Source organism: Pseudomonas sp. D5(2026) (assembly GCF_057766845.1).
The window spans coordinates 2,947,986-3,004,636 of record NZ_CM173421.1; the positions used below are offsets into that span (position 1 = coordinate 2,947,986).

General features: G+C 62.4%; 51 protein-coding genes, 2 pseudogenes and 1 riboswitch (2 of these 54 cut by a window edge). Of the genes and pseudogenes, 19 read left to right on the forward strand and 34 right to left on the reverse strand.

Annotated elements, in window-relative coordinates; translation table 11 throughout:
- The 9 genes and pseudogenes from AC3B5Q_RS13630 to AC3B5Q_RS13670 form a co-directional block, all read right to left on the reverse strand.
- On the reverse strand, positions 1–376 hold the 5' portion of the coding sequence (locus AC3B5Q_RS13630; RefSeq protein WP_021784726.1) for a phosphorylase family protein. It extends 212 nt beyond the left edge of the window; 376 of the gene's 588 nt are visible here — the first part of the coding sequence; the start codon lies at positions 374–376; its stop codon lies beyond the left edge, outside the window.
- 56 nt (positions 377–432) lie between these two features.
- Positions 433–550: pseudogene (locus tag AC3B5Q_RS13635) on the reverse strand (carboxylate-amine ligase); the annotation flags it as partial.
- Positions 551–564: 14 nt separating this feature from the next.
- Positions 565–1,518 (reverse strand): methyltransferase, encoded by a 954-nt coding sequence (locus AC3B5Q_RS13640; RefSeq protein WP_021784727.1) that lies wholly within the window; start codon positions 1,516–1,518, stop codon positions 565–567.
- On the reverse strand, positions 1,518–2,849 hold the full coding sequence (locus AC3B5Q_RS13645) for an iron-containing redox enzyme family protein (protein WP_021784728.1): 1,332 nt from the start codon (positions 2,847–2,849) through the stop codon (positions 1,518–1,520). The genes AC3B5Q_RS13640 and AC3B5Q_RS13645 overlap by 1 nt, the downstream gene beginning before the upstream one ends.
- 18 nt (positions 2,850–2,867) lie before the next feature.
- On the reverse strand, positions 2,868–3,065 hold the full coding sequence (locus AC3B5Q_RS13650; protein ID WP_021784729.1) for a hypothetical protein: 198 nt from the start codon (positions 3,063–3,065) through the stop codon (positions 2,868–2,870).
- Positions 3,066–3,134: 69 nt separating this feature from the next.
- Positions 3,135–3,260: pseudogene (locus AC3B5Q_RS13655) on the reverse strand (con-10 family general stress protein); the annotation flags it as partial.
- A 204-nt stretch (positions 3,261–3,464) separates the two neighbouring features.
- The gene (locus AC3B5Q_RS13660) at positions 3,465–4,745 is read right to left on the reverse strand and encodes an NTP/NDP exchange transporter (protein ID WP_021784730.1); all 1,281 of its coding nucleotides are present in this window, start codon (positions 4,743–4,745) and stop codon (positions 3,465–3,467) included.
- A gap of 4 nt (positions 4,746–4,749) precedes the next feature.
- Positions 4,750–5,661, reverse strand: coding sequence for an aldo/keto reductase (locus tag AC3B5Q_RS13665; protein ID WP_031322623.1), 912 nt, complete (start codon positions 5,659–5,661; stop codon positions 4,750–4,752).
- An 89-nt stretch (positions 5,662–5,750) separates the two neighbouring features.
- Complete coding sequence (locus AC3B5Q_RS13670; RefSeq protein WP_021784732.1) at positions 5,751–6,614, reverse strand: Dyp-type peroxidase; 864 nt, start codon at positions 6,612–6,614, stop codon at positions 5,751–5,753.
- A gap of 184 nt (positions 6,615–6,798) precedes the next feature.
- Between AC3B5Q_RS13670 and AC3B5Q_RS13675 the strand changes: the two genes are divergently transcribed.
- Complete coding sequence (locus AC3B5Q_RS13675; protein ID WP_021784733.1) at positions 6,799–7,692, forward strand: bile acid:sodium symporter family protein; 894 nt, start codon at positions 6,799–6,801, stop codon at positions 7,690–7,692.
- A 42-nt stretch (positions 7,693–7,734) separates the two neighbouring features.
- On the opposite strand, the gene AC3B5Q_RS13680 is transcribed toward AC3B5Q_RS13675, so the two are convergent.
- The gene (locus tag AC3B5Q_RS13680; RefSeq protein WP_021784734.1) at positions 7,735–8,202 is read right to left on the reverse strand and encodes a sterol desaturase family protein; all 468 of its coding nucleotides are present in this window, start codon (positions 8,200–8,202) and stop codon (positions 7,735–7,737) included.
- Positions 8,203–8,597: 395 nt separating this feature from the next.
- Here AC3B5Q_RS13680 and AC3B5Q_RS13685 point away from each other — a divergent pair, with 395 nt between their 5' ends.
- The 4 genes from AC3B5Q_RS13685 to AC3B5Q_RS13700 all read left to right on the forward strand — a co-directional run bounded on the left by AC3B5Q_RS13685 (position 8,598) and on the right by AC3B5Q_RS13700 (position 10,721).
- On the forward strand, positions 8,598–9,311 hold the full coding sequence (locus AC3B5Q_RS13685; RefSeq protein WP_021784735.1) for an MgtC/SapB family protein: 714 nt from the start codon (positions 8,598–8,600) through the stop codon (positions 9,309–9,311).
- Positions 9,312–9,328: 17 nt separating this feature from the next.
- Positions 9,329–9,850, forward strand: a complete 522-nt coding sequence (locus tag AC3B5Q_RS13690; RefSeq protein WP_021784736.1) for a GNAT family N-acetyltransferase — start codon at positions 9,329–9,331, stop codon at positions 9,848–9,850.
- A 110-nt stretch (positions 9,851–9,960) separates the two neighbouring features.
- Positions 9,961–10,461: a DUF4142 domain-containing protein gene (locus AC3B5Q_RS13695; protein ID WP_021784737.1), complete on the forward strand. Its 501-nt coding sequence runs from the start codon at positions 9,961–9,963 to the stop codon at positions 10,459–10,461.
- A gap of 8 nt (positions 10,462–10,469) precedes the next feature.
- Positions 10,470–10,721 (forward strand): hypothetical protein, encoded by a 252-nt coding sequence (locus AC3B5Q_RS13700; RefSeq protein WP_004374436.1) that lies wholly within the window; start codon positions 10,470–10,472, stop codon positions 10,719–10,721.
- Positions 10,722–10,813: 92 nt separating this feature from the next.
- Here the strand turns inward: AC3B5Q_RS13700 and AC3B5Q_RS13705 are convergent, their stop codons facing one another.
- Together AC3B5Q_RS13705 and AC3B5Q_RS13710 are read right to left on the reverse strand one after the other, a co-directional pair.
- A complete protein-coding gene (locus AC3B5Q_RS13705) occupies positions 10,814–10,978 on the reverse strand; it encodes a DUF6021 family protein (protein ID WP_172402784.1) in 165 nt (54 codons plus the stop codon).
- A 55-nt stretch (positions 10,979–11,033) separates the two neighbouring features.
- Entirely contained in the window at positions 11,034–12,020 is a 987-nt protein-coding gene (locus AC3B5Q_RS13710) for a DNA-binding protein (protein WP_103462510.1), read from the reverse strand.
- Between the two features lie 235 nt (positions 12,021–12,255).
- On the opposite strand from AC3B5Q_RS13710, the gene AC3B5Q_RS13715 reads away from it, so the two are divergent.
- From AC3B5Q_RS13715 to AC3B5Q_RS13730, 4 genes are all read left to right on the forward strand, one after another.
- The gene (locus tag AC3B5Q_RS13715; protein ID WP_103470326.1) at positions 12,256–13,728 is read left to right on the forward strand and encodes a hypothetical protein; all 1,473 of its coding nucleotides are present in this window, start codon (positions 12,256–12,258) and stop codon (positions 13,726–13,728) included.
- A 159-nt stretch (positions 13,729–13,887) separates the two neighbouring features.
- Positions 13,888–14,493 (forward strand): helix-turn-helix transcriptional regulator, encoded by a 606-nt coding sequence (locus AC3B5Q_RS13720; protein ID WP_103462512.1) that lies wholly within the window; start codon positions 13,888–13,890, stop codon positions 14,491–14,493.
- 119 nt (positions 14,494–14,612) lie between these two features.
- A complete protein-coding gene (locus AC3B5Q_RS13725) occupies positions 14,613–15,614 on the forward strand; it encodes a threonine/serine dehydratase (protein WP_488392631.1) in 1,002 nt (333 codons plus the stop codon).
- Complete coding sequence (locus AC3B5Q_RS13730) at positions 15,611–16,558, forward strand: ornithine cyclodeaminase family protein (protein ID WP_103462514.1); 948 nt, start codon at positions 15,611–15,613, stop codon at positions 16,556–16,558. The genes AC3B5Q_RS13725 and AC3B5Q_RS13730 overlap by 4 nt, the downstream gene beginning before the upstream one ends.
- 13 nt (positions 16,559–16,571) lie before the next feature.
- Here the strand turns inward: AC3B5Q_RS13730 and codA are convergent, their stop codons facing one another.
- The 5 genes from codA to AC3B5Q_RS13755 form a co-directional block, all read right to left on the reverse strand.
- Positions 16,572–17,813 (reverse strand): cytosine deaminase, encoded by a 1,242-nt coding sequence (codA, locus tag AC3B5Q_RS13735; protein ID WP_014590988.1) that lies wholly within the window; start codon positions 17,811–17,813, stop codon positions 16,572–16,574.
- 4 nt (positions 17,814–17,817) lie between these two features.
- Entirely contained in the window at positions 17,818–19,035 is a 1,218-nt protein-coding gene (locus AC3B5Q_RS13740) for a PucR family transcriptional regulator (RefSeq protein WP_103462516.1), read from the reverse strand.
- Positions 19,032–20,297 carry a cytosine permease gene (codB, locus tag AC3B5Q_RS13745; RefSeq protein ID WP_103462517.1) on the reverse strand — a complete coding sequence of 422 codons (1,266 nt, stop codon included), beginning with the start codon at positions 20,295–20,297 and terminating at the stop codon, positions 19,032–19,034. Before codB ends, AC3B5Q_RS13740 begins: the two co-directional genes overlap by 4 nt.
- A gap of 229 nt (positions 20,298–20,526) precedes the next feature.
- Positions 20,527–21,192: a thiaminase II gene (gene tenA, locus AC3B5Q_RS13750; protein WP_021785116.1), complete on the reverse strand. Its 666-nt coding sequence runs from the start codon at positions 21,190–21,192 to the stop codon at positions 20,527–20,529.
- Positions 21,189–21,836 (reverse strand): TenA family protein, encoded by a 648-nt coding sequence (locus tag AC3B5Q_RS13755; RefSeq protein WP_021785115.1) that lies wholly within the window; start codon positions 21,834–21,836, stop codon positions 21,189–21,191. Before AC3B5Q_RS13755 ends, tenA begins: the two co-directional genes overlap by 4 nt.
- A gap of 78 nt (positions 21,837–21,914) precedes the next feature.
- A riboswitch (TPP riboswitch) is annotated at positions 21,915–22,029 on the reverse strand.
- Between the two features lie 250 nt (positions 22,030–22,279).
- Here AC3B5Q_RS13755 and AC3B5Q_RS13760 point away from each other — a divergent pair.
- The 3 genes from AC3B5Q_RS13760 to AC3B5Q_RS13770 all read left to right on the forward strand — a co-directional run bounded on the left by AC3B5Q_RS13760 (position 22,280) and on the right by AC3B5Q_RS13770 (position 29,112).
- Entirely contained in the window at positions 22,280–25,675 is a 3,396-nt protein-coding gene (locus tag AC3B5Q_RS13760) for an Ig-like domain-containing protein (protein ID WP_103470332.1), read from the forward strand.
- Between the two features lie 56 nt (positions 25,676–25,731).
- Entirely contained in the window at positions 25,732–26,715 is a 984-nt protein-coding gene (locus tag AC3B5Q_RS13765) for an SCO family protein (RefSeq protein WP_021785113.1), read from the forward strand.
- A gap of 81 nt (positions 26,716–26,796) precedes the next feature.
- Positions 26,797–29,112, forward strand: a complete 2,316-nt coding sequence (locus AC3B5Q_RS13770; protein WP_021785112.1) for a putative bifunctional diguanylate cyclase/phosphodiesterase — start codon at positions 26,797–26,799, stop codon at positions 29,110–29,112.
- A gap of 124 nt (positions 29,113–29,236) precedes the next feature.
- Here AC3B5Q_RS13770 and AC3B5Q_RS13775 read toward each other — a convergent pair whose 3' ends face one another.
- Positions 29,237–30,283 carry an SMP-30/gluconolactonase/LRE family protein gene (locus AC3B5Q_RS13775; protein WP_330509427.1) on the reverse strand — a complete coding sequence of 349 codons (1,047 nt, stop codon included), beginning with the start codon at positions 30,281–30,283 and terminating at the stop codon, positions 29,237–29,239.
- Between the two features lie 127 nt (positions 30,284–30,410).
- Between AC3B5Q_RS13775 and AC3B5Q_RS13780 the strand changes: the two genes are divergently transcribed.
- Positions 30,411–31,310, forward strand: a complete 900-nt coding sequence (locus AC3B5Q_RS13780) for a LysR substrate-binding domain-containing protein (RefSeq protein ID WP_392470528.1) — start codon at positions 30,411–30,413, stop codon at positions 31,308–31,310.
- 19 nt (positions 31,311–31,329) lie between these two features.
- Here AC3B5Q_RS13780 and AC3B5Q_RS13785 read toward each other — a convergent pair whose 3' ends face one another.
- Positions 31,330–32,469: a glycerate kinase gene (locus AC3B5Q_RS13785; protein WP_021785110.1), complete on the reverse strand. Its 1,140-nt coding sequence runs from the start codon at positions 32,467–32,469 to the stop codon at positions 31,330–31,332.
- Positions 32,470–32,610: 141 nt separating this feature from the next.
- Complete coding sequence (locus AC3B5Q_RS13790; RefSeq protein WP_021785109.1) at positions 32,611–33,708, reverse strand: sugar diacid recognition domain-containing protein; 1,098 nt, start codon at positions 33,706–33,708, stop codon at positions 32,611–32,613.
- A gap of 163 nt (positions 33,709–33,871) precedes the next feature.
- Between AC3B5Q_RS13790 and AC3B5Q_RS13795 the strand changes: the two genes are divergently transcribed.
- The 4 genes from AC3B5Q_RS13795 (at position 33,872) to AC3B5Q_RS13810 (ending at position 39,172) form a co-directional block, all read left to right on the forward strand.
- Positions 33,872–35,200, forward strand: a complete 1,329-nt coding sequence (locus AC3B5Q_RS13795) for an MFS transporter (protein ID WP_004374354.1) — start codon at positions 33,872–33,874, stop codon at positions 35,198–35,200.
- A gap of 175 nt (positions 35,201–35,375) precedes the next feature.
- The gene (locus AC3B5Q_RS13800) at positions 35,376–36,896 is read left to right on the forward strand and encodes an FAD-dependent oxidoreductase (protein ID WP_488392632.1); all 1,521 of its coding nucleotides are present in this window, start codon (positions 35,376–35,378) and stop codon (positions 36,894–36,896) included.
- 72 nt (positions 36,897–36,968) lie between these two features.
- Positions 36,969–37,979, forward strand: coding sequence for an aldo/keto reductase (locus tag AC3B5Q_RS13805; RefSeq protein WP_021785107.1), 1,011 nt, complete (start codon positions 36,969–36,971; stop codon positions 37,977–37,979).
- Between the two features lie 95 nt (positions 37,980–38,074).
- The gene (locus tag AC3B5Q_RS13810) at positions 38,075–39,172 is read left to right on the forward strand and encodes an alkene reductase (RefSeq protein ID WP_004374351.1); all 1,098 of its coding nucleotides are present in this window, start codon (positions 38,075–38,077) and stop codon (positions 39,170–39,172) included.
- Between the two features lie 42 nt (positions 39,173–39,214).
- Here the strand turns inward: AC3B5Q_RS13810 and AC3B5Q_RS13815 are convergent, their stop codons facing one another.
- The 14 genes from AC3B5Q_RS13815 to hisN form a co-directional block, all read right to left on the reverse strand.
- Positions 39,215–40,195, reverse strand: coding sequence for an LLM class flavin-dependent oxidoreductase (locus AC3B5Q_RS13815; protein WP_004374344.1), 981 nt, complete (start codon positions 40,193–40,195; stop codon positions 39,215–39,217).
- 100 nt (positions 40,196–40,295) lie between these two features.
- Positions 40,296–41,207: a LysR family transcriptional regulator gene (locus AC3B5Q_RS13820; protein WP_004374343.1), complete on the reverse strand. Its 912-nt coding sequence runs from the start codon at positions 41,205–41,207 to the stop codon at positions 40,296–40,298.
- A 68-nt stretch (positions 41,208–41,275) separates the two neighbouring features.
- Entirely contained in the window at positions 41,276–42,355 is a 1,080-nt protein-coding gene (locus AC3B5Q_RS13825) for a metal-dependent hydrolase (RefSeq protein WP_021785105.1), read from the reverse strand.
- A 74-nt stretch (positions 42,356–42,429) separates the two neighbouring features.
- Positions 42,430–43,680 (reverse strand): OprD family porin, encoded by a 1,251-nt coding sequence (locus AC3B5Q_RS13830; RefSeq protein ID WP_338443379.1) that lies wholly within the window; start codon positions 43,678–43,680, stop codon positions 42,430–42,432.
- A 54-nt stretch (positions 43,681–43,734) separates the two neighbouring features.
- Entirely contained in the window at positions 43,735–44,934 is a 1,200-nt protein-coding gene (locus tag AC3B5Q_RS13835; RefSeq protein WP_021785103.1) for a benzoate/H(+) symporter BenE family transporter, read from the reverse strand.
- A gap of 146 nt (positions 44,935–45,080) precedes the next feature.
- The gene (gene catA, locus AC3B5Q_RS13840) at positions 45,081–45,995 is read right to left on the reverse strand and encodes a catechol 1,2-dioxygenase (RefSeq protein ID WP_392470516.1); all 915 of its coding nucleotides are present in this window, start codon (positions 45,993–45,995) and stop codon (positions 45,081–45,083) included.
- 29 nt (positions 45,996–46,024) lie between these two features.
- Entirely contained in the window at positions 46,025–47,353 is a 1,329-nt protein-coding gene (locus tag AC3B5Q_RS13845; RefSeq protein WP_275966903.1) for an MFS transporter, read from the reverse strand.
- A 57-nt stretch (positions 47,354–47,410) separates the two neighbouring features.
- On the reverse strand, positions 47,411–48,172 hold the full coding sequence (locus AC3B5Q_RS13850) for a 1,6-dihydroxycyclohexa-2,4-diene-1-carboxylate dehydrogenase (RefSeq protein WP_021785100.1): 762 nt from the start codon (positions 48,170–48,172) through the stop codon (positions 47,411–47,413).
- A gap of 194 nt (positions 48,173–48,366) precedes the next feature.
- The gene (gene benC, locus AC3B5Q_RS13855; protein ID WP_021785099.1) at positions 48,367–49,377 is read right to left on the reverse strand and encodes a benzoate 1,2-dioxygenase electron transfer component BenC; all 1,011 of its coding nucleotides are present in this window, start codon (positions 49,375–49,377) and stop codon (positions 48,367–48,369) included.
- 72 nt (positions 49,378–49,449) lie between these two features.
- On the reverse strand, positions 49,450–49,935 hold the full coding sequence (gene benB, locus AC3B5Q_RS13860) for a benzoate 1,2-dioxygenase small subunit (RefSeq protein ID WP_004374327.1): 486 nt from the start codon (positions 49,933–49,935) through the stop codon (positions 49,450–49,452).
- Positions 49,932–51,290 carry a benzoate 1,2-dioxygenase large subunit gene (benA, locus tag AC3B5Q_RS13865; protein ID WP_488392633.1) on the reverse strand — a complete coding sequence of 453 codons (1,359 nt, stop codon included), beginning with the start codon at positions 51,288–51,290 and terminating at the stop codon, positions 49,932–49,934. Before benA ends, benB begins: the two co-directional genes overlap by 4 nt.
- A gap of 159 nt (positions 51,291–51,449) precedes the next feature.
- On the reverse strand, positions 51,450–52,406 hold the full coding sequence (locus tag AC3B5Q_RS13870; RefSeq protein WP_103444376.1) for a helix-turn-helix transcriptional regulator: 957 nt from the start codon (positions 52,404–52,406) through the stop codon (positions 51,450–51,452).
- A gap of 299 nt (positions 52,407–52,705) precedes the next feature.
- Complete coding sequence (locus AC3B5Q_RS13875; RefSeq protein WP_021785096.1) at positions 52,706–53,437, reverse strand: hypothetical protein; 732 nt, start codon at positions 53,435–53,437, stop codon at positions 52,706–52,708.
- Positions 53,438–53,625: 188 nt separating this feature from the next.
- Positions 53,626–54,417 (reverse strand): histidinol-phosphatase, encoded by a 792-nt coding sequence (gene hisN, locus AC3B5Q_RS13880; RefSeq protein ID WP_021785095.1) that lies wholly within the window; start codon positions 54,415–54,417, stop codon positions 53,626–53,628.
- Between the two features lie 125 nt (positions 54,418–54,542).
- Between hisN and AC3B5Q_RS13885 the strand changes: the two genes are divergently transcribed.
- Positions 54,543–55,433: a universal stress protein gene (locus AC3B5Q_RS13885; RefSeq protein ID WP_488392634.1), complete on the forward strand. Its 891-nt coding sequence runs from the start codon at positions 54,543–54,545 to the stop codon at positions 55,431–55,433.
- A 256-nt stretch (positions 55,434–55,689) separates the two neighbouring features.
- A protein-coding gene (locus AC3B5Q_RS13890) for a TonB-dependent siderophore receptor (RefSeq protein ID WP_021785093.1) crosses the window boundary here: on the forward strand, positions 55,690–56,651 show its 5' end (the start). It continues 1,165 nt past the right edge of the window; 962 of the gene's 2,127 nt are visible here — the first part of the coding sequence; its start codon is at positions 55,690–55,692; its stop codon lies off the right edge, out of view.

Consider the following 56,651-nt stretch of genomic DNA (forward strand, 5'->3'; position numbering starts at 1 on the left):
CACCGCTTCCACAGGTTTCCACCGCCAGGCCGGGAATTATCGCCCCGTGCTCGAGTACCACCGGGGTATCGGACAAGGGCGTTTCATAGCGGGCAAAGCCCAGCGCGGTCACATCCATGTCGCGTTGTACGAAGCGGTTACAGCACACGACTTCGCCCTTGCCATGACGCTGGCTGCCAGCCGAGCCCAGGTTGACGATAAGTCTGGGCCTGCGCGTTGCAATCGCCTTGGTCAGGGCGATAGCGGCATTGACCTTGCCAATGCCGGTGAACACGGTGTTCACCTCGGTAAAGACATCGCCAGCCTCGGCCTCGAGGGCAAAGACGAACAGCGTGTCATCCAGGGAAATGTCGGGGAATCGCTTGATCAGCATCATGGAGCAGGTGTTTCCGAGTGGCTGCAAAGGGCGCGGCCATTGTCGGTCAACCCGGGCTAAATGCAAGTCCCGGCAGCCACCACGGCGCTTAACGCCTGCCCTTTGCCAAGCCCGTCTGCCCTGGCCTGTGCCAGGCAGAGCGGCATGGGTACCATGACGCAGCACGTGCAGGGCCGTATCATGCTGCCTCAGCGGCTGCGGGTAACGGTGAGCGCCACGGCGGCGATGCGCTCGACCTGTTCGTAGCCTGGCTCAGCCAGTTGCTCGCCAAATACGTCGGGGTCGATTTCCCGATACACCCAAGCCCAGTCCGGACCGGCCAGGCGCAGGCGGATGGCTTCGAGCAGGGCGTCGCGGCCTTCGACAATGGCCACGCCGGTGTACAGCAGCAATGTACCGTGGCGGCTCAGCCGTTCGCGAGCCTGCTCCACGATACGCAGTGACAGGTCGACGCCTAGCGCGCCGCCACCGTGACGGTAGATGCGGGCGTTGGGGTCAAGCATGTAGGGCGGGTTGGCAACGATCAGGTCGAACGTACCGCTGATACCGTCCAGCAAGTCGCTGGGCTCGACCGAAAGGTTACTCACACCCGCCAAGGCTGCATTGATTGCCGTATAGCGCAGCGCCAGAGGGTTGATGTCAACGGCGCTGACCCGCGCGTGCTGGGCGGCGCGGGCAATCAGCAAGGCGCCCACCCCGCTACCACAACCGATATCCACTGCATGCTCGACCCGCTCGGTGCAGTGCTGGAGGTGATCGCGAATGACCTGGGCAAAGCGGTAACTGTCCGGGCCGAAGAACACGGCATCGCTGGCGTCGGTTGGATACGCCGAATGCAGCAACAGTAATTCATCCAGGCTGGACCAGCGTACCGTGCTGATCAGCCGTTCACCCTGTGCAACCAACGCCTGCGCACGTTCGAGCAACAGTAACTGATCTGCCGACAGCAAACCTGGCTCGAAAGGTCGGCTCCAGCCGAATATATCGCGCAGGGTGCTGGCCTGCACGCAGCCCTCGCGGGCATTGACGCGCGCGTGAGTGGCGGGTGTCACGCAGGTAAAGCGGTATCCATCGGCGCGCAGGCGCTGTCCCAGTTGTAGCAACGCCTGGTCTGCCTCGATTTGCCTGTGAGCGAGCATCATCAACGTGGTTCCTCCTGGCGCAGCCCGGTTACGCGCATGTAGGCGCGCGTGGCACACAAGCCGTCCGGCGTGGCGTGGTGGTTGCCGGCCATCCTCTGGATCAAGGCCTTGGGGGGCACATTCAAAGCGTCCTTGGGTATATCTTCAGGCACCTCGGGCAGCCCCCAACTGCCAGGGGACACGCGGCGGATGGACGGCTGCCAATCGTCGGCGATCCAGTCATGCCATAGCTGTTTTTCATAGGCGTTGAACACCCCGAACATCGCCGCGGTCGGCCCGTCGATCAGCGTCCACCAGCGACTGTTTACTGGCGGCTGCCCTCTGCGGATCCAACCCTGAGCCTGCAATGCGGCAACGAATGCGGGCATGGCGCCGGGTTCGGCCAGCCATTGATTGATCGTGCGCTGCTGCAGGCGGCAATGGTCGGCATGCATCAACTGGCCATAGACCCGCTTGCGCTCAAGGGCTGCAAACAATTCGCCTTGCAGGTCGAACTGGCGGATGAGGTCTGGCGTGGCGATACCCCGGTCATTCAGGCGGTAGCCTATGCGCGCCCTGGCGTAGAACGCCTGCGTATCATGCGCGGGGCTTAGCTGGTTCAGCGCCTGAATTGCCAGGCGGGCGTGGCCGCTGGCGGCATTGTCGATGGTCACATGCAGCTGAAAATACTGCGCGTCGATGCCCAGTTCGGCCAGTTCGTACGTAGTGATCAGCAAATGCAGCGGTGGCTGCTCATAACCGAGGTTGTAGCCAACCAACTCTGGCAGGTAAGTGTCGCAGTGCCGCCCCAAGGCAAGTTGCAGGACCCCTTGCAGATAACGTGTGTCATCCAGGGGCATGGCCTCTACGCAACCCAGGCGACCAAGCAGGCGCTGATAGATCAGCACATGGTTGCAGCGTGGATCACCGTTGCCGAGCTCTTCCAGATAGGTGCGAATCAGCCCGTGATAACGTGGATCGCGCCAGTGATACAGGGTGCCCTGCAGCCAGGCGCCGTCCACGGCCTTGGTCGGCGCAACCTGTTGCAGGAACCACAATGCGTGGGCGCGGTTGGAAAAGTAGCGCCGTGGCATGCCTTGACGGCGTTGTGCCCGGTAATGGGTGTAGGCCTTGGCAACCTTGGCAGTGTGCATCCTGCTCCAGGCCGGCAACTCGGACGGTGTGTCGGGCAAGTCGTCCGGCATGCTCGCTGCACCCGCCAGTTGCTCCTCCAGCCATGAGGCGCTGCCAGCATCCTGGCCTGCGAGCATTGCTTGGTAGCGTTGTCGCAGGCTGGTCGATTCGATGGCCACTTGCGCAGCGCCTGCGGTGTTGCGGTTCATCACCGTCATGCCGTGCTCCTTGTCTACTTATTGGCTCGGCTTTTGGCCCGGCATCGGCTCGGGGTCGGGCGCAGGCTGCGGTGCAGGCTTGGAATCAGGTTGCTGCATCTGCAGCGAAGGTTTGCTGGGGTCGGAATCTTTGCCGGGGTGGTCATTGTCGCGGTCGAAACAGCCGCCGACCAAGCTCAGCGAGCCCATCAGGATGATCAGTGGAGTCAGTCGCATGGGTACGCCCTTCGATGATTGCAGTGCCAGGTCGCCCCGGCACTGCGCCTCGGTCAGTTACAAACACAGTTACGAACGGCCGCCCTTGTGCCCCGACTCGCGGTCGTGGGGCATGTTGCCGCCCGAGGACTGGCCGCCCTTGCGACCGGCTTCGGAAGCTTTTTCACGGTCATTGGCGAAATTGCCCGGGTTCTTGTTGCCGCCTTGGCTCCCTTGCTGATTGCCGGTGCGGCTGTTGTCTTTAGTGGCCATGGTGTTCAAACCTCATATGACTTCGGAATGCACGGCAAGCTGCCGTACACAGATTCGGAGTTCGGCGATATCGGCAGATTCGCTTTATTACGAGAGGTTCGGACCGGTGGCATTAAATAAGCGACATTGCCATATTTGGCGCGCGTGTCAGTGGTGCGGCGGGCTATCCATGCGCGCCTGGCGGCGACCCAGCCAGCCACCTGTCGCGGCCCAGCCCACGGCAAGCAGCGCACCGATCAGCATCGCCAATTGCGGATGCTCGCCCAACACGTCCAGCGCACGCTTGACCCAGCCGCTCAGGGCATCGCCGCCACGGTAGACCACCGTGTCGATGAAGTTCTTGGCTTTGTACTTGTCCTCGGCGGGCAGCACGGTGAACAGCATCTCCCGCCCCGGCCGTACCAATGCGTATTCACCCGCCCGACGCACCACCATTACCACCACGAACAGGGCGAAAACCGGGGCCAGTGCCAGCCACAAGAAACCGGCAGCCATCACCAGCGGCACTGCAACCAGCAACACACCGACCCCCAGCCGACGGGCCAGGCGCCCGGTAACAAAGACCTGGGTAAGGATGGCCAGGGCCTGCACAACTGTGTCGATCAGGCCGAACACCTGTGTCTGCCGGGTGCGGTCAGTGAAGGTTTCGCTGACAATACGCGCCTGCTCGAAGTACAAGAATGTGCTGACGCTGGCCAGCAACACCACGAACAAAGCGATGCCTAGCAGATAGGGCGAGCGCAGGACGGCGGTGGCGCCGGTAAACGGGTTGCCGCCCAGCGGCCGAGAGTCCTGGTGCCGGGTTTGCATCGGCACGGGCTGGCGTGCTCGCCAACGTTGCAGAAACAGTGTCGCGCCGACACTGCCCAGCAGCAATAGCGCCGCCAGCACCAGCAACCCGGCATGGCCGAGCGGCGCCACCAGCAAGGTGCCAAGCATGGGACCACTGAGCCCGCCCAGGCTGGCCCCGGCTGCCAGCAGGCCGAACAGCCGCTTGCCTTGGGCGGTGGAAAACAGATCGGCGAGCACGCTCCAGGCCAGCGAGATCGTCAGCAAATTGAACACCGACAGCCAGATGTAGAAAGCCCGGGCGGTCCAGAGATCGTCAGGGTTACCGGCCAACAGTGCCGCGAACAGCAACAGGTTGCTGACGAAAAAACCATAGGTCCAAGGCAGGATATGCCTGCGCTGCACCTTGGAGGCCAGCCAGCCAAACAGCGGCAGGCACGCCAACGTGGCAATGAAGGTGCCGGTGAACAACCACTGCAGGTTTTCCACGCCACCGGCAACGCCCATGGTTTCGCGGACCGGGCGCAGCATGAAGTAACCGGTGAACAGCAGGTAGAACACAAGCAAACCGGCGACTACCGCCGGCCCCTCCCCAGGCTGGATGTTCAGCGCTTGGTCCAGGCGCCGCCAGGCTTGCATGGTGTCAGGCAAACTGCTTGATCAGCGCCTGTTGCTGCGCCTGGGTGAGCATTGGCCCATGCCCCGCCTTGAGCTGATCGAGCTGGCGATCAGGCCGACTGGTAGCAGGTATGACCGTGGTCACTGCCGGGTGGCTGATGGCGAACTTGAGAAATAGCTGTGCCCAGCTGCCTATGCCTGCTTCGGCAGCCCAGCCCGGCAAGGCCTGGCCCTTGACCCGGGCGAATAGTCGGCCATCGTCGAAGGCCCGGTTGATCAGTACCGCAACACCCTTGTCCTGACACAGTGGCAGCAGTTCACGGGCGGCGGCGGGGGCGTTGACCGCGTAGTTGATCTGGATGAAGTCAAGCGGCTCGCTGCGCACGATACGGGCGACGTCATCGTGGCCGCTGTTCAGGTAATGGGTGATGCCGACATAACGTGTCCCGCCCTGCTGCTTCAGCTCGCGGGCATAAGGCAGCTGGGTCTGCCAGTCACGCAGGTTGTGAATCTGCAGCAAGTCCACCTTGTCGGTACGCAGGCTCTTGAGGCTGCCGACCCACTGCGCCTGGGCTTCAGCCCGGCTATTGGCGGCGATCTTGGTGGCAATGAAGCACTGGCGGTGCCAGCCGCCCTCTTCCAGCAACTGGCCGAGAATGCTGTCGGCCCCCCCGTAGTTGGGCGAGGTGTCGATCACCCGGCCGCCGCCTTCGAAGAACGCCTTCAGCACGGTTTTGAGCTGAAGATATTGGGGGGAGCCGCTTTCTACCTCGAAACTGCCGGAAGTACCGGCACCGATCACCGGCAACGCTTCGCCGGTGGACGGTACTTTACGGGCCAGCAAACCCGCTGGCACCGCAGCGTGCAGCCAACGGCTGGCGGCAGCCAGCAACCCCAAAGCTGCACCTGCGCGTAGGACATCACGACGTGCGTACACGGAAAATCTCCCGTCACGAACCGGAAACTTTCAAGGCTAGCCGCTCTGTCACTCGCCTGCGGGTGTTTCTGTATCTGGATGTTTAATGATCAGGCATGCAGCAATGGGCCCAGATCAACCCCCGTCTCGCCCATCGGCGGGCACCAGTAGTAGCCACCCGTCAGCGGGCGGCTAAAGCGGTACAATCCGTCGATGATGCCGTCTTCCAGGCCACTCATGCGCCGCAATTGCACTTCGAATGCATCGAAACTCTTGCCCAAGGCGACGAAGGCCAGGCCGGCGCCGCGCTGGTCGGCCCAGGCTACCGAGCGACGGACCATGAACGCTTCGGGTTCAAAGCTTTCCTGGGCAGTGCGCTTGACGTGCGCGGACTCGGGGGCATCGTCGAGCTCTTCGTTGTCGCTCAGGCGGCGGCCGATGATATTGTCCTGGTCAGCCTGGGGCAGCGACTTGAAGTATTCCAGGTCGTGCTTCCACAGCTGGAACGCGGCAAAGCTGGAACCATCGGCGGCAATGGCCGCCTGTACGGCATCTTCGTCCACCGGGTTTTCGGTGCCGTCTTCGTAACCGGTAAGGTCATGGCCACCGCGGTGCAGGAAGCCATCAACGCTGTCGGCCAACTGCAGGGCGGGTGCCAGCGCCTGCTCCAGGGCCTGGGCGCGCAGCAGCAGGTCGCCACGTTCGTCGCCACGCAGCCACAGCCACAGGGCGTGTTGGGTGCTGGGGTTCTCCACTGCGGCATCCAGCAGCGGGAAAGCGCGCAGGCCTGGTACTTCACGGCCCAGAGCCTTGACCAAGGGGGCGCCTATGCCGAGCAACAGTTGTTCGCCATCGACCTGCGGCAGCAAGGCATCCAGCGCGGCAGGCAACGCCTCGGGCGACTGCAGGGTGAAGAACAGGTGACGGGCGTGGGCCGGCACCGGGGTGGCAAGCAGACCTTGCTGGAACGGCATATCAGGCTAATCCTAGGGTAAAAGCGGAATGCTACTTCGCCTGCATGCCTGCTGCAATGCGGCATGCAGCCTCGGCAGCTGCTGTGCTTGGTAACAAACGGTTACCAAGAGCTGGCCCTTTGCAATTAGCTATCAATCAAGGGTGACCTACACTGCTGCAGATCCTTCGCCCGAGAGTCCACTCATGACCGCCTCGCCCCTGCTTACTGCGTTTCTCCCGCTAGCCTTGGGCATCATCATGCTTGGCCTTGGTTTGTCACTGACCCTGGCTGACTTCGCTCGTGTAGTGAAGTACCCAAAGCCCGTGGTGGTGGGCCTGGTGTGCCAGATCCTGCTGTTGCCGCTGGTGTGCTTCCTGATCGCCAACGGCTTTGGCCTGGAATCTGCCCTGGCAGTGGGGTTGATGCTGCTGGCTGCTTCGCCGGGCGGTACCACGGCCAACCTGTTCAGCCATCTGGCCCACGGTGACGTGGCGTTGAACATCACCCTGACGGCGGTCAACTCACTGATCGCGATCCTGACCATGCCGTTGCTGGTGAACCTGTCGCTGAGTTGGTTCATGGCCTCGGACCAGGCTATTCCACTGCAGTTCGCCAAGGTCATGCAGGTGTTCGCCATCGTCTTGCTGCCGGTGGCGCTGGGCATGCTGATTCGCCATTTTGCCCCGGCGTTCGCTGCGCGCATGGAAAAGCCGATGAAGCTGGTGGCTGCGCTGTTCCTGGCCTTCACCATCGTCCTGGCACTGGCCAAGGACTGGCAGACGGTGGTCGAGTACGCACCGGTGGTGGGCCTGGCGGCGCTGCTGTTCAACCTGCTGAGCCTGACGGTGGGCTATTGGGTGCCGCGGCTGTTGAACATTCCCAAGCGTCAGGCGATTGCCATTGGTATGGAGATTGGCATCCATAACGGGACCTTGGCGATTGCCCTGGCGTTGAGCCCTTCGCTGCTGAACAACGCGACCATGGCGGTGCCGGCTGCGTTGTACAGCTTGATCATGTTCTTTACCGCGGCCGGTTTTGGCTGGTGGGTGAGCCGCGGGCATGTGGCGGCAGACCCCAAGGGTGAACCAGTGAACTGACGTCACTCAATGCCCGGAGGTGCCGGGCCTGTCAGGGATGCGTCACGATTGGCTGCGCCTGCTGCGCAGTTGCTGCTTCAACACCTTCAGCGGCGGCGCATAGAAAAAACCGAACGACACACCCCCCGTGCGCCCCTTCACCGCATGATGCAAGCGGTGCGCACGGTGCAAGCGTTTCAGGTAGCGATTGACCGGCCGCGGCTTACGCGGCCAATGCCGGTGAAAGAAGCCGTCGTGGGCCAGCACATACAGCGCCCCATAGCCTGCCACACCACCGCCCACCCACTGCAAAGGCGCATACCCACTTTTACCCAGTGCCACCAGCGCCGTGGCGATCAGCCCCAGGGCCACCAGGTACAGGTCGTTGGTTTCGAGCATGCCCAGGTGTGGCTCATGGTGCGAGCGGTGCAGCCACCAGCCCCAGCCATGCATGATGTACTTGTGAGCTAGCGTACCAACGCCCTCCATGGCCACCAGGGTGCCGAACAATACGGCGAGATTGAACAGCATGGAACGGTCCGGGTGATGGCAAAGGGAGGCGCAAGGTTACCGGCTGCCCAGGTTTTTTTCCATGTGGGCGTGACCGGCTGCAGGCCGTTCCCGCATGAAGCCATTGTCATGTTTTTGCCCTTGACCTGCTCTGCCACGCGGCGTATGGTCCGCGACGCAATTTTGCCTTCCTCAACAGGAGACCTGCCTTGGACAGTAGCCCCAGTCGCTTGCGACAGGCCCGCGTGGCGCGCTAGCCCGGCAGTGTTCTGCACTGTCTGGCCGCTCCGGCAAGACGGTGGTTTCCTGTAACCCCGCTTCTCCTTCCCTCCTCGTGGTCCTGCGCAATTTCTGGTTTTTCAACCGCGCCAACTGATGGCGTTCATGCGGGCGTATGCCTGCGGAAGAGGTTTGCTATGGATTGGAAAGTATTTCTGCTGCGCGTCAGCATTGCCTTGGTGCTGGGGGCGCTGATCGGTGCCGAGCGGCAATTGCGCCAGCGCCTGACCGGCCTGCGCACCAATGCGCTGGTCAGTACCGGTGCCTGCCTGTTCGTATTGATGACCCAGGCGGTGCCAGGCATGGCGCCTGCCGATGCGTCGCGCGTCGCAGCCTATGTGGTGTCGGGCATCGGCTTTCTCGGCGGTGGTGTCATCATGCGCGATGGCTTCAATGTACGTGGCCTGAACACCGCGGCCACCTTGTGGTGCACGGCTGCGGTCGGCGTGCTGTGCAGCCTCGGGCTGATGATGGAGGCGGCACTGGGCAGCCTGGTGGTGCTCTGCGCCAACATCTTGTTGCGTGATATCGCCCAGCGCCTCGACCGTCAGGATGTGGTGCCGGCCAACGAGGTGGAACAGCATTTCGAAGTCCGTATCGTCTGTCGCGGCGAGGATGAGATCCAGGTGCGTAGCCTGATGTTGCATAGCCTGGGCGACCCACAACTGCGCCTGCAGTCGTTGCAGAGCCAGGACCTGGACAACCCTGCGCGCCTGGAAGTGCGCGCGGAGCTGTTGGGCACCGCGCAGGCGCCGGCGCAACTGGAGCGCCTGGTCAGCAGGGTCAGCCTGGAGAAAGGTGTAAGCTCGGTGCGCTGGCAATTAAAGCCGCAGGTGCTGGCGACGGATTAGAACGACAGGAGTGATTCATGCTTATCCGCCCTACCCTTGAACAGGACATAGAGTGGCTGCCGGACGTCGAGCGCTCGGCAGCCCAGGCATTTGTCAGTTGGCCGGCACTGGCCTGGCTGGCGCAAGGCGAAGTCATGGACTGTTCGGCGCACAGGGCTTTCGTCGAGGCAGGTGGTAGTTGGGTGGCGCAGGACGGGGCTGGGTGCATTGTGGGTTTTGCATGCGCCCGGCTGGCGGATCATGCATTGCACCTTCATGAAATATCGGTGCGCCAGGAGGCCCAAGGGCAAGGTGTCGGGCGCCAGTTGCTGCAGCAAGTGGTCGATGCAGGGCGCTGCGCCGGTGTACGTGAGCTGACACTGACCACCTTTGTGGATGTGCCTTGGAATGCGCCGTTCTATGCACGTTTCGGGTTTGAGATGCTTCAGGAAAGCCGGCTTTGCGAACGACTCCAGAGCATCCTCGCGAGCGAGCATGCTCACGGTCACAGTGGGCGTTGTGCAATGCGTCTGCGCGTTTCGCCGCCTCTCACCCTATAGTTCAGTGTCGCGCGGTCTAAACCGGCAGCGAAAAAGATTAAACCTTTGCCACGCCTTCACCCTCAACCGTACGCGACACTGAGGTCGCGCCACGGTTTAAGGAGTGAAGCATGAATAGTCTCTTCATCAGACGCGTTGGTTTCTCCATGGTGCTGGGCCTGGCATCGGTACACGCAATGGCGGCGACTTCCGATGATTTCGTCGAAGCGGCCACCGAGGCCGGTATTGCCGAAGTGGTGACTGGCAAGCTGGCTCAGGAGAAAAGCCAGAACGCCGAGATCAAGACATTCGCCCGGCAAATGGTCACCGACCACACCCAGGCCAACCAGAAACTCAGCGACATAGCCGTCAAACTGGACATTTCCGTGCCGGATGAGGCCGCAATGACCGACAAGGTCAAGAAAATGATCCTGGAATGGCGCGATGAATCCTTCGACAAGGCGTACCTCAACAATCAGGTCGACGCTCACGAAAAAGCGGTGGAACTGTTCAAGAAGGAGGCTGCTTCGTCCGACAAGGCCGAGCTGAAAGCCTTTGCCAGCGAAACGCTGCCCAAACTCGAACAGCACCTGGAGCAGGCCAAGGCTCTTCAGTCCAAGCACGGCAAGTGAGGCCCCTCATGAGTAACGATGCATTGAAGACCGAAGTACTTACCCGCCTGCTGCATGCCCACCCCGAAGGGCTGGGTAAGGAAGTGCTGGACAACTACCGCGGCGAAAAGGCGGTGGCCGGCATGCTCAAGACGCTGCAGGAAGCCGGTCTGATTCACGACGGTAGCGTGGCGGTAAGCAGTGATCATCAGATCAGCGTGCACTACCCGATCAAGCTGTCGGCGGCAGGCGTAGAGGCCGCCAGGCGCGCCGAGGGCTGACACTTACCTGGTCTGGTCTTGTCGCCAGCAAGCCCGCCCCGAGGGATAGCGCATGGCTTGCCGGCGATGAGGCCAGTCATCAAGGCCGTGGTTCACTGCTTTTTCTCAATGTCTCTAGGCGGCTTGGCCGGGCCCTGCGGGTCGACTTGAGGGTCTTCGACATCCGGGGAGTCGGGGTCGAAACCAAGGTCTGTCTTTTTATCGGCCTGCTCGGTCGAGTGAGGCCCCTCTTTACGTGGTGGTTGAGATCCAGGCATGGCGTTGTCTCCGGTGAGTGTCTAAGGAAGAAACCACCCGCCAGGAAAAGTTTGATTAATCTGCAACCGAGCCCAATTGCGCCCGACACTGCGCCAACGCCTCGTCGCGTGCCTTCAACTGTTCCTCGAGCCACTGCAACTGCCGCGCCTGCTCGGCGCACACGTCCCGTCTGGCTTCCAGACTCTGGGCTTGCACATCCAACTGGCGGCGCATCTCTTCGCTGGCGCCTTGTGCCTGGGCCAGGATCGTGCGCAGGCCCTGGATCTGCGCATCGCGCTGTTCCAGCAACTCATCCTGCGCCCGGCATTCACTGGCCGCCTGACGATGCTCTCCCAGCAACCGCTCATTGTCACGGTGCAAGCGGGTAAGTTCGTCCTGCTTGATGATCATGCCCTGCTGCAACTGGCGTAATTCCACCTGCATCTGCTGCAACTGCGCTTCGTGGCGGCGCTGTTCCTGCTCACGCTGTTCACGGCTGGCATTGCGGTAGTGCTCCAAGGCGTCACGGGCATGGCGGTGCTTGTCTTCCAGCGATTTGACCTGCTCGTCCTTGTCAGCCAGGCGCACCTGCAACTCACCCAGCGACTGGTTGAGGCTGGCACTGCGCAGCTGTTCGGCTTGCAGCGTGCTCTGCGTGGACAACAGTTTTTCTGTCTCTGCAGCCAATGCTGCTGCATCGATCTTGTGTTGCTGGTGCGCTGCAGCCCGTGCCTGCTGGGCGATTTCCAGCTGCGCCTCAAGCGTCTCGCGCTGTTGCGTGAAAGTGCTCTCGGCCTGTTCGATCTTCAGATCGGCCTCGTCCTGCAGCTGGGTTGCCAACTGCCCGACCAGCCGACTAAGCACATCGCTGAGCGCGGCGCCCCCTTCGGAAGCCATCGGCTGCTGGCCGTTCAGTTCCTTCAGGTAGCGGTGAATCGTGGTCTTGGAGCCGGTATTGCCCAGCTCGATACGTATGGCATCAATGCTGGGGTTCTCGCCCCGGGCAATCAGCGCCTGACGCGCTTGCTGCACTACCACCTTGTTGATACCGCCCCGGGCCATGCGTGCTCCTAAAAATTCGTACTATGTTATGTACCACGTAATGACATGCCAATTATGGAGATAACGCATGGCACCTGCAAATAATTCCTACCGCCTCATAATCACTTTTTTGCATGTGCGCGCTTGGTGCCTTGGTCGCAAATATGCCCCCAGGTCAACTGTCATTTCTAACAATTTACTGCAATCCACTTTCGGGAGTTAATCGGCTACAAGTACACAACAGTGGTGAATCGCGATGCCCCCCAAGGACTTGAGTCAACCCTCGATCATGACGGTATTGTCCAAGCCAGATTTAAACGAGTACTGGGACCGCCATGCGTCACGCAAACGCAACACCCTCAGCGAAAAAATCATCTATGACGAGGAGGCCGGCTTCGGCATTTACAAGTTTGGAGCGCTCGATCTAGGCACCGCCTTCATGCGCTTCGGCGAAGACCTGTTACTGGTCGTTCAGCGCGTCTTGAGGTACATGGGGTTTCGCACAAGAATACGCTCAGGCACCATCACCCAGCGCATTTATGAAATCAATCAGGCTTGGTATTCTGACGCCGACGTTGTCGTGATGATGACCTTGTCAGCGCCACTCAAGTATACAATCGACAATGAAGGAAGCCTTACGCTTAGGCTGCCCGCTGGGGCTACAATTCACCATAACGGCAGTGGTTACCCTAAAGAAATGGTGGACGACCTCATACAAGAGCGCGGTATTAAACTACCCTCTGCCGTGCCACCCACCGGGATACTATTGGGTGATACCATCGGCCAGTTCACAGACGGCGACCCCCTCATGCTGTTCCAGGTTCCAGCGCCCTCGACGCCCTCAAGCCCGGACACCTTGAGCGTTAACGGCGAACGACTAACCGGACCTGTGGGGTTTGGGATTATCTATCAGGACACCGCCTTCCCCGAGCTGAAGCAGGGTCACCCACCCCGAGACAGGGACACAGCTGTGTCATTGTTCGCGCCGAAGGAAATGATAGATTTCATGAATGGCGCCTACTATCCAGCGAGCGGTGCTTATTCTGCCGAATTCGCGCTGAATAGCGCGTTCGAGGCTACAGATAGCGCCTCTGAACCTGCAGTGCCTGCGTCAATCTACCCACTACTGAAGGAAGTGTATGCGGGTGCTGAAAAGCAGGCGCTCACGTTGGAGCCTGCAACCCCCAATAGCCAATTCACCTTTGACGGTGAGGCACTGGGTGAGCTGAAACAAGAGAGCGGAAGCTGGTTTTACTACCCACCCGCCCCTCTTGACCCTGCTGTCATACTTGAGGTAAACAACAAAACCAATGTCCCCGCAGCGTTGTCGGCGACAGTGCCTGAATACCCATTGGTCGCCGATGTAATCAAGGCGCAAGTTGGCAGTCAATACGCGACGTCGACGTTCTTGACACCCTTGTTCGGGGAGACCCACTTTTTTAAAGCATCCCTTTCTTCAGGAAAAGTCAAACTCACCCTGTTCTACTCAAGTTTCGAACACGATGAACCGATTGAAGTCAGTGCGGAAAATACCCAATGGGTCAGAATCACAGGGAATGGCAATATCGATAAAAGTGGCGTTTTCACCCCTGCCGCTGACCAACCTAGCCCTTTTACCGTCTGGCTGGCGAGAGACATTGAGGACGATCATTATTATTATTGGGCATCTGTCGTTTTGCCGCTGCCGATACTCGAGCCTGCTAAAGTGCTACAACTCATCAATGGTTGAAGTCAGCGCCATACCCACACTCCGATGATTCCGTCGATGCAGCCACCGAAACCGGCATTGCTGAAGTGGTGACCGGCAACGGAAGCTGCAGGCTCGCCACCTTGTGTCGGTAACGCTTTGCCGCCACCATGGAAGTCCAGCACCGATCACCGACAGAAAATGACCCTGGAAAACTACAAGGCAATCGCCGACAGCATCGCCCTGCTGCTGTATCCGCACGCTGAAGTCATCGTCCATGAACTGCACAGCCAGACGGTCGTGCACATCGCCAACAACTTCTCCCGGCGCAAGCTGGGCGATGATTCGGCGATCGATCACGAACTGGACGATGTGCTTGCCGGTGCCAACCTTGGCCCTTACGAGAAGCTCAACTGGAACGGCCAGAAGATCCGCTCTATCAGTACCGTACTGCGCAACTCGCAGGGCGACCCCGAATACCTGATGTGCATCAATCTGAACGTGTCGGTACTGGAGCAAGCCCGCGTGGCGCTCGATGCGTTCTTCCAGATGAGCCGGCTGGTACCGCAACCTGACTCGCTGTTCCGCAATGACTGGCAGGAACGTATCAACACCTTCCTGCATGCCTGGCTGCAAGAGCGCAGCTTGTCGCTGCAGACTTTACAGATGAAGGATAAACGCAGCCTGGTGCAGGCGCTGTACGCTGAAGGCGCGTTCGAAGGGCGAAGTGGTGCTGACTATGTCGCGAACGTTCTGAGCATGGGTCGAGCCACCGTTTACAAGTACCTGAAAGAGCTCAAGGGCTAACTACCCGCCGCTTGGCCGAACTGGCAGCCTGTCAGGGTGTTGCCAGCGATTGCCCTCGCCCACTTGCCTTGAGTAGATTGATATTCTACTGTGGATAAATATTCCACAAGGAGCGCAGCATGCCAGTCGCTACTGTTTCACCGACCGTTGTCGATGCCCGATACCTCGATGCACTGTACACTTCCATAAGGGAAGCCCACGGCGCGCTGCGCCCCGCCGTCAGCATCACGCCGCTGACGCGCAGCGCCCATCTGTCGGCACTGACCGGCTGTGAAGTGCTGCTCAAATGCGAACACCTGCAGCACACCGGTTCATTCAAGTTTCGCGGTGCCAGCAACAAGGTGCGCCTGCTGCCGGCCGAGGTGCGCAAGCAGGGGGTGATAGCCGCGTCTTCCGGCAACCATGGGCAGGCACTGGCCTTGGCCGGCAAGATGGCTGGCGTGCCAGTGAAGGTCTACACCACCACGGGCGCATCGGCATACAAAATAGAGGCAATGCGCGCGCTGGGCGCCGAAGTGGTCTGCCTGCCTACCGACCCGCTGAGTGCAGAGCTGGAAGCAGCCAGGCAAGCCGAGGCCCACGGCGTACCCTTCGTGTCCCCCTACAACGACCTGCAAGTCATTGCCGGCCAGGGCACCATAGGCATGGAGTTGTTTGAGCAGGCGCCAGACCTGGACGCGGTGTTCGTTGCCGTGGGCGGTGGCGGGATGATTTCCGGCATCGGCGCCGCCCTGCGCGTCCTCAAGCCGGGCACTGAGATCATCGGCTGCTGGCCGGCGAATGACCCAACGCTGCAGCAATCACTCAAGGCTGGTGAAATCATCGAATTGGATGCCTGCGAAACGCTGTCGGACGGCACGGCTGGCGGCGTCGAGCCAGGCTCGATCACCTTCCCGCTTTGCCAGGCGCTGCTCACCGATACTGTGCTGGTCAGCGAGGACGAAATCCGCTGCGCCATGCGCGACATCGCCAGCAGTGAGCGCTGGATCATCGAAGGCGCTGCAGCGGTTGCGGTCGCCGGCATGCAAAAGCTCGCCGAGCGCTATCAGGGCAAGCGTGTCGCGGTGATCCTGTGTGGCCGTAACATCCTGCTGGAAAAGTTCCTCGAGGCCGTTCAATGAAGGTCTTCAGCAAGGCGCAGATCATCGCCCGCTTCAACCCGGAGCTCGCGGTCAGCCAACTGGAGGAAGGCTTCATCGCCTATTCCGAAGGCAAGGTGCAGGTGCCGCCCGTGCAGGGCTTCGCATTCAAGGGCGCGAACGGTGACTGTTGCGTGAAGTCGGCCTACATCGAAGGCAGCCCGACCTTCACCGTCAAGCTTTCGACAGGCTTCTACGACAACCCGTCCAAGGGCCTGCCGAGCAATGACGGTCTGATGCTTGTGTTGTCTGCACACACCGGTCAGCCGCTGGCACTGCTGCAGGACCAAGGCTGGCTGACTGCCATGCGCACCGCATTGGCCGGGCGTATCGCTGCCCGGCTGCTGGCGCCGGCCCAGGTCAAGGCCATTGGCATCCTCGGCACCGGCATGCAGGCGCAGATGCAGCTTGAGCAGCTTCGCGCTGTTACTGATTGTCGCCAGGTGATTGTCTGGGGTCGGCATGAACGCGGGCTTGCGGCCTATACGGCATTTGCCCGCGAGCTGGGCTTCGCAGTGCACAGCACGCAGGATGCTGCCGAGGTTGCGGGCGCGGCAAACCTGATCGTCTGCACCACGCCTTCTCGCCAGGCGCTGTTGCACAGCGATTGGGTCCAGCCGGGCACGCATATCACCGCCGTCGGTGCCGATGCGCCCGGCAAGCAGGAACTGGACCCGGCACTGGTGGCCAGGGCGGACCGCATCATCGTCGACGCCATCGCGCAGTGCAGCCAGTACGGCGAAGTGGCCCATGCCCTCGGCAGTGGCCAGATCGACGCTCACCAGCTGATCGAGCTGGGTACGCTGCTGGCTGGCCGTGCCAAGGGGCGTGAGCACGACAGCCAGATTACCTTGGCGGACCTGACCGGTGTGGCAGTGCAGGATGCACAAGTCGCAAGCTACGCCCTGGCAGCCCTGTGCACCTGAGGCGACAACAGCGTCAGCGCAAACGTTGCACCTGCGCTGGCGTGCGCTGCATCAGCACCTTGCCATTGCGTACCGATACCAACGCGTGCCCCTGGCTGCGCACCATCTCGTAATCATCCGGCGCCGACAGCAGCAACAGGTTCGCCGGCCGACCCACCTCGATGCCATAGCGCTCGCCCAGGTTCAGGGTGCGGGCGCTGTTGTCGGTAATCAGGTCCAGGCAGCGCTGCAGGTCTTCATAGCCGAGCATGTGACAGATGTGCAGGCCGGCTTCGAGAATGCGCAGGATATTGCCATTGCCCAGTGGGTACCACGGGTCGACGATGGAGTCCTGGCCGAAGCACACGTTCATGCCGGCGCGGTCGATCTCGGCCACGCGGGTCACGCCACGACGTTTCGGGTAGTTGTCGAAGCGCCCTTGCAGGTGAATGCTCTCGGTCGGGCACGACACGAAGTTGATGCCCGACAGCTTGAGCAGGCGGAACAGCTTGTAGCAATACGCATTGTCATACGAGCCCATGGCCACGGTGTGGCTGGCCGTGACCCGGGCCCCCATGCCGCGTACCCGCGCTTCTTCGGCCAACACTTCGAGGAAGCGCGATTGCGGGTCGTCGGTCTCGTCGCAGTGCACGTCCACCAGGCAGCCGGTACGCTCGGCCAGGTCCATCAGGAACTTCACCGACGATACACCCTGGTCGCGGGTATTTTCGAAATGCGGAATGCCGCCGACGACGTCGGCGCCAATCGCCACGGCTTCAGTCATCAGCGCCCGGCCGTTGGCGTACGACTCGATACCCTCCTGCGGGAAGGCGACGATTTGCAGGTCGATCAGCTCACGCACCTCGTCACGTACCTCGACCATGGCCTTGAGCGCGGTGAGTTTTGGGTCGGTCACATCGACATGGGTGCGCACATGCTGGATACCGTGGTCCACCAGCATGCCGATGGTTTTTTTCGCACGGGTCTTGATGTCGTCGTGGGTGGTGATTTCCTTGCGCTCCGACCAGCGCTCAATGCCTTCGAACAACGTGCCGCTCATGTTCCACTTCGGCTCACCCGCGGTCAGCGTGGCATCAAGATGAATATGCGGCTCGACAAAGGGCGCGACCACCAGGTTTTGCCCGGCGTCCAGGTCATTGACCGTAGCGGGCGCCACGACGTCGGTCTGGGGCACGATGGCGGCAATGCGCTCGCCGTTCAGTTCGACGCGGAACAGGCCAGGCTTGCCGCGCAGGCGTGCGTTGATGATGTTCATGCTGTTACTCCTTGCCGTGGGCTTCGCTCATGCGCCATACCAGCATGGCGACCGAAGCATTCATGCGAAAAAGCGGGTCGTCCAGCGACTGCCCGCTCAGTTGTTCGATGCGCTGGATGCGCTGATTGATCGTGTTGCGGTGCAGCCCCAGACGCTGTGCGGCCTTGAGCCCGTTGCCATTTTCCATGAGCAAGGCGTCGAGGGTATGCACCAAAGCATGGGCGTGTTTGCGCCCAGGGGCGATCAGCGGGCCGAGGGTGCGGCTGACGAAATCGTCGACCAGCGAGCGGTCGACAATACCTTGCAGCAGGCGCAATACGCCGAGCTCGCTGAAGTTGCAATAGCCGTTGGCCGGGCGCAGGTGCTGCGCCACATCCAGCGCCTGGCGTGCCTCGTTGAGGGCCTGGCGATAGTGCGCGCAATCGTCAGCGAGGCTCGACAGGCCCATGTAAAGGCCCAGTTCACCTGTCGCGGCTTGCAACTGCCGGTACAGTGCACCCAACGTCTCGGGTAAGTCGTGCGTATCGGCCAGCAGCACCACGAACAGGTCGCCCGGCAGCTGCGCCGTCACACTGTCAGGCCGCTGGCGGCACCAGGCTTCCAGCTGGTCTTCCAGGGCCTGCCGGGTGGCTTGCCAGGTACGCTCGCCGTGTGCGAGCCCGTGGCGCTCGAACAAGCCGTCCACGCCTGTCAGGCGCAATGCCAGCAGGCGCTGCGGCTTGTCCAGGGCGAGTTGCAGGTGCGCTGCACGCTGCCGGGCAATCGCCAGGCTCGGGTAGTCGCCCGTGAGCAGTTGGCCAAGGATGTCGTTGCGCGAGCGGCGCACCTGGCTCATCTGCACCAGTGCAGTGCCGATCAGGTGGGTGACCACCACCATCTTCAGCGCGTAGGGTTGCTCGATCAGTGGTAAGCCCAATTGCTCGGCGCGCGCGATTACGGACGCCGGGATGCTCTGGATGAAACTGCCGCCGGTGAGAATTACCATGCCGGCAATGCCCACAGCGTCGCCATCCTCCACCAGGCTCAGCAGGTTGGCTTCGCCGCGCGGGTGGTTGATGCCGGTGACGAATACCAGCTCACCGCCCATCACCCATTCAGCGATACCCTCGTTTTCCGCCACGTAAGGCCAGCGTACCCGCCGTTGCAGGTTGCGCGCCCCGGCCCGCACATGCATTTCGTGCAGGCCGGGCAAATGCAAGATCTCGTCCAGCGCCAGGCTCACGGCTCGACACCCGCCTGGCCTGGCGCCCGGCGGCGTGCGCCCAGCTCCAGAATGACGATGTAGCACACTGCCGAGGCGGCGATGCCCACCAGCGGCGCAACCCACGGTGAGGCATAGGCCAGTACAGCGCCCACGGCATAGGCAAGCAGCCCGGTGAGGTTGTAGCGTGGCAGGTTTGCCGCACCCAGCGCCGGGTATTTGCCGCGGTGGCGATACCAGAAGTCAGCCATGATTACTCCACCCACCGGCGGAATGATCGACCCCAGCAGCACCAGGAACGGGATCAGCATTTCGTACATGCCACCCATCGCCAGCACAATGCCAACCCCGGCTGCCACCAGCGTTGCCGTGCGCCGGCGCTCGCTGCGCAACAAGTGGCAGGCGGCGGCCGACACGTTGTAGATGGTCGGACCCTGAATGGTCCACAGGTTCAGGCACAGCATCACCACCGCCGCGAACGACAGCCCCTGCAGCATCATCACGTCGACGATATCGGCCTGCTGGTAAACCATCGCGCACCACGCGCCGGCCACCACCATCAGGCCGTTGCCAAGGAGGAATGCCACCACGCTGGCGGTCACCGCTACCCGGCCACTGCGTGCCAGCCGTGTCCAGTTGGTGGCCTGGGTGGCGCCACTGGCGAAGGTGCCGAAAACCATGGTGACTGCCGCCGAAAAAGTCATGGTTTCATGCGGTACAACGGCAGCCAGGCCGGCAAAGCCACCGGCATCGCGGGTGGCGATGTACATGGACACCAACAGCAGCACGAACATCAATGGCACCGACACCCGCGACAACACATCCAGCCCCTTGAAACCGATGATGGCCGTAATGCTGAAACCCAGCCCGAACAGCACCATCAAAGGCATGCCGAAGCCATCCGCCAGCCCCAGCAGCTTGACCAGCACGATGGCCACCGTGGCCGTGCCCCAGGCATACCAGCCCAGTTCGGCAAAACCCAGCAGAAAATCCGAGAGCCGGCTCCCCGCTTCACCAAAACAGAAGCGCCCCATCAGCACGGTGTTCAGCCCGCTGCGCGAGGCGATGAAGGCCAGCACTGCGGCATACAAGGCAAGCAGGCTGTTGCCGAGGGTGGCCACCCACAGCATGTCGACAAAACTGAATGCCATGCCCAGCTTGCCGCCGGCGAACATCGTGCCGGTAAAGAAGGTGAAGCTGAACAAGACCATCGCGATCGGCAACAGGCCCCTACGGGCGGACTGCGGGGCTTCGCTGAGGGGGAATTCGCTGGGTGAGCTCATTGCACGGGGGCTCCGGGTTTGTAGTTGGGAGCTGAAAGAGCAATATGCGGGCCGCTTTTTTACTGCGCCGCCACCCGGAAAAATCGGGCTGGTCGCCCAGAAATCCATATGCACTATGCACATTAAAGCCGCGATCTGACGATTTGGAGTGTGCGGGACGACTTATTTTGAGGCGTTCATGCACCAAAGCGGGCTCAGGCTGGGTAGTAATCACCCAGCCCACGGCGGTTTACACAGCTCCGTCCAGCCCCATCTGCCAGAAATCAGCCTCCAGGCTCGATGCCTGGCCAAAAATCCCTGCCAGTTCGGCGAACCGCTGCTCGGTCATGCTGCGCGCCGCCAGTTCATCCAAGTGCTTGCGCGCTGCCGCTGCCACCCCTTGGTAGCCCTCCCCGGCATACTCGCCAATCCACTCGCGGTAGGGGTGATTGCTCAAGTCACCAATGCGCTCGGCCAGGGTCCGGCCGATTTCGGCATAGCCGATCACGCAAGGTGCCAGTGCCACATGCAGCTCCAGCAGGTCGCCGGCAGCGCCGCAGTCCAGCACGTAACGGGTGTATGCCACGGTGGCCTGGTGCTCTGGCGCGGCTTCGATGTCTGCCTGGGTCAAGCCCCAGCGTGCGCACAGCCGCAAGTGCAGCTCGGTTTCATCCAGGATCGCCGCCAGCCCGGCCTGCGCCGCGCGAATGTCGGCCGGGCGGCGGCTTTTGTAGGCGGCCAGCGCCCAGGCGCGGGCGAACTGGATCAGGAACAGGTAATCCTGCACAAGGTAGGTCCGGAACGCTTCCTCACTCAGCGTACCCTCGCCCATCTGACGTACGAAGTCATGGTCTACGTAGCTGTTCCATTGTGGCGTGGCGGCGGCCTTGAGGCGCTCGAAGATATCCATGCTCATTTGCCCTCCGGATACACTGCATCGAAGAAAGCCAGCTCCAGCGCCACGGTGCGCTGGTAGAAGTCACTGGCCAATGCGGCCTCCTGCGGGCCGACGCGGTCCAGCTCGGCCTGCAGGAAAGCGACGAATGCCTGGAACGCCGGGTTGTCGTGCAGGGTAATCCACTCGGCATGGACGAAGTTGTCCGGCATCGGTTTTGGCGCCTTGAGCGCCCAGTCCAGATACAGCCCTTCGGCGACGTTCAGCACCGCCAGTGCCGCTGCGTAGGAACGGGTGGCTGCCGCTTCGCGCATGATCGCCTTGAAACCTGCGGTAGGCGCGGTATCGGCCGGTTCACTGCGTTGCGCCGGGCTGACACCCAGGGCCTCGAAGGCACGCAGGAAATAGGTGTTCTCGTCACTGGAGATCATCCCGGCAAAGCGGCCGAAGCGCAGGCGGGCTTCAAACGTATCAGCGGTGGCAATGGCCGCGCCCAGCAGGGTCAGGAAGCTGTCGAGGAAACGGTGGTCCTGGACCAGGTAGTCGACCATGATCGGGTCAGGCAGGCTGCCGTCGCACAATCGGGTCACGAAACGGTGGCCAACGGCCGCCGACCAGGTCGGCTCGCACTGGCGGCGCAGGGACTGGCTGAAACGTTCGGTCATGTTGCTGTCCTTGATGAGGGTGACAGCGAGACCGTGGCAATTGACATGGACTGGCCTCGCAGTGAGGCCGGCAAAAAGGCAGGTTACAAGCCCCATCCCTTCGCCGGCATGATCCGGATCAGGTTCGAAGGGTCACCGCGCTGTAGCGTTCAGCGGTTTCTCAGCCCATTGCCGGGCTCCCCTTGGTGGCGCTCAGGTATACCCGAGGGCGCCACGTCTGTCACTAGTCCAGCTCCCCAAACTGTGGGCAATGGTGACCCGCTAATGGGCATCTGTCCCCATTCTTGACGCGCCATCATTTAGTGCACGCCAGGCGCTGCAAGGTTTTGTATGTCAAAGCATTACTGAAATATCTGTTGGCATAGCTGTTGCTGATGGCCATTTAACGGGCAAAACGCCATTGATGGCTTAAGGCCGTAAGGCCGCAAAAGAGGCTTAAGCCAATGAAAACATCCGCCATGAGCCACGCGTCCAGGCGCGCGTTCCATCTGTCCTCCGTCACTGCGCTGATGATCAGCCTCGGGTTGATCACGGCCATGGCATCCCCCCTCGACGACAACAGCATGCCACCGCCGACCGACCCGTCGGCCTACACCGACCAACCGGACGACCCGACCCCTGCCTTGCTTGAGCTGAACACCTTGCCGGAGGCCAACGAAGGCTCGTTGGAGCTGACCGATGGCGTGTATGGCGACCGCAGCACGGTACGCACCGACAACGTGCTGCCGCCTGCCCTGCAAACGTCGGACAAGTACCCTACCAACGGCAAACCCAGCCCGTTGTTCGGGGCGCAACCTTTCACCCAGCAACTGTTGCTGTTCGAAGAATTCGGGCCAGAGAAGCTCGACCCGACCACGCCGGCGCCCGATCTGACCTTCCCGGTCCCCACCCTCGGCGCGGCCCCCGCGCAAGACCCCAACGTGGTGGCACGCAGCGGACCCAGTGGCAGCGCTCTGGAAGCGTTCCTCAAGCAACCCGGCCTGTACCCGTTCCCGACCCAGTACGCCAACGTGCTGGACCGCAACCCATGGAAGGCGCAGATCGAGATGTTCCTCAACCGCCAGCCGGTCGGCTCGCCCGCTGAAGGCCGGCCACCAGGAAAAGGCTGGTCGCACCAGCGCTGGAACGAGTTTTACCCGCAGGCAGCGTTCAAGACCGCCCAGGCCGGTGCGCGCATCAACCTCGGCCTGCGCGACCGTAAGCAACTGCACAACTATGCCGTCGGTGAATTTGCCCCGGGCGGCCTGTACTACCAGACCTCCGACATTCCGACCACGCTGGGCACCACCAAGGGTATCGACATACGCTTCCACCCGAACATGCCGCTGCAAAACCACAAATCGTTGTGGACCTTCGACGGCACTTTCCCGCCCAAGCTGCTGATGGTGCGCTACGGCCAGCCAATCCTGATGCGCCATTACAACGCCCTGCCGATTGACCCGTCGGCCAACGGCGGCTTTGGCCTGCATACCATCTCGACCCACGAGCACAACGGCCACTCCCCGGCCGAAAGCGACGGCTTTGCCAACGCGTACTTCTTCCCCGGCCAGTACTACGACTACCGCTGGCCGGTGCAGCTGGCCGGCTACGACACCATCAACACCCGTGCCCAGGACCCGCGAGCAGCTTTCCCCTGCTCGCCGGGTGAAACCTTGTTCGTCAACGATGGCACACCGGGCCTGAAAACCTGCGAGAACGGCAGTATCAAGATTCGTGGCGACTGGCGCGAAACCATGAGTACCCACTGGTTCCACGACCACATGATGGATTTCACAGCGCAGAACGTCTACAAAGGCAACGCCGTGATGATGAACTACTACAGCGCCCTGGACCGCGGCAACGAGGCCCTGCAGGACGGTGTCAACCTGCGTTTCCCAAGCGGTTCGGGCATGCCCTGGGGTAACCGTGACTATGACGTCAACCTGGTAATAGCCGACAAGGCCTGGGATGCAAACGGCCAGCTGTGGTTCAACCCGTTCAACACTGACGGCTTCCTCGGTGACCAGATCCTGGTCAACTGGCAGTACCAGCCCAGGCTCAAGGTGCGTGCGCGCAGTTACCGTTTTCGTATCCTCAACGGTTCGGTTTCACGCTACTTCAAGTTCGCCGTGGTGCGGGAAATTGCCGGTAACAGTGGCGAGTTCAAAGGCCCGTCCGGCTCCAACGTGTCGTATGCGCGGGTGCCGTTCCACATGATCGCCAACGACGGCAACATCATGGAACACGCGGTGCCATTCGACGGCACGATGGACCTCAATGGTGACGGCAACCTGCAAGACAACAACGGCATCCTGCCACTGCAGGGCATTGCCGAGCGCTACGACATCATCATCAACTTCGCCAGGAATGGCATCAAGGCAGGCGACAAGCTGTACTTCGTCAACCTGATGGAGCACGACTCCGGCAAAGGTCCGAAGCAAGCTATCCCGTTGGCCGACGTGCTGTCGGAAAAATACAAGGCGGTGATCAAGCAGACCAGCAAAGGCCCGCAGTGGGACAAGGGCGACCCGGCTGTCGGCAAGTTTCTGCAACTGTGGGTGCAACCGTACACCGGCCAGGACCTGAGCATGGACCCGGTAGCCTATGAGCCGGCCAAGCCAGGCAAGGCTGCAGGCCTGAAAATGCTGCCCCTGCCAATTGACCGCGATGCCGCAGCCGACCAGGCCAAGCTCAAGGATGCCCGCCACCGCGAGTTCATCTTTGGCCGCTCCGACGGTACGGACACCACCCCGTGGACCATCAAGACCGACGGCGGCTTTGGCTACAGCATGGACCCACGCCGCATCAGTGCAGCACCGCAACTGGCCAACCAGTCCACCGACGCTGGTTTCAGCGGCGACGGCACCCTGGAAGTGTGGAAAATCGTCAACGGCGGTAATGGCTGGAGCCACCCGGTACACGTGCACTTCGAGGAAGGCGTGATTCTTAGCCGCGACGGCAAGGCCCCACCAGAATGGGAAAAATGGGCGCGCAAGGATGTGTACCGAATCGGGCCGGATACTGATTCGTCCATCGAGGTGGAAATGGCCATCCGCTTCCGCGAGTTTGCTGGCACCTACATGGAGCACTGCCACAACACACAGCACGAGGACTCTTCGATGCTGCTGCGCTGGGATATTGAGCACCCAGGGCAGTTCCAGGTGATGCCGACCCCGCTGCCGGGATGGGATGGTGTGCATTACATGGCCTCGGTAGGCCTGCCAACGTTCCGCACCAAAACCCACGACGACAATGACGACCCGGCCAACAAACCACCCGTCGCGGCCAATGACAGTGCCGCAACGACGGCTGGCACGCCGATCACCCTGAACGTGCTGGCCAACGACAGCGACCCGGACGGCAATGTACCGCTCACGGTAACCGGCCTCAGCCAGCCGGACTCCGGCCAGGGTGCCGTCAGCACCGACGGTACCGCCGTAACGTACAGCCCGCCCGCTGCGGTCGCCACGCCATTTACGGCCAGCTTCAATTACACGGCGCGTGATACCAAGGGTGCCGAGTCGCTGGCCCCGGCCACGGTCAGCATCGCCGTAACCGCAGCAGCGGCGGCCGACGAACTCAAGGTCACCAGTGCCACGGTGCAGGAACGCAGCGGCAACCGTTTCACCTGGGATGTGCAGGGGACTACTACGGTGGCCACGGGCAACAGCATCAGCGTGACTGCAGCAACCACCGGTGGTCCGGTAAGCCTGGGGAACGCGACGCTGACTGCCACGACTTCGGGGGCCCGTTGGCGGGTAGCGGTGACCACCACCGGCTTTGGCCCTGCCACGCCAGCAACGGTCACGGTGAAATCGGCACTGGGCCAGACGGTGACAGCGCCAGTCAAATACAAGTGAGTGCAAAGCGGGGGCCGCCATGCGGCCCCGCTCAGCCAACCCACGAGGACCGCATCATGCCCGGCTCATGGCGTTTCCTGCTGGTACTTGCGTTGTTCGCCGCCAGCATTCCGTTCTGGCCACTGCCCCCCCAACAAAAGGTGGCCGAAGCAGCTGCCACTCCCTGGGGAGCCAACTACTTCCCCAACATCCCCCTGCTCACCCAGGATGGCGAAAAAGTGCATTTCTTCGACGACCTTATCAAGGACAAGGTGGTTGCCATCAACTTCATCTTTACCGGCTGCTCCGATTCCTGCCCAGTGGAAACCGCACGCCTACGCCAGGTACAGAAAATCCTCGGTGGCCGGGTCGGCAAGGATATCTTCCTCTACTCCATCAGCATCGACCCCTATAACGATACCCCCGCCACCCTCAAGCGCTATGCCGAAAAGTTCGGCATCGGCCCAGGCTGGACCTTGCTGACCGGCGAACCTGACGATATCGAGCAACTACGCCGCAGCCTGGGGCTGTGGATCGATGGCCTGGAAAACGGCCGCTCCAAAGACCACAACCTGAGCCTCATTATCGGCAACCAGGCCACCGGCCGCTGGATGAAAGCCTCGCCTTTCGAAAGCCCGTACATCCTCGCCGACCGCCTCGGCAACAGCTTGCACAACTGGAAGCAGGCCAGCGCCATGACCAATGACTACGCTCAAGCGCCGCAGATGCGTGCACCCAGCAGCGGCGAGCAGATCTTCCGCACCCGTTGCTCGTCCTGCCACACCGTGGGCAATACCGAGCCAGGCCCGCCAGGCATCGGCCCCGACCTGCTGGGCGTGACCCGTCAGCGTGACGCAAACTGGCTGACCCGCTGGCTGAAAGCGCCCGACCAGATGCTGGCCGAGAAAGACCCCCTGGCCATGCTGCTGTTCGAGCAATACAACCGCCTGGCCATGCCCAACATGCGCTTGGGCGATGCCGAAGTCAGCGCATTGATAAGCTACCTCGAAGAAGAAACGGCACGCCTGCAGACACCGGTGGCAAATAGGGGAACCCCCTAAAGGCGATTAGCCATCATTCATCAGACTGTCATCTCGCTGTCGTATTTTTCGAGCATCACCCAGGGTCGGGAACCATCAGCAGTGATTCGCCGTTCGCTTTCCTCCTCCAGCCTTCTGCGAGTGCTGATCCTGATGCTCTGTGCAGCGACCCTGGCCTTTCTCTGGGGGCTGCACGTCACGCAAAAAGCCGCCGCTCGCCAGGATGCACTGTTGGCCAAAGCCACCGAGCACCTGAACCTGGCCAACATCGTGGGCGAAAGCCTGCGACAGCTTGTCGACCGCGCCCAGGCGGTGGGCCGTGTTACCCAGGACGATATGAAAGGGCTGCGCAAGGGCAACTTCAGCCTGGCCGCAGACCCGGTGTTCAAGCGCACGAGCCTGTACGACCGACAAGGCCGGCTGCTGTCGGCCAACCATACCGATGAGGCCGCCGAGTTGCCGGCAGACTGGTTGCGCCAGCTGCAGCGGCACATTGACCGCTACGGTTTCAAACCTTTCCTGCCCAGCATTCAGCCCCTTGGCCAAACCTCGGCCCTGCCCACCAGGCACCTGACCTTCCTGCTGCCGTTGACCAACTCGACCGGCCAGGAAATGGACACCATTCTGGTGGTGCAACTGGACATCGGCTACCTGGCGGAGCTGTTTCAACATATCGACCTGGGCAACAGTGGCCTGGTGCGTCTGCTGCAGGATGACGGCCTGGAGCGGCTGCGCGTCGATACCCGCGGCGTGGCGATTGCCGGCGACCTATTGCAGCCCCCGCTGCCGGCATTCGACAGCGAAGCGGGCAGGCTGACCCAATACGTAGCGGGTGATGCCTACCAAAGCCTGTACCGCCGTGTACCCGAGCGAGGCTTCAGCGTGGTGGTCAGCCAGCGCCAGGCAGAAATCCTCGCACCCTGGACGCAGGCCTATTCCCGGCAATTCTGGTTGAACCTGAGCATGACCCTGATGATCCTGGCCAGCCTGCTATGGACCTTGCGCCTGCTACGCAAGCGCCAGGAGGCCTTCGACGCGCTGGAACATGCCCAGCAGGTCAATCAGCAGCTGATCGTGCGCCTGGAGGACGAACACCGGCGCAGCAGCCACGCCGCCGCCACCGACCACCTCAGCGGCCTGCACAACCGCCGCCAGTTCGTCGAGGTGGCCAGCCAGGCGTTGACTCGGCAACGTGGCAAGCGCCGACTGATGGCGATCCTGTTCATCGACATGGACCGCTTCAAGTCTATCAACGACTCGCTCGGGCACAAGATTGGTGACCTGCTGCTACAGGCTGTGGCCGGGCGTATCCAGCGCCTGCTGGAGCCGGGCGATGAGGCTTCGCGTTTTGGCGGCGACGAGTTCGTGGTGTTGTTGGCCGGCGAGCGCAGCGAGGAGCAGATCAACGCCTGGGTCCACGAACTGGTGCAGAAACTGTCAGCCACCTACGCCCTGGATGGCCAAGAGGTCAACACCAGCCCCAGCGTAGGGGTGAGCATCTGCCCGCGCGACGGCCAGGACATCGACAGCCTGATACGCAGTGCCGATGCGGCAATGTACTCAGCCAAGCAGGCAGGGCGCGCGCAGTATCGCTTTTTCGACCCCTCGCTGAACCTGGCCGATATCCAGGCGTTCACCCTTGAACAGGCGTTCGGCAGCGCCTTGGCCGAACGCCAGTTCGTGCTGCACTACCAGCCACAGATTCGCCTCGACACCCATCAGGTGCTCGGCTACGAGGCGCTGGTGCGCTGGGACCACCCCGAGTTCGGCCTGCTATACCCGGACCGCTTCATCGACCTGGCCGAGCGCAGTGGCTTCATTGTCGAACTGGGTTGGGAGGTACTACGGCTGGCCTGTGAAGCCTTGTCGAGCTGGGATACTTCTGGTCGGGAAACACGTCTGGCGGTCAATGTCTCCGCATTGCAGCTGCGTCAGGCTGACTTCGCTGCCCGGCTGCTGCGCAAGTTGCAGCATCACGGGATCGCACCACAGCGGCTGGAGCTGGAAATTACAGAAACCACCATCCTCGACCCTGAAGGCATGGCGGTTACGCATCTGCATGCCTTGCGCGGGGCGGGCCTGGGCATCAGCCTGGACGATTTCGGCCGTGGCTACGCCGGTTTTGCCCACCTGCATTCGCTACCGTTGAGCAAGCTGAAGATCGACCGCTCGCTGATCGCGGCGCTGTCCAACAGCCATGACGACAGCCCTATCGTGTCCTCCACCATCATCCTGGCCAAGCGCCTGGGCCTGCAAGTGGTGGCCGAGGGGGTGGAAACCCGTGAACAGGTGGTGTACCTGAAGCTGGCCGGATGCGATATCGCCCAGGGCTACCACTTCAGCCGGCCTCTGTCGCCGGCGCAGCTGTGCCACTACCCGCCTTTCAACGGCGTCGAGGACAAGGCATGCGTGTACTGAGCGCCACGGCGGGTTTACCGGTGCTATACGGGCTGGAAAGACGCCAAGTCGGCGCTGCGCTACATCGACTCGGCGCGACGCTTTGGCGAACTGGCCGTGCTACCGGCCAGTCAGGTGCAACCGCTTATTCCTTGAAGCTGTGCCTGGCAACGCCACCCGTTTCCGGGCGGATGGCATACAGGTCGCCAGCGTCCGGATAATGGTGCAGGTCTTCTGGCGTCATGTCGTAACGCGCGGTGCTGATGAACAAGGTGTTCATCCCGGGCCCACCAAAGCAGCAGCTGGTGGGGCACGGTACTGGCATCAACACCTGGTCGGTCAGGTGCCCGTGGCGGTCGTAGCGCAGCAGGCAACTGCCATGGTACTGGCACACCCACAGCCCGCCTTCGCGGTCCAGCGCCAGGCCATCCGGCCGCCCCAGTTCGGCGGGGGTTTCGGCAAACAGCGTAACAGCGCCCAGCCGGCCTTCGATGAGGTACTCGGCGCGGTAGATCGCACGCGCCGCCGAATCGACGAAGTACACCGTGTGGCCGTCCTGCGACCAGGCAAGGCCGGTGGGCAAGGCCAGGTCATCGTGGATCACCTGGTCGCTCAATTGCCAGTCAAAGCGAAAAAGCGCCCCGGTATTGCCACTGGGGGCCTCGTCCATCAGGCCGGTGACGAAGCGTCCCTGCGGGTCGCAGGCGCCGTCGTTGAAGCGGTAAGTCGAGCGCGGATGCACTGATGCCGAATGCTGGCTCACCTTGCGTGCTGGCACATCGAAGATGGCCACGCTGGCATCCTCGGTGAAAATCAGGTTACCCCGGTCGGTCAGCGCCAGGGCGCCAATGCGCGCGGCCGACTCGTAAAGGCACTCGACTTCGCCATCGGGTGTCAGGCTGTTGATGCGCCCGCCAGAGATATCGACAAAATACAGTACGCCCCTGCTCTCATCCCAGACCAGGCTTTCACCAAGGTCCGCGCGCGTGTTGGCAACTTTGACTGGCACGTAATTGCATTCCTTGATGCGGTTCCAGCGCTCGGCCACCTGCGCCAGGTCGCTGGCCTGCACACGGCCGAGGTCAAGAGGGTAGCTGACGCCGCTGTTTTTGTTGAAGCGCGTGGCGGTGTACTGGCCATCGCTCTCTTGAGTGTGATGGCACAGCGCACCGGCCAGGTGAGTAACGGGCATTTCTGGCTACCTTCAATTCTCCTTTCTTACGATATCAACAAAAAAATCAATGACTTAATATTAAAAGCATTCAATATTGATATGCCATGGGTATCAGCGCCGAGTCGCCGCGCTGCAGGAATGCTGGATGATCGAAACACGTTTGCTCAGGCAGTTCATCGCCGTGGCCGAAGAGCTGCATTTTCACAAGGCCGCCCAGCGCCTGCACATGGCGCAACCGCCGCTGAGCCAGGCGATCAACCGGCTTGAGGAAAAGCTCGGCTTTGGCCTGCTTTTGCGTAACAAGCGCGAAGTGCGTCTGACCGCAGCGGGTGCAGCGTTTCTCGATACCGCCTACCGCACGCTTGCTGAACTGGAGCAGGGGATCGATTACGCGCGCAACGTTTCTGTGGGGGTCAGCGGCAAATTGACCATCACGGCCATTTCCATCGCCTATTACGACTCGCTGCTCAACCGCTTGCGCCGCTTTCGGGAAACTTATCCGAACGTGCAGCTGACCATCCGCGAGATGCCATCCGCCTCCCAGGCCAAGGCCTTGCTGGCCGGTGAGGCGGATATCGGCTTCATGCGCAGGCTGCCACTGCCGGCCGGCACCCTGGAGGCACGCTTGCTGCTTGACGAGCAGATCGTCATGGCGCTGCCTGCCAGCCATCCCAAGGCGCAGCACGAGGCCATCGACTTGCGCGAGTTTGCCGATGAGGACTTCGTGTTCACCCCGCAAGCAATGGGCGGCGGCTACCACGCGCAGTTGGTTACGCTGTGCCAATCCGCCGGGTTCTACCCCAAGGTCGTGCAGGAGGCGGCGCAGATCCATACCTTGCTTGGCCTGGTGGCCTGCGGTTTTGGCGTGGCCCTGGTGCCGGAGTCGTTCGCTCGCTCGACCCCGCGCGAACGCGTGCAGTTTTGCCCCATCCGCCCTATCGATGACCAGCCACCCCCAGGGCTTGGGCTGTACATGAAATGGAACGCCCAGAATGCTTCGCCAGCGCTGGCCAACTTCATTGCCATGTTCGAGACACAACAATAAGGCCATTTCTACAGGGTGTTCAGCCTCGCTTCGCGCAGCGCCACAGCCGACCGATATCACAAGCCCTGGCCTGCAACAGCTCGGCAGCATTTGCACACGCCTGCTCAAGGCTCATCGGTCCATTGGCCAGTGCAAATGCAGCGTCGACCCCATGGGCATACAACTGCTGATACCCCTCCCCCAAGGTCCCGGCCAGTACCACCACCGGCACGCCATGGCGCTTGGCAACCCGCGCCACCCCCATCGGCGTCTTGCCGCGCAGTGTCTGGGCATCGAAACGCCCCTCGCCCGTCACCACCAGATCTGCCCCTTGTGCCAGGGCGTCAAGGCCAGCCAGCTCAGCCACGACTTCCACCCCAGGGCGGAACTGCGCGTCCATGAATGCCCGGGCAGCGAAGCCCATGCCACCGGCCGCACCACAACCAGGGTAATCGCGCACATCCGCGCCCAACAGCAGCGCACAATGGTCGGCAAAATGATTCAGCGCGTGGTCCAGCGCCTCCACTTGCTGCGGGTTGGCACCTTTCTGCGGGCCGAAGATCGCCGATGCGCCGTTGGCGCCACACAATGGGTTGTCGACATCCGCCGCGACTTCAAACTGCACCCCGGCCAGGCGCGGGTCGAGACCGCTGGCGTCGATACGGGCCAGCTTGGCCAAGGCCAGGCCGCCCTCTTCCAGCGCTTGCCCGTCAGCATCCAGCAGGCGCAGGCCAAGCGCTCGCAACATGCCACTGCCGGCATCGTTGGTGGCGCTGCCACCGATGGCCAGCACCACACGCTGAGCGCCGGCGTCGAGGGCTGCGGCAATCAGCTCACCGGTCCCCCAGGTGCTGCTGCGGCAAGCATCGCGCTGGCCGGTTGGCACCCGTTGCAAGCCACTGGCCTGGGCCATTTCGATGATTGCGGTGCGACTTTGCGGCAACCAGCCCCAGCCGGCCTCGACGTGCTGCCCCAATGGCCCGCGCACGGCCTGGCGGCGCAGTTCACCCTGGCTGGCGGCCAGGATCGTCTCCATGGTGCCTTCGCCACCGTCGGCCATTGGGCACTCGACCAGTTCAGCCTCGGGCCACGCTTCGCTCAGGCCCGCAGCGATGGCGCGGGCGACACCGGCAGCGTCGAGGCTGTCCTTGAACGAGTCGGGGGCAATCACGATTTTCATGGGGTTTCTCCTGTCCTGATGAGCGGCATGCTGACAGGTGGCTGCCCAGGTGGCCTCGGTCAAATGCACAAAACGCCGGCCGGGTTGTTTGGGCAGATGCCTTTTTGCCTGTTCTGGCCCAATCGCCGGCAAGTGAATACTTCAGTCAGCTGGCAACAGCTGCAACCCCAGATACAAGCTAAGCATCCCTTCCAGGCGCAGCGGGTCGACGTCACCCAGCTCGGCTATTCGCTCCAGTCGATAGCGCAGGCTGTTGCGGTGGATGCCCAGGGCATCGGCACAGGACTGGCTTTGGCCGTCATGTGCACACCAGGCGCGCAGGGTGGTGAGTAACTGGCCACTGCTGTCCTTGGCGCGGATGCGCTGCAACGGCTCCAGCAGCTCGTCCAGCGCATCGTCGTTACGGTGGCGCCACAGCAGCGCCGGCAGCCGGTAGCGCTGCAGGCTGAGCAATCGTTCGCGGGGCAATACTTCGCGGCCATAGGCCAGCAAGTCACGCACCCGGCGGTAACCACGGCGTAACTGCTCCAGGCTCTGCGCTTCACTGCCCAGGGCCAGTCGCTCAATGTCCCAGCCGTGGCGTTGCAGGCGTTCCAGCAGGCGCAGTTCATCCAGTGCCACGCCTGCCGGGCGGCACCACAGCAACGACTGGCGGGCCGGGCTGACGCACCAGCTATCCGGATAACGGCTCATCAACCATGCGGCCAGCGCCTCGGCAGGAGGCCCCGAAGTAATCTCGAACAGGCACGGTATCCGCGCCAGCTGAGGTTTCAAGCCCAACTGACGGGCTTCGTCCAGCAAGCGCGGGGCGTTACCGCTGCCGCCGAGCAATAGCGCCAGCAGGTCGTCACAGCGCTGCCTTCGCCATTGCTGGTCAGCCTGTAAATTGCGTTGGGCCAGCAGCATTTCGGCGGTCATGCGCACCAGCTCGCCATAGGTGCGCACCTGCTGCGGGTCGCCGGTCAGGCCCAACACGCCCATCAGCCGCCCATCGAGCATCAATGGCAGGTTCACACCGGGCTGCACGCCCTTCAGGCACTTGGCCGCGTCGGTATCCAGCTCGACGATCCGGCCATTGGCCAAGACCAGCTGCGCCCCCTCGTGACGGGTGTTGATGCGCTCAGGCTCACCACTGCCCAGGATCAACCCTTGGCTGTCCATGACATTGACGTTGCAAGGCAAGATGGCCATTGCCCGGTCAACGATATCCTGCGCCAGGTCATGGTCGAGTTCGAACATTGCGGGGTCCTTTAGGTGTTTGGCTTTTGGGCTCGGGCACAGCAGCCTGGGCCAAGCGCTGTGCAAAAGCACAAAGACAGGCTAGCCGCAGTCCCCGAGACTCGTCAGGGCGAGCGCCGGAACAGGCGACGCGGCGAAAACCATAACAACAGAGAACCCGATCATGGCACACAGCCCCGCCCCTGACCAAGGCACGGACACCACCCGCAACGCGCTGTACCGGCGCATCACCTTGCGGCTGATTCCGTTCATTTTCATCTGCTACCTGTTCAACTACCTGGACCGCGTCAACGTCGGCTTTGCCAAGCTGCAGATGCTCGACGCCCTTAAATTCAGCGAAACGGTGTACGGCCTTGGCGCCGGCATCTTCTTCATCGGCTATGTACTGTGTGGCCTGCCAAGCAACCTGGCCCTCAATCGCTTCGGCCCACGGCGCTGGATCGCGCTAATGATGATCGCCTGGGGCAGCCTGTCCACCTGCCTGCTGTTCGTCACCACCCCTACCGAGTTCTACACCCTGCGCCTGCTCACCGGCGCTGCCGAAGCCGGCTTCTTCCCGGGTGTGGTGCTGTACCTCTCGCGCTGGTTCCCGGCGGCCCGGCGCGGCCGCATCATGGCCCTTTTCATGTCGGCGATCCCGGTATCGGGCCTGCTTGGCGGGCCGTTCTCCGGCTGGATCCTCGAACATTTCGCCGCCGGCCAGCACGGCCTGGCCGGCTGGCAGTGGATGTTCCTGATCCAGGGCCTGCCGACCGTGGCCTTGGGCGTACTGGCGGTGTTCCTGCTCAGTGACGGCTACCAGAAAGCCGCCTGGCTGAGCCCGGCTGAACGTCAGCTGATCGCTGCCGACCTGCAGGCCGATGCTGCAAGCAAACCGAGCACCACCAGCGACAGCGTGCTGGCCGTGTTGACCAACCCGCTGATCTGGACCTTCGGCTTTGTCTACTTCTGCATCCAGAGCGGCGTATACGCGATCAACTTCTGGCTACCCTCGATCATCAAGAGCATGGGCTTCGACAACCCGCTGCTGATCGGCTGGCTCAGCGCCATCCCGTACCTGCTGGCAGGTGTGTTCATGATTCTTTGCGGGCGCTCGGCCGACCTGCGCAACGAGCGCCGCTGGCACCTGGTGGTGCCAATGCTGATGGGCGCCGTCGGCCTGCTGATTGCGGTGAACTTCGCCGGCAACCCGAGCATTGCCATTCTTGGCTTGTCGATCGCCACCATGGGCGCGCTTACCGGTTTGCCGATGTTCTGGCCAATGCCGACTGCGCTGCTCAGTGCCGGAGCCGCCGTGGCAGGTCTGGCGATCATCAACTCGGTAGGCCAGATGGCGGGGTTTCTCAGCCCGTACCTGGTCGGGTTCATCAAGGACCAGACCGGTTCAACCGATGCCGCACTGTATTCGCTCGCGGCGTTGATCGTATTGGGTAGCCTGGTGGCCTTGCGTGTAACGCGAGCGGGTTCGCTGAGTACTGCACGGGTGAGTTGAGGCATTCGCAGGCTTGCCCACGCCCACAAGTTTCAAGCCTGTGGGCGCGGGCAAGCCTGCAATGAGGCCCACCCAAGCCGCACCAAATCCACACCCGCCACCGATCGTCAGCTCAACGCATCCCCTTCCCGCCCCAGGCGTCAAATGGTTCCAAAGGCCCCTTTGGAGAAGCCCCATGACCCAGTACGCCGTGGCCCGCTTGGCCCAGCTCGACGAGCACCGCCCCCTGCGCGTCCAGGCCGGCAACGAAGAACTCATCCTCATCCGCCAGGGCGATCAGGTACACGCCTACCAGGGCAACTGCCCCCACGCAGGCGCCCCCCTTGATGAAGGCGTGGTTTGCGGGGGTTTGCTGGTCTGCCCTTGGCACAAAGCTGCGTTCGCCGTTGACGATGGCGTGGTTTGTGAGCCGCCTGCACTCGCCGACCTGCGCCGCTACAAGGTGTGGATCAAGGGCGATGAAGTCTGGGTCGATGACCAGCCCCTGCCGGCAAGCGAACCGCCCAGGCACAGCGATGCCCGCTGTTTCGTGGTGGTCGGCGCCGGTGCCGCCGGCAGCGCCGCCGTCGCCACCCTGCTGGCTCATGGCTTCGCGGGCAGGCTGGTATGGATCGATCAGGAGCGCCAGCCGGCCTACGATCGCACAGCACTGAGCAAATTCGTGATTGCCGGGCAGATGCCGCCCGATGAGGTCCCCGCGCTGCTCGAAGCCGACGCCCTGCGCAAGGGCCAACTGCAGCGCAAGCACGGCAAGGTGCGCACCTTGAACAGCCAGAAGCGCCAGGTCACCCTCGCCGATGGTCAGCAGATCGATTACGACGCCTGCCTGCTGGCAACCGGCGGTCAAGCACTGCGCCCAGACATTCCCGGTGCCGACCTGCCCGGGGGGTTCACCCTCCGCTCACTGGAAGATGCTGCACAGTTGCTCGACGCAGCCGAGCCTGGCCAACCGGTGGTCATCGTCGGTGACGGCTTCATCGGCCTGGAGGCAGCCTCGGCATTGCGCAAGTATGGCGTGCAGGTGCACGTGGTCTCGCGCCACGAAGTCCCTCTGGCTCGACAGTTGGGCGAGCGTATTGGGCGCTGCATTCGCGCGCTGCATGAACGAAAAGGCATCACCTTCCACGGCCCCACCGAGGTCGAGCGGATCGAAGGCCTGGACAAGGTCGAAGTGGTGCAACTGGCCAATGGTGAACGGCTGCAGACCCCCTTGGTGCTGTTCGGCACCGGGGTAAAACCCGCCACCGCTTTCCTTCAAGGGGTGCCGCTTGGCGAAGACAAATCGGTGAGGGTCGACGCCGAAATGCGCGCAGCTGACGGTTTGTGGGCCGCAGGTGACATTGCCACCTTCCCGCTCACGGGGCGCCCGGTGCGCATCGAGCACTGGCGCCTGGCTCAGCAACACGGGGTTATCGCCGCCGCCAACATGCTTGGCGAACAACGCCGTTATGCCGATGTACCGTTTTTCTGGACCTACCAGCATGGCCGTACCTATGAAGTGCTAGGCCATGCCAGGGACTGGAACCGGATCGAATTCGTCGGTGAGCCGGAAAACGGCGATTTTGTTGCCCTGCAGTGTGTGGATGAACGCGTCGAGGCCGTTATCGCCAAGGGTTACTCCGATGCCATGGCGACGCTGTCGCAACGCCTGAAGCGCCCATTGAGCCTGCAGGAAGCTTTGGCGCTCATTGGCTAAGGGGTGCCTTTCAATGCATCCAGGTTGTGTGTAAAACAGGCAGGTCAGCTGACTGCATAAGGACCCACGCGCATGATCTACCGCCCCCTCGGCCACAGTGGCCTGCAGGTTTCCGCCCTTACCCTGGGCAGCATGATGTTCGGCGAGCAGACCCGTACCGAGGATGCCCTGCGCATCATCGACAAGGCCTGGGACCAAGGCATCAACTTCATCGACACCGCCGACGTTTACAACGCCGGGCGCTCGGAAGAAATCGTCGGTGAAGCCGTGGCGCGCCATCGCCATGACTGGGTCATCGCCAGCAAGGTCGGCTTCGGCCCGGCCGACGGCCTGCCCAACCGCAGCGGGTTGTCGCGCAAGCACATCTTCAATGCCGTGGATGCCACACTGACCCGCATGGGCATGGACTATCTGGACATCTATTACCTGCACCGCGAAGACCACAAGGTACCGCTGGAGGAGACCGTGCAGGCCATTGGCGACTTGTTGCGCCAGGGCAAGATCCGCTACTGGGGGGTGTCCAATTTCCGTGGTTGGCGCATTGCCGAGGTCTGCCATGTTGCCGAGCGCCTTGGTGTGCCCAGGCCGGTAGTCAGCCAGCCGCTGTACAACATCGTCAACCGCCAGGCCGAGCCCGAACAGCTCACGGCCGCCGCCGCCCATGGTCTGGGCGTCGTACCCTTCAGCCCGCTGGCCCGGGGCGTGCTCAGCGGCAAGTATGCGCCGGGCGCGGTGCCGGACGCCGGCAGCCGCGCAGGGCGGCAGGACAAACGCATCATGGAAGTGGAGTGGCGCCAGGAGTCGCTGACCATTGCCCGGCAGATTCAGACGTACGCAGAGGCCAAGGGGGTGGGTATTGTCGAATTCGCCATTGCCTGGGTGTTGAATAACCAATGGGTCAGTTCGGCGATTGTCGGGCCGCGGACCGAGGAACAGTGGGATACCTATGGCGGCGCATTGGCGGTGAAGATTACCGCGGAGGATGAGGCGTTCATCGATTCGTTGGTGACGCCAGGGCATGCGTCCACGCCGGGCTTCAATGACGTGGCGCATTATGTGAGTGGGCGGCTGGCGCGCAGCTGACGCATTGGGGAGCCCTGAGCCGGGCTCCCGGTCCCCCCTTTCCCCAATCACCTCGGTATCGTGCGCACCATTGGTTTTCCACCTCTGGAGCTGCAATGAAACTCTTGCAACCGCTGCAAATCGGCCCCCTCACCCTGCCCAACCGTGTATTCATGGCCCCCCTCACCCGCCTGCGCAGCCTGGAGCCGGGTGATGTACCCACCGCGCTGATGGCCGAGTACTACCGTCAGCGCGCCAGTGCTGGCCTGATTATCACTGAAGCCACGCAAATCTCCTTCCAGGCCAAGGGCTATTCTGGCTCGCCCGGCATTCACAGCGCCGAACAGATCGCTGCCTGGAAGCACATCAACCAAGGCATCCATGCCGATGGCGGCCACAGCGCCGTGCAGGTGTGGCACACCGGGCGGGTGTCGCATACCTCGCTGCAACCTGGCGGCGAGGCCCCCGTGGCCCCTTCGGCGCTGCCGGCGGACGCACGCACCACCCTGCGTGATGCGCAAGGCAACCTGACGCGCGTGGAAACCTCCGCACCCCGGGCACTCAGCGAAGCGGAGATCGCTGGCATCGTCGCCGACTTTGGCCAGGCCGCGATCAACGCCTGTGAAGCCGGCTTCGACTTCATCGAGTTGCACGCCGCCCACGGTTACCTGCTGCACCAGTTCCTCACCCCCAGTGCCAACCAGCGCGAAGACCGCTACGGCGGCAGCGTTGAAAACCGTGCGCGCATTGTGCTGGAGGCGGTGGACGCGGCCATTGCCAACTGGAGCGCCGACCGGGTCGGTATTCGTGTGTTCCCGTTGGGTGGTTTCAATGGTGTGGACAATGGCGAAGACCAGGAGGCCGCCGGCCTGTACCTGATCCGCGAACTGGCCAAGCGCAACCTCGCCTACCTGCACCTGTCCGAGCCGGACTGGGCCGGCGGCAAGCCACTGCGTGACGAGTTCCGCCAGGCCATTCGCGCCGCCTACCCCGGGGTGATCATTGCGGCCGGTGCCTATACCGCCGAGAAAGGCGAAGACCTCATCGGGCGGGGTTTGATCGATGCCGTGGCGTTCGGGCGCGCCTACATTGCCAACCCCGACCTGGTGGAGCGTCTGCGGCTGCAAGCGCCGTTGAATGAGCACCGGGCGAAGTTCGATTATGCCAATGGGCCTGAAGGGTATACGGATTATCCGTTCCTGAAGCAGGCTTGATGCAAAAACGGGCGCTCTTGCGGGCGCCCGTTTTTTTTCGTGTCAGCCCAGTTCAGCCAACGCCTGCGCTGCATAGGCATGTGACCGCTGCCGCGCCAGCGGGTCATGGATGCGGCAGTCGATCATCAGCTCGTCCGCCCCGGTCTGCTCAATCAGCGAGCGCAGCCCTTCCCTCACCCGTTCAGGCCCTCCGGCTACGGTGCAGGCCATCACCTGCTCGAGCACGGCGCGCTCGTGGTCCGGCAAGCGTTCGATGTAACCCTCTTGCGGCTTGGGCAGCAAGCCAAAGCGCCCGACATGCAGGTCCAGCATCCACTTGCGGTGGGAGCTGGCCAGGTAGTCCGCCTCAGCATCGCTGGCAGCGGCGAACAGGTTCATGCCAACCATCACATACGGTTTGGCCAGTTGCGCGGAAGGCTGGAAGTTGGCGCGGTAATGGGCAATGGCCTGCAGCAGGTAACGCGGGGCAAAGTGCGAGGCGAAGGCATAAGGCAGGCCCAGCTTCGCCGCCAGGTCAGCACCGAACAGGCTGGAACCGAGGATCCACACCGGCACATCGTGCGCACCCGGTACGCCGCGCACCCGGCGTTTGCCGTTGTCCGCCAGGTAATCACGCAGCTCGGCAATGTCCTGGCTGAAATCTCGCTCTGGCGCGGCGCCGCGCAATGCACGCACGGTCGGCCCGGACGTGCCTGGCGCACGGCCCAGGCCCAGGTCGATACGGCCCGGGTGCAATGTATCGAGGGTGCCAAACTGTTCGGCCACCACCAACGGCGCATGGTTGGGCAGCATGATGCCGCCAGCCCCAACACGAATGTGTCGGGTGGCATTGGCGATTTCGTTGATCACCAGCGAAGTGGCAGCCGAGCCAATGCCCGGCATGTCATGGTGCTCGGCGATCCAGTAGCGGCTGTAGTGCTGTTGCTCGACATGCCGCGCCAGCTGGCGGGATTCTTCGATCGCATCGGCGAAGGTCTTGCCTTCGCCGATCATGACCAGATCCAGTACGGACAGTGCAGTCATGGGGTCTCCAGAGGGATTATCAATGGCTGCCAGTTTCCATGCTGCGCCGCCAGCGATAAACCCAGTTTCAGGCCCGGCATAGGGGCCTGGCATTCCCCAATCAGTATTCCCAAGGCACGCCCGGCTCCCAGCTGGCCACCAACAAGTCGATGAAGCCGCGTACCCGAGGGGACAGGTGGCGCTTGCTTGGGTAGACGATGCGAATGGGGTCTGCCGGGGGGCGGTAGGCGTGCAGTACCTCCACCAGATTGCCAGCGCGCAGGTCGTCACCGGTGATATAGGTAGGCAGGTGAATCAGACCGAAACCGGCCCGGGCGCCGTCAAGCATGGCCTCGGAACTGTCGATGTTCAGCCGCCCGGGATCTTCGCACAGGTGCAGCCCCGCTTCTGTGTGAAAGCGCCAGGGCATGGCCTTCTCGCCCGCCAGGAAGGCAATCTTGTCATGGCCATAGAGGTCGCCGGGCATCTGCGGCACACCGCGCTTCTCCAGATACGCAGGCGATGCACAGGTCACGAACTGCTGCCAGGCGACGGTGCGCGTCAGCAATTGCGAGTCTTCCTTAGGTGCACCGATGCGCACGGCCACGTCCACGCCCTCTTCGACCAGATCAACGAAACGGTCGGTGAAGCGGATATCCGCCCGCAGTTCGGGCCATTGCTTGAGGTACTGGTCGAGGATAGGCAATACATGGCGCTGCCCGAGCGACAGCGGTGCGGTCAGGCGCAGGGTGCCAGTGGGCTTGCCGCGGCGCAGGGCCATGGTGCTTTCGACCTCGTCCAGGTCATCCAGAATCTGCCGCCAGCGCTCGAACGCCACCAGGCCTTCATCAGTCAGGCTCAGCTTGCGCGTAGTGCGGTTGAGCAGGCGCACCGCCATGCGGGCTTCCAGGCGGGCGATGCTCTTGCCCACCGCTGAACGCGTCAGGCCCAGGCTGGCAGCCGCAGCTGTGAAGCTGCCGGCCTTCGCGGCGCTGACGAAAGCGGCGATGTCGCCGAAGCGGTTGGGTTCCATGGTGTTTTCCTGACGCTGATCGAACCGCCATAGATGGGTGCGATTTCAGGCAATGCAAGGTTCCTGATCTAGTGGGGCTGCCTTGCAGCTTCCGTCTGCCCGAGGTAGCGATCGGTCCAGTTAGCCAGCGGCAGTGGCGGCTGCTGGTCGACAATGCGTCGCCAGATAAGCATCAGCTCTTGAGCGTTGAACAGCGAGCCAGGCCCGCTGCCTCGCCACGGCGAAGGTACACCGACCATCCACTGCCCTTGATGATCGCGCTGAGCCATGTTGAAACGGAAGGTGTAATTCCCCGGGATACCCATGCGCAGGTCGGTGACCACCAGTGCGTCGCCAATCTGGTCATAACGCAGCCAGTCATCGGTGAACCAGCGCAAGCGCTGGTGCAAAGGGTCATTGTTCAGTGCTTGCGCCAGTTCCAGATTGCGCGACAAGCGTTGCATTTCGGGGGGTTGCTGGTCGAGCACGCTGCTGATGCCTTCGTAATAATCACCATCCGGGGTCTTGGCCAACACCCGCCAGACCAGGCTGTTGAATGCCATCGGCACGGCACGCACCTCGCTCACGACGATACCTTGCTGGTCCAGTGCCGACTGGAAACGCTGCTCGGCAGCCATGCGCCCCGCCAGGCCGAAACCCAGGTAGCAGGTACTGAACACCAGGGCCATGGTCAGCAGGCGGGTAGCCCTGCGGGTCACGCCCTTCATGAGGGTGAAGACCACCGCAGCCAGCAGCGGCACGGTGTAGACCGGGTCGATAATGAACACCGCCGCCCAGCTTTCAGGGGTGGTGTGCAAAGGCCAGAACAACTGCGTGCCGTAAACCGTGAAGGCGTCGAGCACCGGATGGGTTACCAATACCAGCCAGAACGCCAAAAAAAGCCTGGGCAAGGTATACCCCTTTCCGGGCCAGCGCTTGTTGACCAGCCAGGCCAACAGCAAGGCCAGGCCGGTGAGCACGAACAACGAGTGGGAGAAGCCGCGATGATAAGTCATCTGCGACACCGGGTCGGCATAGCGAATGATCACATCCAGGTCCGGCAGCGTGCCCAGTGCTGCACCGTACAGCAGCGAGCGTCGGCCCTGGATGCGCCCGAGCACGGTCCCTTGCAGCGCCGCGCCAAGTACGGCTTGGGTGATGGAGTCCAAGGTGGGGATTCCTGAAAGAGTCGTTTCCGCACGCTACCCCCATACACCCCTGATGCGCAATTCTCCTGAATGGCTCAGAACAGCTGCCAGGTGTACACCAGCGTCAGGCGGTTCTCGTCGATATCACTGCGGTAGTTGGAGCGCGCCATGGCATTCCTCACCCGAATCCCCAACCCTTTCAGTGCCCCGCTCTGCACCGCATAGCCGATATCCAGATCACGCTCGCGATCACGCCCCTCGTAACCCAGCCCGGTATCGACATTGTTACCGGTTATGTAGCGCACGGTCGCTGTCAGGCCCGGCACGCCCATGGCGGCGAAGTTGTAGTCGTAACGCACCTGGTACGAGCGTTCGTCGGTGTAGGCAAACTCATAGGTCGGCACTTCGTTGCCCAGCGGCGAGATGTTGGCGAATACCCGTGGGAACGGGCTATCGCCATAAATGCCCTGGTAGCCGGCATGGAAGCTGTGCCCGCCGTGCCGGGCAGTGAACAGCGAGAAGAACGCCTGGTTGTCGATGTTGCCCAGCAGCGCATCGCCTTGCTCACGCGCGGTGAAATAACCCAGGTTGGCGCTGAGTACCCAGTCCCCGACGGGTTTGCTGTGCTTCAGGCCAACGAAGCCTTGTTGGTAGATGTCCTCCAGCTGACCGTACCAAAGGCTGAGGCTGCTCTGGTTGGCATTGAACGCATAGTCCCCACCCACATAGTTGAACGCGTCGCTTTCGGCCTGCCGCATCGGCACATGGCCAAGCATCGCGTTCATCTTGCCGTCGCCGCCTTCGTTGCGCAGGTGGGTGCTTTTCAAGTGCCCGGCCTGCACGGTCAGCCCGTCGATTTCCGACGAACTCAAACTCACGCCCTGATAGGTGGGTGGCAACAGGCGAATATCACTGAAGGTCAGCACCGGCAGGTTCGGTTGCAGTTCACCTGCACGCAGTTCGGTTTTTGATATCCGGGCCTTGAAGGTCGGCGCCAGGCGGCTGTACTCATCGGCAGCACGGCCGTCGCCATGCACCGGCAACAGGCCGGTATTGGCGCGGTCTGGACTGCTGTCCAGCTTGATCCCCAGCAAGCCCATGGCGTCCACGCCAAAGCCGACCGGGCCCGGGGTGTAGCCACTTTTGAAGTCGAGGATGAAACCCTGGGCCCACTCCTCGGCCTTGGACTGTTTGTTGGCCCCGACAATGTCGGAGAAATCGCGGCTGAAGTAGTAGTTACGGGCACTCAGGGTGGCCTTCGAATCCTCGAAGAAGCCGCCTTCGGCAGCCAGCAGTGGCTGGCTGAGCAATGTCAGGCCCAGGGCAACGCAAGGGGTGTGGTTCATTCCGAAGCTCTCTTGATCTTGTTTTTATGGGTAAAGCGTTGGAAACACGGCAGTTCATGGGGTACGGCGCAGCACCTCCCGGGCACGTGGTTGGCGCAGCCTCAGCAGCGCGTGCGCCAGCAGGCCGAACAGCAGCCCCCAGAACGCTGCCGACAGGCCCAGGAAAGCCACCCCCGAAGCGGTGACCAGGAAGGTGAACAGCCCGGCGTCGCGCTCGGCCGGTTCTGCCAGACTGCGGACCAAGGCTTCGCTGATGGCGCCATACAGGGCCAAACCGGCCAAGGCCGCGATCAGTACGGCGGGAAAGGCGGCGAACAGCGACATCAAGGTGGCCCCGGCAATGCCCAGCAGCAGATACAACACACTGCCAGCCACCGCTGCCACATAACGCCGTTGGGGGTTTTCATGGGCTTCCTGGCCGGTGCACAGGCTGGCGGTAACCGCCGCCAGGTTCAGCCCGTGGCAACCGAACGGCGCCAGTAGCGCCCCAGCCAGGGCACTGGCGCTGATCAGCGGGCTGGCCGGCGTGACGTAGCCAGCGTTGCGCAGTACCGCCATACCCGGCATGAATTGCCCGGTCAGCGCCACCAGCACCATCGGCAGCGCCAGACTGAATACCGCCGACAGGCTGAACTGGGGGGTGATCCACTGGGGTGAGGCCAGTTCCAGCACCAGTACTTCGCTGCGCAACGTACCGCTGGCCACGGTCACCAGCATGCCCACGCCCAGCACCGCAGCCACGGCATAGCGCGGCTGCACCCGACGCATCAGCACGTAGGTGACGAACATCGCCAGTACCAGCAGCGGTTGCACCGGCAAGGCGCGGAACACCTCGATGCCAAAACTGAACAGGATCCCGGCCTGCATACCGGCAGCGATAGAACCCGGCAGGCGCGCGATGATGCGGTCGAAGGCCCCGCTGATGCCGATCAGCAGCAGGACCAGGTTGGCCACCAGGTAGGCGCCCACGGCCTGCGCCAGGCCCAGTTGCGGCAAGGCGGTGACCAACAGCGCCGACCCCGGGATCGACCAGGCGATCACTACCGGCACGCGGTAGCGCAGGCTGAGCAGCGCACCGAGCACCGCACTGCCCATGGACACGGCCCAGACCCAGGATGACAACTGCTGGTGCGACAGGCCGGCCGCTTCGGCGGCGTGGAAAATGATCACCAACGGGCCGGCGTAGGAGATCGTGGTGGCAATGCAGCCGGCGACAATGGCCGATACAGAGCAGTCCTTGATCAGCGTTTTCATGAAGCGTCTCGCAAGGCAGCGGCCGGCCTTTGTGGCGGGCTCTTGTTTGGGTGTTGGCTGCTTCGCGGGCATGCCCGCTCCCACAGGTGAAGCCTGTGTAGTCGTTATGGGAGCGGGCAAGCCCGCGAAACAGCCCACTCGGTGGATCAGGCCTCCTGCAAAGCCCGCGGCCGCCCGCTGCGCTGCTCATCGGCACCGCCCTGGGCCTGCTGCAACTGGAAGTCGAACTTCAGCTCGGCATGCCGACCCTCCGGCCCTTCGACGAACACCACCTCCCCGACCAGCCCGTCCCGTGTGGCATAGGCAAAGTCATCCCACAGGTACTTGTCCCCCGACAGGTTTATCTGCGTGGTCAGGTGCCGGTACCCTGGCGCCGATATAAAGAAGTGCACATGCGCCGGGCGCTGGCCATGACGGCCCAGCAGGTCCAGGCATTCCTGGGTTGGCCCCTGCGGGTCGCAGCCATAGCCCGATGGCACGATGGAGCGCGCGCGGTAGCGCCCCTGGGCATCGGTAACGATGCGCCGACGCAGGTTGTACGCCGACTGGCTTTGGTCGAAGAACGAATAGGTACCACGGGTGTTGGCATGCCACAGGTCGACCGTGGCACCCGGTAGCGGGTGTCCGTGCGGGTCCAGCACCTGGCCTTCCAGGAACATCACCGTGGCGACGCCCTCCTCGCTGCCGTCGTCCATGCGCACTTCACCTTGGGCAATCGGTGCGCCAGCCACGTACAACGGGCCTTCGATGGTGCGTGGAGTACCGCCAACCCGCCCTGCCTCGTGGTCCTTGGCATCCTGCAGCAGGTCAAGGAAGTGTTCGAGGCCCAGCCCCGCCACCAGCAGCCCGGCTTCGCCGCGACCGCCCAGGCGGTTGAGGTAGTCGACGGCGTGCCAGAACTCGTCTTCGCTGATGTCCAGGTCTTCGATCAGCCGCGCGGTGTCCTGCAGCAGGCGCTGCACGATGCGTTTGAGGCGTGGGTTGCCGGCCGCATTACCAAAGCCTGCGGCCTCCTCGAAGAACTGCTGTACCTCGGCAGTATGGGAAATGTTCACGGTCATGGGGGTTACCTCGTCTTGTTCTGTTCGGTTCAGGCCTGCGCCGCCAGGGCCTGGGCGTGGCGCCGACCACTGGCCAGGTGCACGGCCATGGCCAGCGCGGCGATGGCGCCAGGGATGGCAAAGGCAATGAAATTGAGTTGCAGTGGCAAGTTGATGCCCATCAACGCACCGCCCAGCAGCGGGCCGACGATGGCGCCATTACGGCCGATGCCCGAGGCCCAGCCCAGACCGGTAGAGCGCACCGACAGGCCGTACATCTGCGCAGCGCCTGCATACAGCAGGATCTGCGTACCAATGGTGGTGGCGCCGGCAATGAAGATCAGCAGGTACAGCACCGGCATCGGGCTGTTCACCCCCAGCAGGCTGATCGACAGTGCGGCGGCAATGAAGAACGCCACCTTCACCTTGACCAGGTTGTAGCGGTCGCCCAGCCAGCCGCCGAGGATTGCCCCGGCCATGCCGCCAAAGTTCAGTGCCAGCAGGAATGACAGGCTTGAGCCCAGGCTGTAGCCGGCGTTGGCCATCAGTTTTGGCAGCCAGGAGCTCAGGGCGTAGACCATCAGCAGGCAGCAGAAGAACGCAACCCACAGCGCCAGGGTGCGAATCGCCAGGCCATTGCGGAAAAGTTCCAGCACCGAAGCGCCGCTGCCTTTGCGGTCGGCCGCCTGAAGCACATCATCGGCCTGGACATCGCAGTCCGGGTCCAGCCGTTTGAGCAGCGTGCGTGCTTCCTCGATACGGCCTTGGCGCACCAGAAAGCCGATGGATTCAGGCAGGTAGTAAAGAATCACCGGTAACAGCAGCAGTGGCACAGCGGCGGCAAAGAACATCGACTCCCAGCCAAAACGCGGCAGCATGAAAATGCCGACACCTGCCGAAAGCATGCCGCCTAGCGAATAGCCACTGAACATGATCGCCACCAGCGTGCTGCGCAGGCGCTTGGGCGCGTATTCGTTCATCAGTGCCACGGCGTTGGGCATCAGGCCGCCACAGCCCAGGCCGGCGATGAAGCGGTAGATGCCAAACTCGCTCGGGCTGCTGGCAAAGCCGTTGAGGATAGTCGCCCCCGAAAACAAGGCGAAACAAATGGCAATGCCCTTCTTGCGCCCGATACGGTCGGCCAGGCTGCCAAAGGCCAGGGCGCCGAACATCATGCCGAACAGCGCATAACTGCCCAGTGCACCGGCCTGCAACGGGGTCAGCCCCCACTCTTTCATGATGACCGGCAGTACCACACCGTAGATGAACAGGTCATATCCGTCGAAAATCAGTAGCAGGCCGCACCAGGCCATGACCATCCAGTGAAACGAGGTAAAGCGCGCATTGTCGATGATCGGGTGTACGTCAAGGGTTCGCATGGCATCTGTCGCTCTTGTTTTTGTTGTGAAAGAAAGCTTTTGCCTTGAGGTTGCAGTTCAGCCGAGATCGCCGCCCCCTACCGGCAGGGTCACGCCGGTGATGTACGAGGCTTCGTCGGACGCGAGGAACAGAATGGCCCCCACCTGCTCGTCGATACTGCCGTAGCGGTGCATCAGACTGCTGTCGAGGGTCTGGTCGACGATCTGCTGGTACCAGTGCTTTTCCTGCTCGGTTTGCGCTGCACTGTTGCGCGGTACCCGCCGGGGTGGCGCTTCGGTGCCGCCGGGCGCGGTGGCGTTTACACGGATCCCACGGCCAGCCGTTTCGAAGGCCAGGCAGGCGGTGAGCGCATTGACGCCGCCTTTGGCCGCGCCATAGGGCACACGGTTGACGCCACGGGTGGCGATGGAAGAAACGTTGACGATGACGCCGCTGCCACGTTCAAGCATGTAGGGCAGCGCGGCATGGCAGCACCACAGTGTCGGGAACAGCGAACGGCGCACTTCGGCCTCGATCTGCTCGACATCGTAGTGCTCGAAGGGCTTGGCCCAAATGGTCCCACCTACGTTGTTGACCAGAATGTCGAGGCGCCCAAAGGCTTCCACCGCGCTGGCCATGACCCGGGCGCAGTCGGTGTGTTGCTCCAGGTCGGCGGTGAGGGTAAGCATGCCTTCACCCGCCAGCTCGTGGACCAGTTCGGAACGGTCTACGGCCACCACTTGCGCACCTTCGGCCTTCAGCCGCCAGCACACGCCACGGCCGATGCCTTGTGCAGCACCGGTGACCAGGGCGACCTTGCCTTGGAATCTGTTGTTCATATGCAAATCTCCAGTTCGCGAGAGACCCTGCGGCTGCAACTGTCTTGCTCAAAGCCTGAAAGGCTGCGCGATCACTGTGGAAGCGGGCTTGCCCGCGAACACGGGCGAAGCCCGTGCCATCCACCGCGCAACCTGCTTCGCGGGCTCGCCCGCTCCCACAGGGTCGGCGTATTGCTTTGAATCAGAGGGGGCTGTCAGGCCGCAGCCGCAAACTTCTCGTAGTAGAAGTTGGCCGGGGTAATGCCCTGCTCGCGCACGTACTGGCTGACCGCTTCCACCATGGGTGGCGGCCCGCACAGGTATACGTCCACATCGCCGTCATTGAGGTGGCGTGGCTCGATGTGCTGGGTGACATAGCCCTTCTGCGGGTACTGGCTGTCCGGGTTGGCGACGCAGGCGCTGTAGGTGAAGTTGGGGATACGTGCCGCCAGCGCTTGCAGACGGTCGAGTTCGACCAGGTCGAAGTCGTTGGTCACGCCGTAGATCAGGTGCAGCGGATGCTCACTGCCCTGCTCGGCGATCTTCTCCAGCATCGCAGTGAACGGCGCCAGCCCGGTACCACCGGCCAGCAGCAACAGCGGGCGCTGGATCGGCCGCAGGTAAAAGCTGCCCAACGGCCCGGCCAGGGTCAGGCTGTCGCCAGCCTTGGCAAGGTTGGTCAGGAAGCTGCTCATCAGCCCACCCGGTACGTTGCGGATCAGGAAGCTGACTTCGCCGTCCTTCTGCAGCGAGCTGAACGAATAGGCCCGGCTCTGCTCGCTGCCCGGCACCTTGAGGTTGACGTACTGCCCCGGCAGGAAGGCCAGACGGCTCAGGGCCTCGCCCTTGATCGACAGGGCAATGGTGCTGACCGACAGCTGGCGGACATCGCTGATGGCGGCCTCGAAACTGGCCTGCTCGGTCTTGCACAACTGCGACGAAGCCGGGATGCGGATGACGCAGTCGCTTTCAGCGCGCATCTGGCACGTCAGCACGTAGCCTTCGGCGATTTCGTCTTCGCTCAAGGCGTCTTCGATGAAGTTGTCGCCAAGGTCATAACGACCGGACTCAGCCTTGCACTTACAGGTCCCGCAAGCGCCGTCACGGCAGTCCAGCGGAATGTTTATGCCTTGGCGGTAAGCGGCGTCGGCCACGGTTTCTTGACCGGTGGCTTCAATGAAGCGGGTAACCCCGTCTTCGAAATTCAGTGCGATCTGGTAGCTCATGTTGCACCTCGCGGGCGAGCCGGGCCACGGCGCGTCACAAGACGCACCGGGCAATGCTCGCAAAACCCTGTATCAGATGTGGTAGATGTCGATGACCTGGCGGACGTAGTCGTTCTTCAGCACCACCTTCTTGGCCTTGATCAGCGGCTGCTCGCCGCGCAGGTCGAGGGTGTAGAAGCTGGTGCCGAAGTAACTGTCGGTGGTCTTGTAGCGGAAGCTGAGGGTGTGCCAGTTGAAGCGCACCTGGCAGCTACCCTCGCCCTGCTCGACGATCTCGATGTTGCTGATGTTGTGCGAGGTGCGGGTGTCGGGCACGGTCGCACTGGAGCGCTCGGTCTTGATGCGGAACACGCGGTCTTCCAGGCCGCCACGGTTGCCGTACCAGATCAGTGAGATTTCGCTTTGCGGGTCTTCGGTGAGGGTGTCGTCATCGTCCCAGCTCGGCATCCAGAAGCTGGCATCGCTGGCGTACAGTTCCAGCCACTGGTCCCACTGGGCATCGTCCAGATAGCGCGCTTCGCGGTACAGGAAGTCGCGCACGGTTTCATACAGGCTCATTGCACGGCCTCCACGGGGATCAGCTGCTGTTCGTCCTTGAGGGCCTGGATCATGGTGTCCTGCCAGTACTTGTGCTGCAGCACGAACAGGCCTTCGTCCTCGGTGCGCACGCCCGACAGCAGGGGTTCGAGTTCAATCTCCTTGGCCGCCTCATCGGCACCTTCGACCCAGTGTTTGGCGCCGCGAGACATGTCGTTCCAGCCGGTACCGCCGCCGTAGCCGGTCTGGCACGAGCGGAATTCTTCCAGGTCGTCCGGGGTGGCCATGCCGCTGACGTTGAAGAAGTCTTCGTACTGGCGAATACGCTTTGCACGGGCATCGGCGCTCTCGCCTTTCGGCGCGATGCAGTAGATGGTGATTTCGGTCTTGTTCACCGAAATCGGCCGGGCAACGCGGATCTGCGAGCTGAACTGATCCATCAGGTACACGTTGGGGTACAGGCACAGGTTGCGCGAATTTTCGATCATCCAGTCGGCGCGCGCCTGGCCGAAGTCGGCAGCCAATTGGTCGCGGCGTTCATAGGCCGGGCGGTCTTCCGGGTTGGCCCAACGGGTCCACAGCAGCAGGTGGCCGTGGTCGAAGGAATAGAAACCGCCGCCCTGCTTGGCCCAGGCGCCAGCACTCATGGTCTTGATCTCGTCACCCGCCTCGCGCTGCTTGCGCTGGTTCTGGGTGGCAGCGTAGTTCCAGTGCACGGAGCTTACGTGGTAGCCGTCAGCGCCGTTTTCGGCGGTGAGCTTCCAGTTGCCTTCGTAAATGTACGAGCTGGCACCGCGCAGCACTTCCAGGCCTTCAGGCGACTGATCGACGATCATGTCGATGATCTTCGCCGACTCGCCCAAGTGCTCGACCAGCGGCTTCACATCGCCGTTCAGGCTGCCGAACAAAAAGCCCCGGTACGACTCGAAGCGTGCCACCTTGGTCAGGTCGTGGGAGCCGTCGCAGTTGAAGCTGTCGGGGTAGCCGGCGTTGCTGGGGTCTTTCACCTTCAGCAGTTTGCCGCTGTTGTTGAACGTCCAGCCGTGGAACGGGCAGGTATAGCTGGAACGGTTGCCGCGCTTGTGCCGGCACAGCATGGCACCGCGGTGGCTGCAGGCGTTGAGGAAGGCATTGAGCTCACCGTCCTTGTTGCGCGCGATGAAAATCGGCTGGCGCCCCATGGTCAGGGTGAGGAAGTCATTCTTCTCGGGGATCTGGCTTTCGTGGGCCAGGTAGATCCAGTTGCCCTCGAAGATGTGTTTCATCTCCAGGTCGAACAGCCGTGGGTCGGTGAACATCTCGCGCTTGCAGCGGTAGATGCCCTTTTCACGGTCGTCCTCGAGCAAGGCATTGAGGTAGTCGAATCCCAGGGACATGGCCAGGGTCTCCCTTGTTATTGTTTAGACCTGGTCAGGTTAGAGGCTGGGATTGGGTTGCAATATCCGGTTTGTGCGGGGTGCTATCCGTTTTGTGCAGGTTGAGGTGACAGGTTCAAGCGCCTCTTCGCGGGCGCACCCGCGAGAGACCGGTACGGCTTAACGCCGGTTGCGCAAGGTTTCGGACGGCAATTCGCCAAACTGCTGCCGATACACCTCGGAAAAGCGCCCGAGGTGGAGGAAGCCATAGTCCATGGCCAGTTCGGTCACGCTACGTACCGAACAACTGGCATCGCCCAGGCAGGCACGCACCTGTTCCAGCTTGCGTTGTCGCACGTACTGCTTGGGTGTGGTCTGCAGGTGCCGGTCGAACAGCGCATACAACGAGCGCAGGCTCATGCACGCCTGCTCCGCCAGCGCCTCCGCTGTCAGTTCGAACTTCAGGTTGCGGTCGATGTAGTCGATGATCCGCTCCAGGCTTGCACCCGGTGAGCTGAGGCTCTCACGGCGAATATTGGTGCTCATCAGGGTCAGCAGCTTGCTGGCGACAATCTGGCTGTAATGGCCCTGCACCCTGGGCAGTGAATCGCCCACTTCCGCCTCATGGCAAACCATGGCCAGCAGGTTCACGAAGCCATCCAGCTCATCCAGCCGGTAATGATTGCGCAAGAACCGCACGCCCCCATCAGGCCGCTGCCAGCGCTGTTCATCGCAGATCGAATCCAGCAGCCGGGTTGGCACCTTGAGGATGAACTTCTCGCAGTCTTCCGAGTAAGTCAGGTCAACCGGGTCGTCTGGGTTGATCAGCAGCAGCTCGCCCGGTACCAGGTGCTGCTCGCGCTTGTGCCCGCGCCACAGGCAGTTGCCATTGAGCAAGACTTGCAGGTGGTAGATGGTTTCCAGCGCGGGCGACGTCACGCGAACACTGCCGCCATAGCTGATACGGCACAGGTCGAGCTCGGCGAACTTGCGATGGCTGAGGCTGGCCTGGGGGTGGGTGGTGCGGGACAGACCGATGCAATGCTGGCCAACATGCTGGTTCACATAATCGGACACAGCGTAAGGGTCGGCGTGGTGAAACACGCTACTGCGCTCGCTCAGCAGGCGGCTTTCCATAGGCAAGGCACTCGGTATCGTTATTGTTCTGGTCGCCGCGCCCTACCGTCTTGTCGGCTGTGGTTGCGGTCATCACGGTCATTCTATCGGGCTGGCTGCGCGTCGCAGGGGCAGGCGACAGCCGGCAAACGGGGACACTACAGCAAAAAGGCGGGGGTTGGGCAATGCAACGATGGGATTGGCTGGGCGGATAGCGGACAGGTCCGGCGTCATGCTTGTTCGTTAATCGAACAGTATCTTGCGGTACTCGCGTGGCCTGCACATGGCGGCGGACCAAGCGCTCCTGCAACGACCGTCATTCACTGCACCGGCAGGAAGTTCATCAGCAACAGGCTCTGCGCGTAGTTCAAGCCTATGCGCCGATAACGCTCATCCAGCAACTCGGCCAGCAAGTCCAGCCGCGCGACGATCTTGCCGAACTCAACGGCAAAACTCAGGTTGCTGCCCTCCTCCGAGATCTCGTTCGAGAACAGCAACAGCACCCCGTTGGCATCTTGCCGCTGACTGAGCATCCATGTCGCCTTCTCGATATTGCGCGCAGCGTTGTTGATGAACAGGGGGTCGATGGTATCGGTCATGTAGAACTCGGTACGCCCGCCATGCGCGGTGATCAGCATGCTGCCAATGGCGTAGATGAAGGCGCCGACCCGGTCCCCGCGAAACTCCGGGCTCAGGGCGTAGCTCAATGCCGCCAGGTCACGGCGGTTGCCCAGTTGTGGCAGCGGCCGGCGTTGTTCGATGGCAATGCGGATCTGTCGCTCGGCGGTGGCGGCATCAAGGTAGCCAGACACCTTCCACTGGTTGGGGTTGCGCAGGTACAGCTTGTTCATCAGCAGGTACAGGCTTTGCAAGTTGTCGCGCATCGACAGCGTGGCCAGGCGGTCGACGCTGGTTTGAAACAGCTCGCTGGGTTTGCCGTCGCTGAACTGGCCGACGATGTCACGGCCTTGCTGCTGAGTACAGGCGCACAGGCATGCCAGGGCACCTGTCAGTAGCAGGCGGGGGAGGAAATTCGAGTAGCTTGCAACCATCGGCACCGGGTCGATATTCGGCGGCTGCGCCGGGAGTCAGCGCGGCCTGGCCAAGCATAGAGCCCGAAAATGGGAAAAAGTGCGGTGGCTGGAGAGAATGGAAAAAACCTGTGGCGGCCTCTTCGCGGGTGAACCCGCTCCCACAAGAAGGGACTCGCCCGCGAGAGGCTAGGAGCGACGAACCCGGATCACATGGCGTGGCGCAACATCTCCACCACCTGCGCATGCAGCGCCGGGTCACCGCAGGCCACCACACACCCGCCATTCTGCGCCGAGCTGCCATCCCAGGCCGTGATCACGCCACCCGCCCCTTCGATGATCGGCATCAGCGCCTGTACGTCATACGGCTGAAGGCTCGCTTCGACAATCACGTCGACAAAGCCCGAGGCCAGCATGCAGTAGGCATAGCAATCACCGCCATAACGCATCAACCGCGCCTTGCTGGCGACCGCTTCGAATGCCGCCTTGCGCTCGGCGGTGTCGAACATTTCCGGCGTGGTGCACATCAGTGTGGCGGCAGACAGGCTGGCGCAGGCACGCGTCTTCAGGGGCGTGCCACTGCGCCAGGCGCCTGCCGGGGTACCCACGAAACGTTCGCCGGTGAACGGCTGGTTCATCACGCCCAGCACGGGGCGGGTGCCGTCATTCAGGGCAATCAAGGTGCCCCACAGTGGCAAGCCGGTAATGAACGCCCGGGTGCCGTCGATCGGGTCGAGCACCCAGGTCAGCGGACTGCTGCCCACTGCAACACCGGCCTCTTCACCGAGAATGCCATGTTCGGGATAACGCGCCTGGATCAGCTCACGCATGGCGTCTTCGGCGGCCTTGTCGGCCACGGTCACCGGGTCGTACAGACGCCCGCCCTTGTCCTCGACTTCCAGGCTGGCGCGGAAGTACGGCGCGATCGCTGCAGCGGCAGCATCGGCCATTTGCTCGGCAAAGGCGCGATACTCAACGATCTGTTCAGCACTCAGGGACATGGGACGGGCCTCGTGACAATGATGGGGCACGCATCATACCCGACACATCGCCCCGGTGTACGCTGCGGCAGTCTAGACTGAACATGATCAGGTTACCGGGGGGCTGCCACACGTGGAGGTGTGCGATGAGCCAGTTCAAACGTCTGTTCGTCATGCTGGGCCCGCAAATGCGTCATACGCCTGCGCTGCAACGCGCGGCGGCGTTGGCGGAATCCAGTGGTGCCCTGCTGGATATCAATGTGTTCGTCGACGACGTCGACACCTTTGGCTTGATGAGCGATGGTCGTGAGCGTGAGCGGCTGCTCAGCGACAACCGCCAATGGCTGGCGGATGAGGCGGAACAACTGAGCGATGCCGGCGTGGACGTGTCCACCGAGCTGTTGTTGACCCGCGACCCGCTGGGCAGCGTACTGGAACGGGTCGAACGGCTGGGCTGCGACCTGCTGGTCAAGGACGTACAGCACGAACCCGTACTCAAACGCCTGCTGGTAACGCCGCTGGACTGGCAGTTGCTCAAGGACAGCCCGGTCGCCGTACACCTGGTCAGTGACATTCGCCTGCCCCTGCCACGGCAGATCGCCGCCGCAGTGGACCTGAACAGCCACGGCGCTGGCGAACACCTGGACGAGCAGGTCATCCACTGCGCCCATGACCTGGCCCTGCAGTGCAACGCCGAGCTGCACCTGCTGCATGTGTGCGACGCGGCCAAGACCCACATCGCCGACTTCGGCGCCGGTACGGTCACCATGCCTGGCTTCGATGGCAGCGTGCGAACCGCGCAGCGGGCGGCGTTCAACCGCCTGGGCGACCACCACCAAATTCCGCTGGAGCGCCGGCACTTCCTCGAAGGGGCCGCGATCATGGCCATTGCCCAGTTCGTCGGCCACAACCGAGTGGACGTAATAGTCATGGGCAGTCATCGCCATGACGCCATGCAGACATTCCTGGGCGGGACAACAGCGCATGTGCTGGAACACCCGCTGTGCAATGTGTTGGCGATCAAGGCTGTTCGCTGAGCTTCAGCAGCCTGCCTTGGGGCCGGGCAGGAATAACCTTGTACATGTGAAGAGGCACTTCCAGCCACGGAGCAGCTTATAACCTGTCGGCCCCTCCGCAGTTCCTGCAGGCACTGTTGTCACTGACGCGTTATCTGCGTTGGTTTCTGGTACACCAGTGCCACTAAAAATGAATGCATTTGATAATGATTCGTAGTATGTTCGCGGCATTTACCGACCTAGCCCCTCAGCGCCCTAATCAAGGATCGTACCGTCGATGCGCCGCACGTTCGTTTCGCTTTGTGTGCTTCATGCTGTCTCCCCGCTGGCCTTTGCCGAGCCTGAACCGCTCAGCGACCCTGCCCAGATCGAACTCCAGGCCCTGAGCATCACCAGTACTGCCGACAGTGAGCGTGCGGACGGCCCGGTCGAAGGTTACAAGGCCAGCCGCTCGGCCAGTGCCACCCGCACCGACACGGCGCTGCACGAAACCCCGCAATCGGTCAGCGTGGTGCCCAAGGATGTGTTGGTAGACACGGGCGCCACGCGCCTGCAGGACGGCCTGGACTACGCCGGTGGTGTCGGCCGCGCCAACAACTTCGGCGGCCAGGGCCTGACAACCTTCACCGTGCGTGGCTTCACGACCGGTGAGTTCTACCGCAACGGCTTTCCGATCAACCGCGGCTACCCCAATGCCCCGGATGCCAACACCGTCGAGCGCCTGGAGGTCATCCGTGGCCCGGCCAGCAGCCTGTACGGCCGTGGCGACCCTGGCGGTACGTTCAACGTGGTCAGCAAGCAGCCGTTGCCCGAGTCCAAGGTTACCCTTGGCAGCCAGTTCGACGACCAGGGCATGCACCGTGCCACCCTCGATGCCACCGGGCCGCTGAGCCAGGACGGCTCGCTGGCCTACCGCCTGAACATACTGGGTGAAGGTGGCGACAGCTTCCGCGACGATGTCGAAAGCGAACGCTACGATGTCGCCCCGGTCATCAGCTGGCAGGTCAATGACGCCACGAAGATCACCTTCGAAGGCGATTTCATGCGCAACAACCACCCCCTCGATCGCGGCCTGACCCGCTACCCCACCCAGACCGGCAGCGCCTCGCGCGATACCTATATCTGGGAAAAAGGCAGCGACAACCTGCTGCATAACGACAACAACATGGCGCAGCTGCGTTTCGAGCACCTGCTCAATGACGACTGGACTTTGGCAGGCGGGTTCCAGTTCCTTGATGG

Excerpts from the sequence above, each read along its gene's own strand:
- AC3B5Q_RS13640 (WP_021784727.1), bottom strand. The coding sequence starts at position 1,518 with ATGATGCTCGCTCACAGGCAAATCGAGGCAGACCAGGCGTTGCTACAA.
- AC3B5Q_RS13645 (WP_021784728.1), bottom strand. The coding sequence starts at position 2,849 with ATGACGGTGATGAACCGCAACACCGCAGGCGCTGCGCAAGTGGCCATC.
- AC3B5Q_RS13650 (WP_021784729.1), bottom strand. The coding sequence starts at position 3,065 with ATGCGACTGACTCCACTGATCATCCTGATGGGCTCGCTGAGCTTGGTC.
- AC3B5Q_RS13660 (WP_021784730.1), bottom strand. The coding sequence starts at position 4,745 with ATGCAAGCCTGGCGGCGCCTGGACCAAGCGCTGAACATCCAGCCTGGG.
- AC3B5Q_RS13670 (WP_021784732.1), bottom strand. The coding sequence starts at position 6,614 with ATGCCGTTCCAGCAAGGTCTGCTTGCCACCCCGGTGCCGGCCCACGCC.
- AC3B5Q_RS13675 (WP_021784733.1), top strand. The coding sequence starts at position 6,799 with ATGACCGCCTCGCCCCTGCTTACTGCGTTTCTCCCGCTAGCCTTGGGC.
- AC3B5Q_RS13680 (WP_021784734.1), bottom strand. The coding sequence starts at position 8,202 with ATGCTGTTCAATCTCGCCGTATTGTTCGGCACCCTGGTGGCCATGGAG.
- AC3B5Q_RS13685 (WP_021784735.1), top strand. The coding sequence starts at position 8,598 with ATGGATTGGAAAGTATTTCTGCTGCGCGTCAGCATTGCCTTGGTGCTG.
- AC3B5Q_RS13690 (WP_021784736.1), top strand. The coding sequence starts at position 9,329 with ATGCTTATCCGCCCTACCCTTGAACAGGACATAGAGTGGCTGCCGGAC.
- AC3B5Q_RS13695 (WP_021784737.1), top strand. The coding sequence starts at position 9,961 with ATGAATAGTCTCTTCATCAGACGCGTTGGTTTCTCCATGGTGCTGGGC.
- AC3B5Q_RS13700 (WP_004374436.1), top strand. The coding sequence starts at position 10,470 with ATGAGTAACGATGCATTGAAGACCGAAGTACTTACCCGCCTGCTGCAT.
- AC3B5Q_RS13705 (WP_172402784.1), bottom strand. The coding sequence starts at position 10,978 with ATGCCTGGATCTCAACCACCACGTAAAGAGGGGCCTCACTCGACCGAG.
- AC3B5Q_RS13710 (WP_103462510.1), bottom strand. The coding sequence starts at position 12,020 with ATGGCCCGGGGCGGTATCAACAAGGTGGTAGTGCAGCAAGCGCGTCAG.
- AC3B5Q_RS13715 (WP_103470326.1), top strand. The coding sequence starts at position 12,256 with ATGCCCCCCAAGGACTTGAGTCAACCCTCGATCATGACGGTATTGTCC.
- AC3B5Q_RS13720 (WP_103462512.1), top strand. The coding sequence starts at position 13,888 with ATGACCCTGGAAAACTACAAGGCAATCGCCGACAGCATCGCCCTGCTG.
- AC3B5Q_RS13725 (WP_488392631.1), top strand. The coding sequence starts at position 14,613 with ATGCCAGTCGCTACTGTTTCACCGACCGTTGTCGATGCCCGATACCTC.
- AC3B5Q_RS13730 (WP_103462514.1), top strand. The coding sequence starts at position 15,611 with ATGAAGGTCTTCAGCAAGGCGCAGATCATCGCCCGCTTCAACCCGGAG.
- codA (WP_014590988.1), bottom strand. The coding sequence starts at position 17,813 with ATGAACATCATCAACGCACGCCTGCGCGGCAAGCCTGGCCTGTTCCGC.
- codB (WP_103462517.1), bottom strand. The coding sequence starts at position 20,297 with ATGAGCTCACCCAGCGAATTCCCCCTCAGCGAAGCCCCGCAGTCCGCC.
- tenA (WP_021785116.1), bottom strand. The coding sequence starts at position 21,192 with ATGAGCATGGATATCTTCGAGCGCCTCAAGGCCGCCGCCACGCCACAA.
- AC3B5Q_RS13755 (WP_021785115.1), bottom strand. The coding sequence starts at position 21,836 with ATGACCGAACGTTTCAGCCAGTCCCTGCGCCGCCAGTGCGAGCCGACC.
- AC3B5Q_RS13760 (WP_103470332.1), top strand. The coding sequence starts at position 22,280 with ATGAAAACATCCGCCATGAGCCACGCGTCCAGGCGCGCGTTCCATCTG.
- AC3B5Q_RS13765 (WP_021785113.1), top strand. The coding sequence starts at position 25,732 with ATGCCCGGCTCATGGCGTTTCCTGCTGGTACTTGCGTTGTTCGCCGCC.
- AC3B5Q_RS13775 (WP_330509427.1), bottom strand. The coding sequence starts at position 30,283 with ATGCCCGTTACTCACCTGGCCGGTGCGCTGTGCCATCACACTCAAGAG.
- AC3B5Q_RS13780 (WP_392470528.1), top strand. The coding sequence starts at position 30,411 with ATGATCGAAACACGTTTGCTCAGGCAGTTCATCGCCGTGGCCGAAGAG.
- AC3B5Q_RS13785 (WP_021785110.1), bottom strand. The coding sequence starts at position 32,469 with ATGAAAATCGTGATTGCCCCCGACTCGTTCAAGGACAGCCTCGACGCT.
- AC3B5Q_RS13790 (WP_021785109.1), bottom strand. The coding sequence starts at position 33,708 with ATGTTCGAACTCGACCATGACCTGGCGCAGGATATCGTTGACCGGGCA.
- AC3B5Q_RS13795 (WP_004374354.1), top strand. The coding sequence starts at position 33,872 with ATGGCACACAGCCCCGCCCCTGACCAAGGCACGGACACCACCCGCAAC.
- AC3B5Q_RS13800 (WP_488392632.1), top strand. The coding sequence starts at position 35,376 with ATGACCCAGTACGCCGTGGCCCGCTTGGCCCAGCTCGACGAGCACCGC.
- AC3B5Q_RS13805 (WP_021785107.1), top strand. The coding sequence starts at position 36,969 with ATGATCTACCGCCCCCTCGGCCACAGTGGCCTGCAGGTTTCCGCCCTT.
- AC3B5Q_RS13810 (WP_004374351.1), top strand. The coding sequence starts at position 38,075 with ATGAAACTCTTGCAACCGCTGCAAATCGGCCCCCTCACCCTGCCCAAC.
- AC3B5Q_RS13815 (WP_004374344.1), bottom strand. The coding sequence starts at position 40,195 with ATGACTGCACTGTCCGTACTGGATCTGGTCATGATCGGCGAAGGCAAG.
- AC3B5Q_RS13820 (WP_004374343.1), bottom strand. The coding sequence starts at position 41,207 with ATGGAACCCAACCGCTTCGGCGACATCGCCGCTTTCGTCAGCGCCGCG.
- AC3B5Q_RS13830 (WP_338443379.1), bottom strand. The coding sequence starts at position 43,680 with ATGAACCACACCCCTTGCGTTGCCCTGGGCCTGACATTGCTCAGCCAG.
- AC3B5Q_RS13835 (WP_021785103.1), bottom strand. The coding sequence starts at position 44,934 with ATGAAAACGCTGATCAAGGACTGCTCTGTATCGGCCATTGTCGCCGGC.
- catA (WP_392470516.1), bottom strand. The coding sequence starts at position 45,995 with ATGACCGTGAACATTTCCCATACTGCCGAGGTACAGCAGTTCTTCGAG.
- AC3B5Q_RS13845 (WP_275966903.1), bottom strand. The coding sequence starts at position 47,353 with ATGCGAACCCTTGACGTACACCCGATCATCGACAATGCGCGCTTTACC.
- AC3B5Q_RS13850 (WP_021785100.1), bottom strand. The coding sequence starts at position 48,172 with ATGAACAACAGATTCCAAGGCAAGGTCGCCCTGGTCACCGGTGCTGCA.
- benC (WP_021785099.1), bottom strand. The coding sequence starts at position 49,377 with ATGAGCTACCAGATCGCACTGAATTTCGAAGACGGGGTTACCCGCTTC.
- benB (WP_004374327.1), bottom strand. The coding sequence starts at position 49,935 with ATGAGCCTGTATGAAACCGTGCGCGACTTCCTGTACCGCGAAGCGCGC.
- benA (WP_488392633.1), bottom strand. The coding sequence starts at position 51,290 with ATGTCCCTGGGATTCGACTACCTCAATGCCTTGCTCGAGGACGACCGT.
- AC3B5Q_RS13870 (WP_103444376.1), bottom strand. The coding sequence starts at position 52,406 with ATGGAAAGCCGCCTGCTGAGCGAGCGCAGTAGCGTGTTTCACCACGCC.
- AC3B5Q_RS13875 (WP_021785096.1), bottom strand. The coding sequence starts at position 53,437 with ATGGTTGCAAGCTACTCGAATTTCCTCCCCCGCCTGCTACTGACAGGT.
- hisN (WP_021785095.1), bottom strand. The coding sequence starts at position 54,417 with ATGTCCCTGAGTGCTGAACAGATCGTTGAGTATCGCGCCTTTGCCGAG.
- AC3B5Q_RS13885 (WP_488392634.1), top strand. The coding sequence starts at position 54,543 with ATGAGCCAGTTCAAACGTCTGTTCGTCATGCTGGGCCCGCAAATGCGT.